This window comes from Runella sp. R0.1_18, assembly GCF_057652155.1.
The window spans coordinates 90,589-144,547 of sequence record NZ_JBYFCK010000016.1 but is presented as its reverse complement, the minus strand read 5'-3'; the positions used below and the strand labels follow the sequence as shown (position 1 = coordinate 144,547).

At 44.4% G+C, this 53,959-nt stretch carries 40 protein-coding genes and 1 pseudogene (1 of these 41 cut by a window edge); 10 read left to right on the top strand and 31 right to left on the bottom strand.

What is annotated here, in order from left to right:
• Positions 1-399 (top strand): annotated as a pseudogene (locus AC23P2_RS23490) (hypothetical protein); the annotation flags it as partial.
• A 209-nt stretch (positions 400-608) separates the two neighbouring features.
• Here AC23P2_RS23490 and AC23P2_RS23485 read toward each other — a convergent pair.
• From AC23P2_RS23485 to AC23P2_RS23475, 3 genes are all read right to left on the bottom strand, one after another.
• A complete protein-coding gene (locus AC23P2_RS23485; RefSeq protein ID WP_487775464.1) occupies positions 609-770 on the bottom strand; it encodes a hypothetical protein in 162 nt (53 codons plus the stop codon).
• Positions 771-806: 36 nt separating this feature from the next.
• On the bottom strand, positions 807-1,085 hold the full coding sequence (locus AC23P2_RS23480; RefSeq protein ID WP_487775463.1) for a transposase: 279 nt from the start codon (positions 1,083-1,085) through the stop codon (positions 807-809).
• Between the two features lie 597 nt (positions 1,086-1,682).
• Positions 1,683-3,206, bottom strand: coding sequence for an autotransporter outer membrane beta-barrel domain-containing protein (locus tag AC23P2_RS23475; protein WP_487775462.1), 1,524 nt, complete (start codon positions 3,204-3,206; stop codon positions 1,683-1,685).
• Positions 3,207-3,543: 337 nt separating this feature from the next.
• On the opposite strand from AC23P2_RS23475, the gene AC23P2_RS23470 reads away from it, so the two are divergent.
• Positions 3,544-4,632, top strand: coding sequence for a T9SS type A sorting domain-containing protein (locus AC23P2_RS23470; RefSeq protein WP_487775461.1), 1,089 nt, complete (start codon positions 3,544-3,546; stop codon positions 4,630-4,632).
• Positions 4,633-4,759: 127 nt separating this feature from the next.
• The gene (locus tag AC23P2_RS23465; protein ID WP_487775460.1) at positions 4,760-5,845 is read left to right on the top strand and encodes a complex I subunit 1/NuoH family protein; all 1,086 of its coding nucleotides are present in this window, start codon (positions 4,760-4,762) and stop codon (positions 5,843-5,845) included.
• Between the two features lie 52 nt (positions 5,846-5,897).
• Here the strand turns inward: AC23P2_RS23465 and glpK are convergent, their stop codons facing one another.
• The gene (gene glpK, locus AC23P2_RS23460) at positions 5,898-7,397 is read right to left on the bottom strand and encodes a glycerol kinase GlpK (protein WP_487775459.1); all 1,500 of its coding nucleotides are present in this window, start codon (positions 7,395-7,397) and stop codon (positions 5,898-5,900) included.
• Between the two features lie 13 nt (positions 7,398-7,410).
• Positions 7,411-8,745, bottom strand: coding sequence for a glycosyltransferase family 39 protein (locus tag AC23P2_RS23455; protein ID WP_487775458.1), 1,335 nt, complete (start codon positions 8,743-8,745; stop codon positions 7,411-7,413).
• 188 nt (positions 8,746-8,933) lie between these two features.
• Between AC23P2_RS23455 and AC23P2_RS23450 the strand changes: the two genes are divergently transcribed.
• Positions 8,934-10,403, top strand: coding sequence for a type III PLP-dependent enzyme domain-containing protein (locus AC23P2_RS23450; protein ID WP_487775457.1), 1,470 nt, complete (start codon positions 8,934-8,936; stop codon positions 10,401-10,403).
• A 209-nt stretch (positions 10,404-10,612) separates the two neighbouring features.
• Here the strand turns inward: AC23P2_RS23450 and AC23P2_RS23445 are convergent, their stop codons facing one another.
• Positions 10,613-11,134 (bottom strand): D-glycero-alpha-D-manno-heptose-1,7-bisphosphate 7-phosphatase, encoded by a 522-nt coding sequence (locus AC23P2_RS23445; RefSeq protein WP_487775456.1) that lies wholly within the window; start codon positions 11,132-11,134, stop codon positions 10,613-10,615.
• 233 nt (positions 11,135-11,367) lie between these two features.
• On the opposite strand from AC23P2_RS23445, the gene AC23P2_RS23440 reads away from it, so the two are divergent.
• Positions 11,368-11,832: an Lrp/AsnC family transcriptional regulator gene (locus tag AC23P2_RS23440; RefSeq protein WP_028526450.1), complete on the top strand. Its 465-nt coding sequence runs from the start codon at positions 11,368-11,370 to the stop codon at positions 11,830-11,832.
• A gap of 132 nt (positions 11,833-11,964) precedes the next feature.
• Positions 11,965-12,726: a hypothetical protein gene (locus AC23P2_RS23435; RefSeq protein ID WP_487775455.1), complete on the top strand. Its 762-nt coding sequence runs from the start codon at positions 11,965-11,967 to the stop codon at positions 12,724-12,726.
• A gap of 149 nt (positions 12,727-12,875) precedes the next feature.
• On the opposite strand, the gene AC23P2_RS23430 is transcribed toward AC23P2_RS23435, so the two are convergent.
• The 8 genes from AC23P2_RS23430 to AC23P2_RS23395 all read right to left on the bottom strand — a co-directional run bounded on the left by AC23P2_RS23430 (position 12,876) and on the right by AC23P2_RS23395 (position 22,645).
• Complete coding sequence (locus AC23P2_RS23430; RefSeq protein WP_487775454.1) at positions 12,876-15,533, bottom strand: valine--tRNA ligase; 2,658 nt, start codon at positions 15,531-15,533, stop codon at positions 12,876-12,878.
• A gap of 235 nt (positions 15,534-15,768) precedes the next feature.
• Positions 15,769-17,295 (bottom strand): RtcB family protein, encoded by a 1,527-nt coding sequence (locus AC23P2_RS23425; protein WP_487775453.1) that lies wholly within the window; start codon positions 17,293-17,295, stop codon positions 15,769-15,771.
• A gap of 345 nt (positions 17,296-17,640) precedes the next feature.
• Complete coding sequence (locus AC23P2_RS23420) at positions 17,641-19,173, bottom strand: cryptochrome/photolyase family protein (protein ID WP_487775452.1); 1,533 nt, start codon at positions 19,171-19,173, stop codon at positions 17,641-17,643.
• The gene (locus AC23P2_RS23415) at positions 19,160-19,312 is read right to left on the bottom strand and encodes a DUF2256 domain-containing protein (protein ID WP_487775451.1); all 153 of its coding nucleotides are present in this window, start codon (positions 19,310-19,312) and stop codon (positions 19,160-19,162) included. Before AC23P2_RS23415 ends, AC23P2_RS23420 begins: the two co-directional genes overlap by 14 nt.
• 321 nt (positions 19,313-19,633) lie before the next feature.
• Positions 19,634-21,031 carry an ATP-binding protein gene (locus tag AC23P2_RS23410; RefSeq protein ID WP_487775450.1) on the bottom strand — a complete coding sequence of 466 codons (1,398 nt, stop codon included), beginning with the start codon at positions 21,029-21,031 and terminating at the stop codon, positions 19,634-19,636.
• Entirely contained in the window at positions 21,031-21,717 is a 687-nt protein-coding gene (locus tag AC23P2_RS23405; protein ID WP_487775449.1) for a response regulator, read from the bottom strand. The genes AC23P2_RS23410 and AC23P2_RS23405 overlap by 1 nt, the downstream gene beginning before the upstream one ends.
• 59 nt (positions 21,718-21,776) lie before the next feature.
• Positions 21,777-22,379, bottom strand: coding sequence for a hypothetical protein (locus tag AC23P2_RS23400; RefSeq protein ID WP_487775448.1), 603 nt, complete (start codon positions 22,377-22,379; stop codon positions 21,777-21,779).
• Positions 22,376-22,645: a TIGR03643 family protein gene (locus tag AC23P2_RS23395; protein ID WP_122929475.1), complete on the bottom strand. Its 270-nt coding sequence runs from the start codon at positions 22,643-22,645 to the stop codon at positions 22,376-22,378. The genes AC23P2_RS23400 and AC23P2_RS23395 overlap by 4 nt, the downstream gene beginning before the upstream one ends.
• A 184-nt stretch (positions 22,646-22,829) precedes the next feature.
• Here AC23P2_RS23395 and AC23P2_RS23390 point away from each other — a divergent pair, with 184 nt between their 5' ends.
• Positions 22,830-35,810, top strand: a complete 12,981-nt coding sequence (locus AC23P2_RS23390) for a hypothetical protein (RefSeq protein ID WP_487775447.1) — start codon at positions 22,830-22,832, stop codon at positions 35,808-35,810.
• Between the two features lie 199 nt (positions 35,811-36,009).
• Here AC23P2_RS23390 and AC23P2_RS23385 read toward each other — a convergent pair whose 3' ends face one another.
• On the bottom strand, positions 36,010-36,585 hold the full coding sequence (locus AC23P2_RS23385) for a pentapeptide repeat-containing protein (protein WP_487775446.1): 576 nt from the start codon (positions 36,583-36,585) through the stop codon (positions 36,010-36,012).
• 224 nt (positions 36,586-36,809) lie between these two features.
• Between AC23P2_RS23385 and AC23P2_RS23380 the strand changes: the two genes are divergently transcribed.
• Complete coding sequence (locus tag AC23P2_RS23380) at positions 36,810-37,727, top strand: DMT family transporter (RefSeq protein ID WP_487775445.1); 918 nt, start codon at positions 36,810-36,812, stop codon at positions 37,725-37,727.
• On the opposite strand, the gene AC23P2_RS23375 is transcribed toward AC23P2_RS23380, so the two are convergent.
• From AC23P2_RS23375 to AC23P2_RS23305, 15 genes are all read right to left on the bottom strand, one after another.
• Positions 37,668-38,489, bottom strand: a complete 822-nt coding sequence (locus AC23P2_RS23375; RefSeq protein ID WP_487775444.1) for a hypothetical protein — start codon at positions 38,487-38,489, stop codon at positions 37,668-37,670. The genes AC23P2_RS23380 and AC23P2_RS23375 overlap by 60 nt on opposite strands.
• 125 nt (positions 38,490-38,614) lie before the next feature.
• The gene (locus AC23P2_RS23370) at positions 38,615-39,253 is read right to left on the bottom strand and encodes a trimeric intracellular cation channel family protein (protein WP_487775443.1); all 639 of its coding nucleotides are present in this window, start codon (positions 39,251-39,253) and stop codon (positions 38,615-38,617) included.
• A gap of 146 nt (positions 39,254-39,399) precedes the next feature.
• Positions 39,400-39,681 carry an antibiotic biosynthesis monooxygenase gene (locus AC23P2_RS23365; RefSeq protein WP_487775442.1) on the bottom strand — a complete coding sequence of 94 codons (282 nt, stop codon included), beginning with the start codon at positions 39,679-39,681 and terminating at the stop codon, positions 39,400-39,402.
• Positions 39,682-39,843: 162 nt separating this feature from the next.
• Complete coding sequence (locus AC23P2_RS23360; RefSeq protein WP_487775441.1) at positions 39,844-40,545, bottom strand: DUF4386 domain-containing protein; 702 nt, start codon at positions 40,543-40,545, stop codon at positions 39,844-39,846.
• Between the two features lie 4 nt (positions 40,546-40,549).
• Positions 40,550-41,005, bottom strand: coding sequence for a hypothetical protein (locus AC23P2_RS23355; protein WP_487775440.1), 456 nt, complete (start codon positions 41,003-41,005; stop codon positions 40,550-40,552).
• 87 nt (positions 41,006-41,092) lie between these two features.
• A complete protein-coding gene (locus AC23P2_RS23350; protein ID WP_487775439.1) occupies positions 41,093-41,656 on the bottom strand; it encodes a Crp/Fnr family transcriptional regulator in 564 nt (187 codons plus the stop codon).
• 27 nt (positions 41,657-41,683) lie between these two features.
• Positions 41,684-42,766 carry a serine hydrolase domain-containing protein gene (locus AC23P2_RS23345; protein WP_487775438.1) on the bottom strand — a complete coding sequence of 361 codons (1,083 nt, stop codon included), beginning with the start codon at positions 42,764-42,766 and terminating at the stop codon, positions 41,684-41,686.
• A 52-nt stretch (positions 42,767-42,818) separates the two neighbouring features.
• A complete protein-coding gene (locus AC23P2_RS23340; protein ID WP_487775437.1) occupies positions 42,819-43,445 on the bottom strand; it encodes a hypothetical protein in 627 nt (208 codons plus the stop codon).
• A gap of 52 nt (positions 43,446-43,497) precedes the next feature.
• Positions 43,498-44,112 carry a Crp/Fnr family transcriptional regulator gene (locus AC23P2_RS23335; RefSeq protein ID WP_487775436.1) on the bottom strand — a complete coding sequence of 205 codons (615 nt, stop codon included), beginning with the start codon at positions 44,110-44,112 and terminating at the stop codon, positions 43,498-43,500.
• Positions 44,113-44,141: 29 nt separating this feature from the next.
• On the bottom strand, positions 44,142-44,453 hold the full coding sequence (locus AC23P2_RS23330) for a DUF1801 domain-containing protein (protein ID WP_487775468.1): 312 nt from the start codon (positions 44,451-44,453) through the stop codon (positions 44,142-44,144).
• Positions 44,454-44,808: 355 nt separating this feature from the next.
• On the bottom strand, positions 44,809-45,267 hold the full coding sequence (locus AC23P2_RS23325) for a VOC family protein (RefSeq protein WP_487775435.1): 459 nt from the start codon (positions 45,265-45,267) through the stop codon (positions 44,809-44,811).
• An 80-nt stretch (positions 45,268-45,347) separates the two neighbouring features.
• Positions 45,348-46,397: a ferritin-like domain-containing protein gene (locus AC23P2_RS23320; RefSeq protein WP_487775434.1), complete on the bottom strand. Its 1,050-nt coding sequence runs from the start codon at positions 46,395-46,397 to the stop codon at positions 45,348-45,350.
• 11 nt (positions 46,398-46,408) lie between these two features.
• The gene (locus AC23P2_RS23315; RefSeq protein WP_487775433.1) at positions 46,409-48,331 is read right to left on the bottom strand and encodes a hypothetical protein; all 1,923 of its coding nucleotides are present in this window, start codon (positions 48,329-48,331) and stop codon (positions 46,409-46,411) included.
• 677 nt (positions 48,332-49,008) lie between these two features.
• On the bottom strand, positions 49,009-49,461 hold the full coding sequence (locus tag AC23P2_RS23310) for a DDE-type integrase/transposase/recombinase (RefSeq protein WP_487775432.1): 453 nt from the start codon (positions 49,459-49,461) through the stop codon (positions 49,009-49,011).
• Positions 49,462-49,976: 515 nt separating this feature from the next.
• Positions 49,977-50,288, bottom strand: a complete 312-nt coding sequence (locus AC23P2_RS23305) for a transposase (protein ID WP_487775431.1) — start codon at positions 50,286-50,288, stop codon at positions 49,977-49,979.
• Here AC23P2_RS23305 and AC23P2_RS23300 point away from each other — a divergent pair.
• A complete protein-coding gene (locus tag AC23P2_RS23300) occupies positions 50,231-50,677 on the top strand; it encodes a T9SS type A sorting domain-containing protein (RefSeq protein ID WP_487775430.1) in 447 nt (148 codons plus the stop codon). The genes AC23P2_RS23305 and AC23P2_RS23300 overlap by 58 nt on opposite strands.
• Positions 50,678-50,736: 59 nt before the next feature.
• Here the strand turns inward: AC23P2_RS23300 and AC23P2_RS23295 are convergent, their stop codons facing one another.
• On the bottom strand, positions 50,737-52,254 hold the full coding sequence (locus AC23P2_RS23295) for a glycoside hydrolase (RefSeq protein WP_487775429.1): 1,518 nt from the start codon (positions 52,252-52,254) through the stop codon (positions 50,737-50,739).
• Positions 52,255-52,399: 145 nt separating this feature from the next.
• Here AC23P2_RS23295 and AC23P2_RS23290 point away from each other — a divergent pair, with 145 nt between their 5' ends.
• Positions 52,400-53,959, top strand: partial view of a PQQ-dependent sugar dehydrogenase gene (locus tag AC23P2_RS23290; RefSeq protein ID WP_487775428.1) — the 5' portion only. The gene runs 174 nt beyond the window's last position; only the first 1,560 of its 1,734 coding nucleotides appear in the window; its start codon is at positions 52,400-52,402; its stop codon lies off the right edge, out of view.

The following is a 53,959-nucleotide window of genomic DNA, read 5'->3' as shown; positions in this document are numbered from 1 at the left end:
ACTTCAAAGATATGGGCGGCGGGCCGCATTAAATTCGTTTGGGTTGCAGGGCAAAACAGAAATATGCAGGTTCTGACCGTTTTAGACGTTTATTCCCGTTGGAATATCAGCCATTACATCAGTTATTCCATTAAATATCAAGATGTTATTAGCCTATTTGAAAGAATATTTGAACACGTGATAATTCCTAAAAAAATTTATGTACGATGCGATAATGGGGCACACCGCTGGGCGGCGGACCGCTTCATTGCCGAAATGGTTCAAAAGTATTTTAAAGGCAAACAGGTTGTTCTGGAATTTACAAAATCTGCCACGCCTCAGCAGAACAGCCATATTGACCGGGTCGCCGGAGCGATCGTATCATTCTATCATGGAAAGCGCTGTCTATCAGAAGTTTGAGTTTGATAATATAAGCGATGCAAAAGAAATAATGAATCAATTCCGTGATTTCTATAATCGCTTCGGCGCTCCGATTTGACAGAATTCATGGCGGAATCAATTTTCAGAGTCCTGCTGAGTTCCTTCTTCAAAAAGGAATTAACATGAAAAGTAATCCCATTAACCGAGTTCCCATTCTCTAAAATAAGGGACGGTTTTTTGTCCAGTTTTTATCGGTCAGCACAATACTGTGGTGTTTGCAGATATTGTTCGTCCAACAAGCGCATCAGTAATAAATCTTCTCCCGAAGCGCTTATCGGCTGATAACAATAGCTTGAACGAGCCAAGCCTAACCACTGGCATTGCTCGCGAATACTAACCATTGCGTTCATATCAATCAGGGCCGACGTTGGGGTAGACTCATGGCGTCAACTTTTTTTAAAAAACGTCAACTCCATATGTAATCGTTCAATCTGTTCATAGAGCAGAGCAGTTTCTGGTTTTGAACCTGTCGATTTGGGTTTACTATCTATCTCAAAAACAGATGCCGCTCTCTGCAAGAACTGCCTCTTCCAATCACTAATCTGATTGGGGTGAAGCTCATGTCGTTTGCTAATGATAGCTAATGTGTCCTTTTCTTTGAGAACTTCGAGTACTACCTTAAGTTTGAACTCGGCGGTAAATTTGCGTTTGGTCTTGCCTTTCATACTGAACTATATTCCGTTATCCAATTTAACTCATGGCCCTAAAAATGGGCGCATTATATCTTGTTTTTGGTTGTTATCTAATACTGTTTCAACACTTGTTACCTGATAGGGGTAACTCAGCCCAATAAATGAGTGAATAAGTTTGAGGTTTCCATTGCCTTTTTGGTGGCAAAGATAATTTGTAACTGTTTAGGGGTTCTTTTTATTGAAAAAGTACAATAAAAAATGGATATCTAATTAGAATAGTACAAATTTCAACAAAAGTAAGCCTTGAAAATTCAGAAAATGCGATATTTTTTAAGCAATTTGCTAACAACTACAATAGCAAATATCTGATTTTCAGTATTTTGCATTTCCATAGAGTACCTAAACAGTTACAATAATTTGAACCAAACATTCCCAGAAATTTCACATAGAACCGAAAAAATCCACTCAACTTGGAGTGGATTTTTTGAAAAAGTAATTTCTAAGGGTAGCTTATGACATTCTCAGTCATTTTTTACGTAAAATCACTAAAAAACAAAAGTTAAAACAGGCTTAGCAATAAAAAAAGCATAATGATGCGCTTAACATGCCTTTTTTACTCGGATTTGGATGTTATTTTTTTATTTTTTTCAACAGACGTTCATTCTCAGCTTTTAGAGCTTTGACTTCTTTATTGAGCTCAATCATGTAGAGGGTTAACTCTTCAATTTTCTCCATCAATTTAGCAGATGTTTTACTCACATCAAGCCCATTGTTTGCCATTTCATCGGCAGAAGGTACATTAGGTAAGTGGTTGTTTGCCTTGATAAATGATTCGACCTCTTCTAAGGGGGGTAATTTATAATCTGGAGCGAAAACATAGTCTGCCCAATCAGATGAGTTGCGAAGGGCTACTTTGAGTTTCTCAGTTAAAATTCCATCCTGTACATACAAACGGTATGCCCCTGCCGTGAAACTACTTGGTAACCCAAGTCCGCCAGCACCTGCACCTGCTGGTGCAGTATCAAAATCACCAATTGCTAGGTAGCCAGTGGTAGTTGGTGTAGGTGAGCCTGATGTAGCTTTTACATTGAACTTAATCCAAGGAGCGCTTGAACTGAAACTTCCTTTGATTAGTGGGTTAGAGGTTTCATTATTTGAAATATAAAGCATGTTGCTACCTGTTTCAAATTCACCCGATCTAAAACCAATGAACACATTACGATTTCCAGATATATTTCCAGCCCCAGCACGTCCCCCGATAGCAATATTTTCGCTACCACCTTGATTTCCTTCTAGAGCCTGACTACCAAGTCCAACATTTCGATTCCCATCTATATTTGACTTCAAAGCTTCAAAACCTAGTGCAGCGTTGGCATTACCTATAGTGTTACTTTTGAGTGCAAAAGTACCATATGCCATATTAAAACTGCCAGAAGTATTACTAAACATAGACTCTTGACCCATGGTAGTATTAGAGCCCCCAGTATTGTTTGTATAAAGAGATGACGCCCCAATTGCAGTATTTCCACCAGCTTTATTGTTAAAAAGTGACCCAAAACCTATTGCTGTGTTATATGAACCACTGATATTGTTATGAAGTGCTGCTCCACCGACAGCTACGTTATAAGAACCAGTTACCGTTGCTTGCAAAGCCTCATTTCCTTGAGCTAAGTTATTTACACCATCACCACCAGAGGGCATGAGCGCTACCCCAGCACGATAACCAAACAATGTATTTCCAAAATAATAATCTATTAAACCAGAACGTAGGTTATTTACTTTAAAAGCTAATGGAACACCATTCGTACTTCCAATGAAGTCTGTTCCGTCAATGGCGTTTCCTTGTTTATCCCAAGCACCCGCGACTGTTGTTTCTCCTAAGCGTGCACTGGTAGGTAACCAAGTTGTACCATTATATAGGTAAGTGCCAATCGCCTTGTCTGTTTGAAATACAATCAAACCTGCTACTGGATTTGAAATGGCATCACGTTGAGACTGAGTCATACGAGGCAACAAAAGACCTTTTGTGGTTGAACTCAAGTCAAGGATAGCTGATGGGTCTGGACTCTTTGTACCAATACCAACATTTCCCGATTGCTGGGCTAAAGCTCCCAGTGAGCCCATCGCCAATGCTAGAGTAAGCAGTCTTTTCATATAATGTTTGCAGTTAATTGGATAGATTTCTGTTTTTCGAGACGAAAGTTAGAACATTGTAAGCGAATTAAAAAGGTGTTTGCACAAAAATTATCTAACGGTACTTTTTGAGAATCATAAATATACAATTCATAAGATTAAGTATTTAGAAATTTGACTTACTACTTAGTATGTTTAAAATAATTAAAGATTTCAAATTAAAGAGTGTGATGAAGAAAAACATTCAGTTCTTACAAAAACAACCGTTAGATAATTTTTGGCGAACTCTGTAGGTAACCTCAAAAATCTAACTTATTTTTGGCTAATTGATGTATCAGTTAAACGCTTGAAACCGATTATGAAAAGATTTTCTATAGCAGTTGCAGGATGCTTGGTGACGTTGGCGGCACAGGCACAGATGGTTTCGTCAACAGATGTTACAGTAACATCTGGGGTGATAATGACAGTCAACGAGGAATTAACCAACACGGGTACGTTTCAACTTGATGGTGATTTGCACCTTCGTAAAGGGGTAATGAACCAAGGGCAGATGTTTCTTAATGGCCAAGTCGTACTCAATGGAAACGGCACTCAGCCGCTTCAAAGCTTGACACCACTTCAAATGAACGCGCTTGTATTAGGTCAAACTGGCAAAGTTCTTTTGAAAAGTCCGCTGCAAGTCAATAATCAGTTGGTACTTGGAGATGGTATTTTAGAAAACTCTGAGTCGGCGCTATTGACGTTGGGTTCATCAGCAAAAGTGATTGGAGGCTCAAACAATGCCCATATAAAAGGATATATGGTGAAACAAGGGGCTGAGGCGTTTCGTTTTCCTGTTGGTGATGGAAGTCGTTTGCAAGCTTTTTCAATTTCAAAGCCAGCATCATACGAAGAAATTCAAGTAGGATATGTTCGCCAACGTCCAGAACGTTTATCTACCAAGCTCTCGGCAGAGGTAGAGGAGTTTGGTAGTGATAGTTATTGGTCGGTTAAAAATGTAACCGAAACCAGTGTTCAAGTAACTGTACCAGCTGATGATAGCCGTTTGCAGTTGTTGCAGATGAAGAACAATCAGTGGGCTGTGAATCCTAGCACGCTTTCTACAAATGCAGTTTCTTCTGAAGCCGTTTTGAAAGGTACAAGCTATTTTACTGTAGGTACTCAGCGGGCAGAATTGGCTGGTAAACCAGAAATTGGCGTTTTTCCAAACCCTAGTAATGGTGTGTTTGAGGTAAAATTGAAAGGCTTTGGTGCGGACGAGACAATTGCCTTGGACATCGTTGATATTAGTGGTAAAACTATTGTGAAACAAGAAGGCCAAGTAAAAAGCCTGAAAACCAACTATTCATTGGATAAAGATGCCGCAGGTACTGGCAATTATTTCTTGCGCGTTGTAAGAACTGAAAAAAATCAAGTATTTAACGAAAAAGTTTCTATCAATCGCTAAGTACATATTTTAAAAAAAAGTTGTTGAAAGGGCTTCATACGGAATAAGTATGAAGCCCTTTTTTATGATAATCTCCCACTAGCGTGGTATTTTTCGTTAGTTTTGGGGCAAAATTTTGTGATTACCCATGCCCCTGACACTTCCAATTTTCTTAATCATGGCCCTTTCCTCGGTAGTAGTAGGGGTCTATTTAGAACGTAAAATATCAGCCTTTATCCAAGACCGTATGGGGCCTATGGAGGTAGGGAAATGGGGCTTGTTGCAGCTTATTGCTGACTTAATGAAACTCCTTCAAAAAGAAGATATTGTTCCTGCTGCTGCCGATCGTAAGCTGTTTTTGTTGGCTCCTTTAGTGATATTTACGGCTATTTTTGCAGGATATGCGGTGTTGCCTCTAACTCCTGATTTGCAAGGTTCACGTACTGCGATTGGGCTTTTCTTTCTGATGACCATCATTTCAGTGGATGTGATTGGTATCTTAATGGCAGGGTGGGGGTCAAACAATAAGTTTGCTCTTTTTGGGGCGATGCGCTCGGTGGCTCAGATTGTATCTTATGAAATTCCCCTTGGATTAGTTATACTGTGTGTAGTTATGACTGCACAAACGCTCGATTTACAGGCGATTAGCTATCAGCAAGGTGTGTATTCCGATGAACCAGTGTATTTGTTTGGACTGAAATCGCTGGGGATTGATGTAACTCAAGTTGGGGGTGTATTGAGTTGGAATATTGTTCGCAATCCGTTTTTATTTTTAGCATATATCGTCTTTTTTATCACCACGCTGGCCGAATGTAATCGAGCGCCTTTTGATATACCAGAAGGAGAGTCTGAGCTAGTTGGTGGTTTTCATACGGAGTATTCGGGGATGCGCTGGGCGTTGCTGTTTTTGTCTGAATATGCCATGATGCTCTTGGTATCACTTTTGGGGGCAATTTTGTTTTTAGGTAGTTGGAACACTCCTTTACCCAATATTGGGCCAGTAAGATTGGCAGATTGGACAAGCGGCGCTCCTGGAACGATTTGGGGAAACGTATCAGCTGGCTTTTGGCTGATAACTAAAGCTGGGTTTGCCATTTTGCTGCAAATGTGGGTACGTTGGACGTTTCCCCGCTTACGTGTCGATCAGCTTATGTTTTTGTGTTGGAAGGTGTTAACCCCCGTTGCGCTTGTGCTTTTTTTTATTTGTGGCGTATGGCGTTTAATGATGGTGTAGTGGTGTTGGCTGCTCGCAACCAACACACACCTATTTGTCAACCAAGCAAAAGTTAGTCTTCCCAAGCGAAAGAACGTTCAACTGCTTTTTTCCAACCTTTGTATAGCTTAGACCTGCGGTCTTCGGCCATTTGAGGGTTCCAAGTTTGGGCTACACCCCAATTCTGACGTAAATCGTCAAAGTTTTTCCAGTATCCAACGGCTAAGCCTGCCGCATAAGCAGCACCCAGCGCCGTTGTTTCGGTAACTGCTGGACAAACCACAGGAACATTGAGCATGTCGGCTTGGAATTGCATCAAGGTCTGATTTGCTACCATTCCACCATCGACCCGAAGAGATTTTAGCTCAATGTTCGCATCTCTTTCCATGGCTTCCATCACATCTAAAGTTTGGTAGGCTGTTGCTTCTAAGACAGCCCTCGCAATGTGATTTTTATTTACATAGCGCGTCAAGCCTGCGATAACACCGCGCGCGTCGGCTTTCCAATAGGGAGCATATAACCCAGAAAAAGCAGGTACAATATAAGCCCCTCCGTTGTCTTCAACGGCTTTGGCAAGCTCCTCTACATCGCCGCTTTTTTGAATCATGCCAAGGTTGTCGCGTAGCCACTGAACAAGTGCGCCTGCAATGGCTACACTGCCTTCAAGTGCATAACAAACAGGTTGATTCCCAAATTGATACGCCACGGTGGTCAGTAGCCCTTGGGTTGAAACTTTTAATTCGGTGCCTGTATTTAAAAGCATGAAACAGCCCGTACCGTACGTATTTTTGGCCTGACCAGGCTCAAAACAGGTTTGGCCTACCAATGCAGCATGTTGATCTCCGAGGTCACCTGCAATGGGGACATTGGGTAAAACATCCAAAACTACATTTCCATAAACTTCACTACTGCTTTTAATGGCAGGTAACATTGAGCGTGGAATCTCAAAAATTGATAACAGTTCGTCGTCCCATTGTAGTGTTTTGAGGTTCATCAACTGTGTTCGGCTGGCATTGGTAACGTCCGTTACGTGGGTGCCTCCGTTTGCTCCCCCCGTAAGGTGCCAAATGAGAAAAGTGTCCATATTTCCGAAAATGGCATCTCCTCGCTCTGCATCCTCGCGTAGGCCAGCGACATTATCTAGTAACCAACGAAGTTTTAGGCCGCTAAAATAGGTTGCTAATGGAAGTCCAGTTTTGGTACGAAAACGGTCTTGGCCTCCATGCTGGGCAAACTGGCTCACTAACTCACCAGTACGCGTATCTTGCCAAACAAGCGCATTGTGGTAAGGCTTGCCCGTTCGGCGATTCCAAACGGCGGTAGTTTCGCGTTGGTTTGTAATGCCCACCGCAGCGATGTCGCTTGCTTGAATCGACGCACTTATGCGTGCTTGTGCAATAACTTCGAGCGTGTTTTTTCTGATTTCTTCTAGGTCGTGCTCTACCCAACCTGGTTGAGGATAAATCTGTTGATGTTCTTTTTGACCTACTGAAATGATATTTCCTTGGCGGTCAAAAATAATACAGCGGGTACTGGTAGTACCCTGGTCAATTGCGGCTACGTATTTTGACATTTGGTTAAAGGTTTTACCCTATAAACTTATACAAACTTTCAATACCGAAATAGCAACAGTATAAAAAAGCTAAGCAAATGATTCCCAAACTACTCAGTTTGAAGAGAAGAGTGGATTGAGATTGTAAATACGACAGTCCTGTATAGAGCATGGCTAAGAGACTAAAAAATGATTGTAAAAATAACCGCCCATGAAAACAAGACCATGCGTCGTATTTGAAACCAGCAATCAGTACCAAAGCTACACTCATGAGTAACAAGGCCAGCCAAGTCGCCTTTTCTAGCGCACTGATGGCGTCATTGCTGGGTAAAGATGAAAAAGATGTCAAAAATTGAATTGATTGAGCGATTAAAAGCCACAAGCCAAGCAAAATAACTAGGGTAGGGATGAGTGCGACTAGATAAATCAGACTGCCGATGTATCTAAAATTTGTTTTTACGCCCAAATCGTAGTCATTTTCAAGGTCGGCGTATTTGTACCAAAAAGTGGCGTACATGATGGTTGGATACACGTGCAATAAATCAAAATCACGGTTGTAGATTGCAGGGCTTTTCATCAATTTTGGTAAACTGAAAGCATAAAAACTTTTTGGCCCTTGGTACGTTTTTTGGCTATTTAAAGGGAAAATATCCATATTGTGTACAACGGGGCGGCCTTCATAATACCAGTTTTCGGCAAATTTATACCCTCCAATAGCGAGTGTGAGTATCCCAAAGATGGTAAGACGAGAGACTATTTGCTTCCAATCTACCTTTAAAATGTATAGAGTTAGGGCAATAGCTCCAAAAACTACAGGAACAAATGCTAAAAATGTGCCTTTGGCCAAAAGTCCTAACCCAAGAGCGACTGCTAACCAATATTCATTTTTCTTTGAAGGGGCTTGAAAGTATTTGGATAGAAGCCAAAAGCACCAAGTTCCTATCAAAAACGAAAGGGTGTCGTTTGTGACATACAACGAAAAGGTAATGTAAGAGTGAAGGAATATCGCTAACAGAAAACTTATGTTCAGAATTAGGGTATTTTTAAAATAGTGTTTCCCTAATAAATACAACAAATAAAGATTAAGAGAGGAGATTAAAACAGAGAGTAATTGCGTTATTTTTTGATTCGTTAGGCTATCAAATGCAAAGAAGGGTTGGGCCAAAAGGTAATAGAGTGGGGGGTGCATAGCACAAAAAACCTCTCTGGTGATTGGAAGTCGGTGGTGAGTTGCAATGAAATTAATAATCTCTCCGTGGGCATCAGCACCATGGGGAGAAAGCGTAAAATACAGTAGAATTCGTAGTCCGATTCCAAACCAAAGTAAAAATTTGAGGGTTTGGGCACGTTCAAAAAATGAAATTAGCATCTGAAATTTGGTAAAATAATCATTGAGAGCCTACTTAGTTAGCTTCTTTGGGTCTGTTGGGGTGCAAAAGTAAGGAATCGTCGCAGGTATTTTGCACTTTTTTCTTGCAAAACCCGTTATTTTGGTAGAATTTCGCAGGCTTTTTGCACTTGTTTCACCAAACACCCTTTTTATGCTTCTAAGGCACGATGAAAAGCACTTACACAAACTTAATTGAGCAGACGTTTGAATTTCCTACGCTGGAGTTTAACGTCCAAAACGATGAGCTATCGTTTAATAATGTTCCCCTCATGGATATTATTCGCCAGTATGGTACTCCTTTAAAACTTACCTATCTGCCCAAAATTGGCGAACATATTGGTAACGCCAAACAGTTCTTTAAAAACGCTTTCAAACGTTTTAACTACAAAGGGTCTTATACGTATTGTTATTGTACCAAGTCCTCCCATTTTAGTTTTGTGCTTGAAGAAGCCCTCCAGCATAACATTCATCTCGAAACTTCCTCGGCATTTGACATTCCGATTGTGCGAAATTTGTACAATACAGGAAAGATTGCTAAAAGTACGTACATTATATGTAATGGGTACAAATTGCCAAATTATCAAAAGGCTATTACTGAGTTAATTAACGAAGGTTTTAACGTCATGCCTGTATTGGATAATTTGCGTGAAATTGACTATTACTCAAAAAACGTAACGGCAGAGTCGGTGAATTTTGGGATTCGGATTGCGACGGATGAGGAGCCAAATTTTGCTTTTTACACTTCTCGTTTGGGAGTTCGATATTCCGACATCAATGAGTTGTACAAAGAAAAAATTCAGGTTAATCCTAAGTTTAAACTGAAAATGTTACACTTCTTCATTAATACGGGTATGAAAGATACTGCTTATTATTGGAGTGAGTTGACACGCTTTATGTTTAAATACTGCGAATTGAAAAAAATCTGTCCTGATCTTGATTCAATTGACATTGGGGGTGGCTTGCCAATTCAAACTTCATTGCAATTTAACTACGATTATCAGCAAATGATTGACGAAATCGTGGAAAATATTCAGTGGATTTGTAATAAAAACAATGTGCCTGTTCCGCACTTGTTTACAGAGTTTGGGAGCTATACAGTGGGAGAAAGCGGAGCCGTGATTTATCAGATTATTGACCAAAAACTCCAAAATGATAAGGAGATGTGGTACATGATTGACGGCTCGTTTATTACACACTTGCCCGATTCGTGGGGAATGAACCAAAAATATATTATGTTGGCGGTCAATAATTGGGATAATCCCTACCAAAAAGTAAATATTGGAGGACTCACCTGCGATTCTCAGGATTTTTACAACACCGAAGCCCACAGCGCCGACTTGTATTTGCCCGTGTTTGATCTTGAAAAAGAAGAACAATTTGTAGGATTCTTTCACACAGGAGCTTATCAAGAATCATTGGGCGGATATGGCGGTATTCAGCACTGTTTGATTCCTGCACCTAAGCATGTGTTGGTTGATCGGGATGAACAAGGAAATATCGTTACGCGATTGTTTGCCGATCAGCAAGGAAGTGATAGCATGATGTCAACCTTGGGATATGCACGCAATGAAGAATTAACGCCCCTCACCCCTGCTGAGATAGACATGGAAGCAGTAGAAGAGATGGCGCACAGCTAACAATAAATTCGGCACGATTTTCGTAATAAGCTACATAAAACACCAGGAGCAACTTATCTTAAAAGTTGCTCCTGTATTAAAAACTACCAAAATACCATGAAAAAATTACTTTCCTTCGCTCTAATAATGCTTGTTTTGGGCGCTGCCAGTTGCAATCGTAAAGGCTACTGCCCAGCGTATGATAGCGCTGCAAAGGTTCAGAAAAAAGCCTAAGATACCGAACGTAATACCAATTCAGTAGCGGCTAAGAAATTAGCGGCAAACTGGTCACCCGCTGATTCTTGAGGATTCGTACCCAAATGAATGGTGCGAACACCTGCGCGTTTGCCCGCTTGCATATCGCGGGAGCGGTCGCCAACCATCCACGAATGGTCGGGGTCAATATCATACTTAGCCATTGCTTTTTCAAGCATCAACGACCCAGGTTTCCGCATGAGCGAACGACTGTCAAAGTCGGGATGATGTGAGCAATAGTACAAGTCATCCAGTAAATGCCCGCATTGTTGTTGAAAGTGATTGTGGCACTGCCATACATCTTCTTTTGTATATAGCCCTTTGGCTATACCAGCTTGGTTGGTAATGACAATCAACAGATAGCCAGCTTGTTTCATCTGTTGTAGGCCCTCGATTACCCCATCAGGAATAACCATCTCCTCTGGACGGTATAAATAACCGTCTAAATCTTGGTTGAGAACTCCGTCTCTATCCAAAAAAATGCACTTCTGTTTCATAAATCTTACGGCGTATCAATGCTTAAAAATAATACTATTAGGTGATTTATTTGTAAAATACATAGTTATTTTTTTGTAAAAATTTATTAAACGGTTATTGATAATTTTATAAAAGTTGTTTTTTGTTTTGTTTTATAGAATAAAAATCCCTATTTTTTAGAAAATACTTCCGCAAAATCATTACATTTGCAGTATAATATTTGTTTGCCAGTTTTTAAAAATTAGCTTCACACATGAAATTAGACCAGATAGACCGCAAGGTTTTGGATATTTTGCAAGCGAATGCAAAAATTACCAATGCCCAACTTTCTAAGGAAATAGGTCTTTCCCCTGCGCCCACCCTTGAGCGTGTTAAAAAACTTGAACAACACGGGATTATCCAAAGCTATCACGCTCAATTGGATCGTGAAAAAGTTGGTCTTGGCGTAACGACATTTATCCAAGTTACATTGGTGGGTCATAAAAGAGATGTGACAGAGTCGTTTGTGAAGAGGGTAAATGAAATTCCAGAAATCATAGAATGTCACCACATTACGGGTTCGGGCGACTTTTTGTTGAAAGTAATTTCAAAAGACATTGCGTCGTATCAAAAACTGCTTCTTGAGTGTATCAATGAAATTGAAGAAGTAGCCAATACCCAAACGATGGTGATTTTATCGACCTTCAAGGAAAGCAAAGTTTTGCCAATTCCGTACTAGTTTCTCGCTCTTTTAGAGGCATTGATAAGAAGCGTGGCTATGCAGCTACGCTTCTTGTGTTTGCGGCCGTTTGTCCCTTTTTACTTGGTGGTTTGATGTCAACTTTATACCTTCCAGCACAATTTCTAAGGTATGGCATTGAAAGACTTTAACGGGCTGCTTATCAGGCTTTTTCTAGGGTATTTATTTACGTCTTCGGGTCTTTGTAAACTTACGGAAGGGCACTTTGGGCAATTGATTGGTCCACCCTTGTTGATACAAGAACTGACCCCGCACGGGTTACGTACCTTTGGTTTTTTTATTGCAATTTCTCAGGTGATGGTGGGGGCGCTCGTTCTATCTCAGCGGTACTCACTTTTGGGATTGATTATGCTCGTTCCGATGAATTTGGGAATTTTGATGGTCACTATTTCGCAGAATTGGCAAGGAACTCCCTACGTTGATGCGGTTTTTACATTGTTGAATCTAGGAGCTCTGTTGTATGAATGGCAAAGCCTGAAGTTTCTGGTGCTACCTGAGCAAACCTCACTTTCATTTCCACCAAAAACAAACGTATATTTTCCCGCTTGGAGAATGCCATTAGCAGGAATCGTACTCTTTGTATTAGCTTGTATTTTAAGCCGTTTTAATGTGGTGATGACCAGTGTTATGGCAACTATTGCTTATGGTCTTATGTATATGAACGTACTTGGAAATAAGGCAGTTAGGGTACTACAGCGATGGACACTAGCAATGTCGTTTATTGCGATAATGACTTTTACGTGGGTGGGGCTTTTTCATAAGTCTTTGCCTTTTAATCCCATGATTGCAATTGGGGCGGCGGTGTTGGGAACGATTGTTTCTTACTTGATTATGGTCATCTTAGGGGGGATCAAAAAAGTAAAGGCACGCTAAAAAAGAAATGCACGCCGAATAACTCAGCGTGCATTTGAGATTGTTGCCTAGCTACGCGTCAGACGACAGTCAGACGCAAATAAATACCATACCCACTATTAGGTCAGCTATTGGTCTAACTATTGGTCGGTCTGACTATCGTCTGACCATTAGCTGAGACGAGTCAATGCTTCTTGAATGGTGGCAATTTTAGCGTCGGCATCGGCTAGTTTTTGACGTTCTTTTTCAACGATGTCAGCTTTGGCATTTTGTACAAAACGTTCGTTTGACAGTTTCGCTTCTACCGATTTTTTGAAACCAAGCGTATATTCGAGTTCCTTCTGAAGGTTTTCGCGTTCGGCTTCTACGTCAAGTTCGCCTTCCAAGTTGACAAAAAACTCGTCGGCTTTTACCAAGAACGACATACCTTCTGCTTTGCCCGTAGTGTAACTGATGTCCGAAATGTTCGCTAACTTCACAAGCAGGCTTTCAAATGGTTGGTAAAGTGCTTGATTTTCAGTTTTGATGGTCAACGGTAGCTCTGTTTTAGGGCTGATGTTTTTGGTGCTACGTAGGTTCCGAACGTTGGTAACAACCTCAAAGAAAATCTCAAAATTAGCCAACATCGTTGCATCAAACGGCGCAACTTTGGGGAATTCGGCTACGCAAAGGCTTTCTTTTTCGCCACGTGGACGGATGTCTTGCCAAATTTCTTCCGTAATAAATGGCATGAACGGATGAGTCAACGCCATTAATTTATCAAAAAATCCAATGGTTGCCTCAAACGTGGCTTGGTCGATAGGTTGTTCAAAACCTGGCTTAATCATTTCGAGGTACTGCGAGCAGAAGTCATCCCAAATGAGTTTATAAATTACATTGAGCGCATCTGACAAGCGGTATTTACTGAACAAATCGTGTACTTCGGCGATGGTTTGGTTCAATTTTGCCTCAAACCACGCAATAGGGAGGGCCGCGGTTTGACCTGCTTCATTGGAAGAGGGAGTAACTGTCCATCCCTTCACCAAGCGGAAAGCGTTCCAAATTTTATTACAGAAATTACGGCCTTGCTCGCACAGTTTTTCGTCAAAAAGAAGGTCATTTCCTGCGGGTGAACTAAACAACATTCCAGTACGAACTCCGTCGGCTCCGTAAATATTAATTAAGTCCAAAGGGTCGGGAGAGTTTCCTAACGATTTAGACATTTTACGGCCTTTGGCATCACGAACAATCCCTGTTAAATATACATTACGGAATGGTAATTCTCCTCTAAATTCATACCCAGCAATAATCATTCGTGCTACCCAGAAAAACAAAATCTCAGGTGCTGTCACGAGGTCGTTGGTAGGGTAGTAGTAGTTAATGTCTTCGTTGTTAGGGTCTTTCAAGCCATCGAAAACAGTAATTGGCCACAACCACGAGCTAAACCACGTATCTACTACGTCGGGGTCTTGGGTCAAATCTTCTTCCGTAAGCGCAAATAGCTGATACTCGTGTTGGGCTTTACGGAGCGCTTCGCGTTTTGTTTTGGCCACAATGACTGTTCCGTCTTGCAAATAGTAAGCAGGAATTTGCTGTCCCCACCACAACTGTCGGCTGATATTCCAGTCGCGAACGTTCTCCATCCACACTCGATAAGTATTCTTAAACTTAGGCGGTACCAACTGAATGTTGTCGTTCATCACGTTTTCAAGGGCAGGCTGGCAAAGCTCTTTCATCTTCACAAACCATTGCAACGACAAACGAGGCTCAATGACAGCGTTGGTACGTTCTGAGTGCCCTACGTTACTTTTGTAGTCTTCGATTTTTTCAACAAAGCCCGCTTCATCAAGAAGTTTGATGATTTTTTTACGTGCAATAAAACGGTCTTCGCCTACTAAAATTTGGGCTTTTTCATTGAGCGTACCGTCTTCGTTCAAAATATCAATGATGGGTAAGTTATGTTTCAGCCCCAATTCATAGTCATTTTGGTCGTGCGCGGGAGTTACTTTTAAGCCACCCGTTCCGAAGTCCATCGTAACGTACTCGTCGGTAATGATGGGTATTTCGCGGTTAATGAGCGGAATCAGCGCTTTTTTTCCATGTAAATGCTTATAACGCTCATCGTCAGGGTGAACACAAATGGCTGAGTCTGCCATAATCGTTTCAGGACGAACTGTCGCGATGATAATGTATTCATCATCGACACTAGCAGTGCCCTCATCGGGGGTTTGGGAGATGATTTTATATCGTAAATAACACAACTTGGTCATTACCTCTTTTGTAAGAACCTCTTCGTCCGAAACCGTTGTTTTGGCTTGAGGATCCCAGTTGACCATTCGGTGGCCACGGTAAATGTATCCTTTATTATATAGGTCGATAAAAGTATCAATAACGGCATCGTACAAAGAGGGTTCCATGGTAAAACGTGTACGATCCCAGTCACATGATGCACCTAATTTGCGCAACTGCTGAAGAATGATTCCGCCGTACTTGTGCGTCCATTCCCACGCATATTCGTAAAATTGGTCGCGGGTTAAGTCGCGTTTCTGTATTCCTTTTTCTTTGAGCATAGCCACCACTTTGGCTTCGGTCGCAATCGAAGCGTGGTCGGTGCCAGGAACCCAGCAAGCCTCTTTTCCTTCCATGCGCGCTTTGCGGACAAGGACATCCTGAATGGTATTGTTGAGCATGTGTCCCATGTGTAAGACCCCCGTTACGTTGGGCGGTGGGATGACGATGGTATAAGGCTCTTTGTCAGGATTGGGCTTTGAATTGAAATAACGGTTTTCAATCCAATAGCTGTACCATTTGTCTTCGATGTCGCGCGGATTGTAGGTTTTTGAAATCATGTTTATTGGTTTATAAGTAACCCCACTTAAATCGTTCCTAAAAAAGGGAGATTTTAGTAATGATAATAGTTAGTTTTAAAGCGTTTCAATTGTGGTTAATGGAAGCCCCGTTGCCGTGGCTATTTGCTCATTGGAAAGGCCAAGGTTTTTGGCGTTGTCATTCTATTTTTTTTGCAAAAGTACGGAAAAATCCCCTTATCCCTGTCAGCGCCTTAAACGCCGACAGGGTGCTTTTTCAATCTTCTCGACCTTCTTTTCGGTTGGCGTCAGCCATTCGGACGATTTTAGGACTGAATTTAGCCAAAACCTTCACTAAGTCTTGCTGGGCTGAAATCACCGTTTCGATGTTCTTATAGACCATCGGTGCTTCGTCTAAGTCCCCACCAATCAATTGGATATTGGTCTCCTCCAAAATCTTATTGAGTTGATGACGAGTAATGTTCTCAAACGCTTTGGTTCGCGACATGACGCGCCCTGCTCCGTGAGAGGCTGAGTTGAGTGCGGTGTCGTGCCCCTTTCCACGTACGACAAATCCTGGCTGCGTCATTGAACCTGGAATAATTCCGAGGTCGTTGGGGCCTGCGGGGGTGGCTCCTTTTCGGTGAACCATCACCTCTTCTCCGTTGGAAAGGGTTTCTTTCCAAGCAAAATTATGGTGGTTTTCGACCATTTTCAGGGGCTTTTCTCGCAATTCACGCGCGATTTTTGCATGAATTTCGTGGTGATTGGCCGAAGCATATTCGCCCGCCAAATTCATGGCAATCCAGTACTCTTGACCTTCTTCGGTGTTTAAGTCGAGCCACGCCAAATGTGCTGCTGATTTGGGTAAACGTGTTTTTTGCATGGCGAGTTTGGAGTAGTAATTTGCAACTGTTCCCCCAAAACCTCGCGACCCCGAGTGCGATAATAAAGCCAAATAGTTGCCAACGGGTAGGCCGAGGAGGTCGTCTTGTTCAAAGACTTCCACAACGCCCCATTCGACAAAGTGGTTGCCCGTACCCGACGTTCCCAACTGACGGTAAGCTTTGTCTTTTAGGTCACGGATGATTTTGGTCGCTCGCCATTCTGGCAAGTCCATTACACTTTCGTCAAACTTTTTACTCGTTTCGCCCCCCATTCCGAATTTGGTATTTTCAACCAACGTTCGTTTTAATAAATGAGGTTCTCGCTTAAAAAAATCGGCAGGTAAGTCGAAAATCGACATACACATTCGACAGGCAATGTCCACCCCGACTGCGTACGGAATGACCGTTTCTGGATGGGTGGCCAAAACGCCGCCAATCGGCAAACCGTAGCCTTGGTGGGCATCGGGCATGAGCGCCCCCGCGATAGAAATCGGCAGACTCGCCGCCGTTTTCATTTGGTCTAATGCTCCTTGCTCGATATGCTCTCGCCCAAAAATGGTGTAAGGCAACGGCGCTTCACGCAAGTCGAACGCTGTAACTTCTTGTTTTTCAGAAGCGCTTAACACAAACGCAGGCTCAGGTGGCGGTAAAAACGACTTGCCTGTTTCTGAAAGTGGAATGAACACTTTTTCCTTTTGCAGGTCGTAAATGGACTTGGCTAAATTGGTTACTTTGTTTTTGGAGTAAGCAAACTTTTTAGGGTTTTCCAACATTCGAGCAAAAAGCTCAAATATCTTTTCTTTGGGATATTCGGCGTGTTGGTGAAGCCTGTTGGCAACTCGCAAAAAGGTAGTATGCAATGAGGCTGGAATATCAGCCAGTACTAAGATTTCTTCGATGGTGAATAAACTGTTCATCTGAATAGTTTGTGAAAATTTGAAACTTGTTGGGCCAGTCATTCCAAACAGGAGAAGGTAAATTGTTAAGAAAAAAGTGGCACAAAAAAAGCCCGACTTGCAAGAGTCGGGCTGGGTATGTTGAAGGAGGAATTTCGCTCTAAAACACATACTTGCCGACTCGCATAGCATCGCTGACGCAGACATCTGCGACTTGGCCAATTGCTATAATTTGCGAATACGGTAGCATAGTTGTGTTTGTTTTAATTTGTGTTACAAAATTAGGGAAAACAAAATTGTATTTTCCAATGATTTGTTGGATTTATTTTTTGTAAAAATTTCCTGATTTTTGTAAATATTTGATAATCAAAGGTTTTGTAGGTTTCTGAGATGAGATTCAGCTTGCTCCAAGATGGCCTGTTTTTCGGCGTTAGACATTTTATTGAGCAATTGATACATCATTCCAATCCTCGGATTTTTCTCCAATAGCGCCCGATTTCGCTCATAAAAATGCCAGTAAAGGCTATTGAACGGGCAGGCTTTTTCGCCAATTTTTGCTTTTTTATCGTAAAAACAAGACGCACAGTAATTGCTCATTTTATCGACGTAGTTGGCGGAAGAAACGTAGGGCTTGGACCCAACGATTCCCCCGTCAGCATACTGGCTCATGCCTCGGGTATTGGTGATTTCTACCCATTCGATGGCGTCGATGTAAATACCTAAATACCACTGATCTACCTCGTCGGGATGGATGCCTGCTAAAAGTGCAAAATTACCCGTAATCATTAGTCGCTGGATGTGGTGTGCATAAGAGAATTGAAGACTTTGCCCAATCGCGTGTTTGAGGCAATTCATCTTCGTGTCACCCGTCCAAAACCAATCGGGAAGTGAACGCTCGTGCCCAAAAAAATTGAGTTGCTGATAGTCAGGCATTTTTGCCCAATAAATCCCTCTCATGTATTCGCGCCAGCCCAAAATTTGGCGGACAAAGCCTTCGCATTGTTCAATGCTGACGCGCTCAGGATGGGTTTTCCAGTAGTCAACGGCGGCGTTGACTACTTCCGCTGGGCTAATCATTTTGGTGTTGAGCGAAAACGAAAGCTTGGAATGAAACAACGACCAGTGACCCGTGTGCATGGCGTCTTGGTAATTTCCGAAATGGGCAAAAAGAAATGTTAGAAAAAAGTCGAGGACTTCGAGCGACTGGTTGCGGGTCGTAGGCCAAGGAAAACGGTCGGCGAAGGGAGCGCCCAAATACCGAACTCCTGCGCGGTCAATTTCCTCCAAAATATCCCGATAATCGTGAGAAAACTCATGACTAGGAATTTGAGTCGGACTACCTTTAAACGCTTTTCGATTGCTACTATCGAAATTCCAACGCCCCCCAACGGGCTCAGCACCTTCCATGAGTACCTTATGTTTTTTGCGCATGGTGCGGTAAAAGCTTTCCATAAGGTAGTTTTTTTTTGAACTAAAAAGCTCTGCTACTTCCTCACGGGTCGTGTAAAAATGCTCCGTGTCATAGCTTTTACTTTGAATGCTAAGTTGCTGACAGTAAGTAGTTAACTGTTGATCGAGGCGGTATTCGTCAGGTAGCTGGTACTCAAAACACTCGATGGTGTTTTGTTCAATGAGCCAATCAAGATTTTGGGTCAAACTTTGAAGATTGTTGGGGTCATTGATGCGTAAATGAACGACACGGTGCCCCCGTTTTTGTAGGTAAGTCGCAAAATTGTACATGGCCGCAAAAAAGCCAATGACTTTCTGGACGTGATGCACCACATAATCGGTTTCTTGTCGCATTTCCATCAGCACATACAGGGTGTCGGTCGAAGTCTGAGTGTACCAACTGTGCTGATAATTAAGCTGGTCGCCTAAAATAAGTCTAAGTGTTTTCAAGGTTTTTCTTGTTTCGTTGACTGCGGCAGCGGTCGCTACAATACTTCACTTCTTCCCATACTTTTTCCCATTTTTTGCGCCATGTGAATGGGCGTCCGCACACGAGGCAGGTTTTGGTAGGTAAGTGTTGTTTTTTCAAGGTGCAAATGCGTTTTGAAGAATCAACTACCGCTAGGTAAAATTGTTTGTAAGAGCCCAAAAAAGAACGGCAGGAGGAAAACCCCTGCCGTTGCTTTGATCAATTAGACCGTAAGAACTTACTTTACCCACATTATACTTTCTCTCTTACGATAATAAGTCTATCGAATTCTTGTGTTAGGTTAGATGGTATTTTTACACACAAACACTTAAAAAAACCGACGCTCAACAAACGGACGTCGGTTTTATTTCTTTCAACTATTCTTACTGTATAAGAAAACCATTACACCACAAATGTACGGTGGCAATGCTTAAAAAGTCATTAAGAACTTACTAAATTGTCGTTAGTTTTTGAATACGGAAGCACAATGGTGAAAATGGTTGTGCGAGTGGTTTGGTCAGAGGACACATTCAGCCAGCTTTCGTGCAATTTTATGATGCGTTCTACTAACGATAGGCCGACTCCGTAGCCTTTAATATGGGAGGCTCCGTCGCGTCGATAAAAAGGCCGAAAAATGAGTTTCATTTCGTCGGAAGCAATGGTCTCACCCGTATTTTGAAACTCCAATTGAATACCTGCTTTGGTAAAAAATACGTGTACATTGACGTGGGAATTGTCAGAAAACTTGCATCCATTTTCCATCAAATTCACAAAGGCAGTTTTGAGCAAATGCGGGTTGCCGTTGACTAATAACTGGTTTTCGCTATTGATATCTTCGTCAAATTGGACGGTAATTAGATAGTTGGGCTCAGCAGATAACAAGAGACTGCGCGCATCCCAAAGCACTTCATCTATGCGAACTTCTCCGTAGAATATACGTTGCGATTCGTCATTTACTTTGGCGAGTTGAAGCAGGGTTTCAGCAAGCTGACTAAGTTCTCGAATGTCTTGTCGAACAGATACAATAAGTGATTGATAATCAATAGTACTTCTTTCCTTTAGCATCGCTACATCAAGCTGCGTCCCCATGCGCATAAGCGGATTTTTTAGCTCGTGTGAAACGTTAGAGATGAAAAGGGTTTGGAGCCTAAATGCCTCGGACAAACGGCTCAATAAATCGTTGAAAGTGAGGGTTAGCTGCCCAATTTCATCCTGTGGGTTTTCGACTGTCAGGGGTTGGTCAAGTTGGTTGGGAAATAGCTGTTTTACTTGGTTGATAATACGCGTAATGGGGGACATAGCCCTGCCCGAAAAGTACCATCCTGCAAAACCAAAAAGGATAACTTCGAGCAAATAAAGCCAGAGCAATATTTGGCGGAGACTCTCTAAGTTTTCCCTGCCCCACAAATCTTCCGCTCCAATGATGGTTGTTACGCCACCGTACGAATCGGCAAAAAAAAGGCCCAGTGCTAATTGATGATTGAGGGTAAGCCGAACTTTTTTCTCCTGACGAATGCGGTTTAATAATTCAGGGGTAATTTGGTAGGTAATCGTGTCGTTGTTGGTATAAATTTCTTGGTTTTTGGCGTTGTAAACAACTAATTTTTCGTTGATAAATACATCGTAATTTGACTTGTCAATAATTCTGAGTAGGTCGGAACTCACTTCGTTGACCTTCATTAAAAGTTCGGTCGTTGTTTGCGCTTTTTTTTCTAAGCGATCAAAAAATTCTTCTTCTACGTATTCGACCCTTAAAAGATAAATAGTTAGGAAGGTAATGAGCAAAATACTTGATACCAGTACCGTGAACTGGACGGTAAGTCGTGTCCTGATGTTCATTATTGGTCAAGTTTTAAAACATAGCCAACGCCGTAAACAGTGTGAATAAGTTTTTCCGAAAAATCTTTGTCAATTTTTTTTCGGAGCAATGTGATATATACCTCTATGACGTTGGTGCCTGTATCGAACCGAATGTCCCAAATTTTTTCAGCAATATCAACTTTCGTCAAAACCCGCCCCGTGTTTTTGAGTAAATATTCAAGCAAAGAGAACTCTTTGGCCGTGAGGTCGATACGTTTTCCTTGTCTTTTGACAATTCTGGTATCAATATTCATTTCCAAATCATGGTAGGAAAGGGAAGTGGAAGAAGTAATCGGAAACGAGTCAGAAGTGCGGTTGAGCAAAGCACGAACACGGGCCAACAATTCGGAGAAGTCAAAGGGTTTTACCAAATAGTCGTCGGCGCCTGCGTCAAAACCCATTAATTTTTCTTCGATTGCGCCCAAAGCAGTAAGCATGACAATCGGGGTGCGAATGCCTTCTTGGCGAAGTAGTTTACAAAAATCCACGCCGTTGAGCTCGGGCACGATGACATCCGTGATGATGAGGTCATAGTTTGTACGTTTGGCTAAAAGGTGGCCGATTTTGCCGTCGTAAGCAATATCAACTTCATAGCCATTTTCTTCTAGTCCCTGACGGATAGATTGTACCGTTTTTACATCATCTTCAACAACTAATAGCTTCATACACAGTTGAATGGGTGGTGAATTAGGCTGCAATTAAACAAAGAATGCTTAAAAAGTCATTAAATGACCACTTGACCTTCGGAGGGCTCTCCAATAATTTGGTGTTGGTGATGGATAAAACGATAACCCGAAAGCCACGCAAGCAGCGAGTCAAACTGATGTTGGTGGCGTGGATATTCGTTAAAAAGTAGGCTTGGATACTTGAAAGTGAGCAAATCGCAAAGATTGGAGAAGTCAATTTTAGATAATTTTTTGTGGTATTGATTTTTTAATTCGAGTTGAGCAAGGGCTTTTGGATATACTTCATATACCGAAAGGGCATGTTTTGTAGTGAGCGTTTGCCGTAGTTCCATCGCCCTTGCTGTGAGGCCGCCCAAAAACATCGGAGACATGGCTTTGAGGGCTATATCGCACTGCCGATAATGGAAATTGGTGCAGCCTTGTTGCCGCGTATAAACTCCAGGCAATGAGAGTGGCGCGTCGATAAATACGTGTTGAATGGAGGATGACTGAGGCTGTTCAATAAAGCGTATGATAAACGCATCGGCATCGCGGCGGTCGGCATCGTAAAACTGAAGTACCTGACCATTGTGGTGACAAATGACAGTGTTGCCCGAAGTTTTTGAGCCGTAATCAATTCCAATCCAGTGAGTTAATGTCATCGTTTTGAAACTTTGTTAAGACTAATGCTACGCTGACGAGAACAATGGAAGCGGTCTATTTCGTCGGTGCGTAAGGATTGGTGTTTGGTGCTGCGGCCGTTCATTCGTTTTCGCCACATTTCAAAACTACTGCGTTTCATGTGGGTACGCATGGTCGCAATCACTTCTTTTTCTTTCAGTCCAAACTGTGCTTCGATGGCTTCAAAAGGAGTTCGGTCTTCCCATGCCATCTGAATTATTCTATCAATATCTTGTTCGGTCAACATGCTTTTTTCGGAAAATAGCGAGTGAGGTTGTATGAAATGAAAACATAGTTTATGGATATTTTGTTTGAAAAAGCCGTCTTTGCGAGCCGTTATTAGTATAGCTCGTTACTGGAATTTTGGCACGCTTGTTGAGGACACGCTAGGCACAGTTCGAAAAGTTGTAATCGAAAGCCAAAGCAGACGAATGAAACATTATTTCTATAAAGCCATTGCATTGATAGTTTGTTGGTTAGCTCTTTCAGTTGAAGGGTCCTATGCGCAACTTGTCAATAGCTTCACGAGCGAAAGCCCCGCCATTACTTGCCAACCCAACGGTGCGGAAACCGTCGTTACCATTACCAATGGTAGTACAGCCCTGACCAACGCGACCATTACGATTCAGTTGGGCGTGGGCATTCAAATGATTCCAACTTCTACGCAGTCCTTACAAGGCCCTGCGGTGGTCGGAACGGCAGTGAATCTAAATGCCCCCAACTTTACGGTAGCTTCTTGGCCTGCCAATACGACCTTGAAATTTTCGTTTCGGAAAAAGGCCGTATGTGCCGCCCGTGCCCAAAAAATCAGCGGCGGTGGTTTTCAAGACGTGATTTCCATTAAAAATAGCAGTGGAACAACCCTTTCGATTTTGGGAACAAAAACGGTCAATTACGACGTAATTTATGCGTCATTGAGTATCACTTCGGCAAGTACTTCGCCCGTTTCGATTAATCCTGGCCAAACCGCCACCCGTAGCATGACCATCAGCAATGGGTCATTTGGGCAGTTAGAGGAGTTTCTTTTTGCCGACATTACCAGCGCGGGCAAGTTTACTTACAGCGATTTTCGCATCAATCCCGCCAATACCAACATCAGTATTCCCGTGTCGGCCATCAGCACGTCGGGTGATTCGGTAAAAGTAGCTTTCAACAAGGCGTTGATTAAATTTATTGGCGACGGTGACGAAGCGTTTGAATTGAATGAAAATTTTGTTTTACAATATAAAATTACCGTAAACCCTTGCTGCCCAGCAAGTACTGTGACGTCGAAGCTCATTGCGCAATGGGGCTGCGATGGACAAATTTGCCAAACGGCCACTGACAATACGTCTTCGATTTCGGTAACGACTGTGCAGCCCACGCTCACTTTTTCAACCCGAACGACCACGCCGCGCTGTTTTGATACGCCAGCCAAACAAACCATTGTGGTGGCCAATACAACGGCCTATGCCGCCACCAACGTAAAAGTGCAGTTTGGAACGGTAAACAGTACGCCCAATTTTGACAACACCCAGCAATTGTATTTGGCAGGGCCGTATTCGTACCGAATCAAAAATTTTGGAACTCCCCAAACAGCTACGCCCAACCAATTAGCGACGGCAACCAATGCCTGCGCCCCTGCTAATTCCCCGTCACGAATGGAAATCACCATTCCGACAATAGCACCTGGCGATACGGCTTTCATTGATTTTTACACCGTTTCTTGTTGTATTGCTACTTGTAACGCCGCTTATACGCCGCGCCGTTGGGGGTATTCGGGTACCTACAGTGGGGCTTGTGCGACCACAACTTACACCCGCACGATTCAGTCGGGACAAAGCGAAAGTTATACTGCCAATACTTTTACGTTAGATTCGCCTTTGCAAATCTATGATGGTCAGACGTTTACGATGGAGGTGCTTTCAAACAGTAGTAGTATTCCTTCAAACTATAACACTGCGCCTGCCTATTTGGAATATAAATACACAATTCCCGACGGATTTTTATTTTCGGGGAATGCCGCTGACTTTTCGTTCATTGATGCAGGAGGTGTGACCCGAACTCCCAGCTTTTTCAATTATACCGCGGGAGTGCTTACGGTGCGCTTCAATGCCCCCATTAGTTTTAGCCAAACCCGCGCAAGGGCACTTCTAAAACTCACCGCTAAATGTGGTACGGCAGGAAATAAAACGATTGGTTTTCAGTCGCAATTTATAACTGACCCAAGCTGTACAACGGGCTGTGGAGCTTTACCGCCGCAGTGTTCGAGTATTGTCACCGAATTATTGTGCCCAGGCGGTGCCTGTACGCACGGAATGAACTGGGCCTTGTACGACATTCGACGCATAACAACGGGCAGCCCCGATAATAATAATGACAGCAGCCCCGATGCTACAGGAAACCTTGATTTGGCTAAGTTAGACCGTTTTGTGGTCGGCGATACCCTTCGTGCCGTCTATGCTGGAAGGGTTAAAACGTCGGCAACCATTCCTAGTTTTACCTATGGATATGCCACGGCTTCCATCACCAACGCCGACGAAATAGCCGACGCGCGTTATACAGTCCAAATTATACGAGGAGCTAATTCTTATACTTGTACGAACCTCTCAGCAACAGTAACAGGTACAACAACCAAGGTATTTACCTACGATTTTAGCACGACTACCTTGATTTCAAGGTCATGTTTGCCCGCAAGTTTTACGTTTGCCAACGGCGATTCGGTGGTGGTAACGGCCAAGTACATTGCTAATAACCTCACGGCCAATTCGTCAGTTGAGGAGGTTTTGGATATTACGCCAGAGTTTTATGTCGCCAACGTCGTAGCACCTACATCAGGTCAAAAGTACCAATGTGGAACGCGTAAAGGACGGGTGCGGCACTTTGATATTTTTAACAGCACCACTACTTCAAACACAAATTTGAACGGTTGTGGCAGTTTTACGTTGGTCAACAACTTCAATTTTAGCGTTGGAACTTCTACCAGCACTACCGCAGGCGCTAACATTTTTACCAACGAATACCGCATTTTCCAAGTACCCGCTACTTCCAAAACGTTGGCTTCGCCTGCCACTTATACCATCAATAAAGTCGATATATCGTTGACTCGCTCGGTAGGGTATAATACAACGACGACCAACATTACCATCCCAAGTTCGTATTATTTCTATTCGGGCGACACTTTGATTGTTAATCTTCAACAACTTTTTGTGAACGGGCTTTTGCCTTATCCCGAAGAAGGCTACGCGTTGCGCGAGACACTTACGCTTACGCCCATTGGGGCGGCGGGTTACGTCAATTCTTCCAGTTCCATTCGGACTTTTACGCAATACCGAAATCTGTCACCACTCTCGGCCCTGACGGGAGCGACCGTCAATAGTACTAACTTGAGTAGCACCGTAAACTATAACGCGCCTCGTTTGCAACTGAGCACTTCACAGCCTACAGTCAACGCCACGTCGAGTTCGGTGTCGTGGGATGTGGTGGTGAGCAATACCTCTACCTTGGCCGATGCGCCTTTTCCGTGGCTGACTGTTAAGAGCAAAAACGGGACGTTCGTCTTGACCCAAGTACAAGACATTACGGGTACAGCAGTTAATATTGCTCCCAACGCGGGCGGAATTTACCAAGGAAGCTCAACCATATCGAGGAATGGAAGTAGGAGGTACCGTATCACGGGGACGACTAACTTTTGCGGAAGAGATACCATTCAAGTTTTTACAAGTTGGTCATGCTTAGGGCTTTCCAGCGGTTCTACCTTAGCTACTGTTCCTTATATTTCAGACTCATTATCGCTTTATTACGAGGTAAAACCTTCTCAGATTTCGGCCACCATTACCAAAGCCGCTGGGCCTTTCGACATGTGCCAGCCGTTTGAAGTAGAAGTGCGCATTGTGTCGGGGCAGCCTACTTCGGTCAATAGTATTTTGGCTAATCTTGAATTGCCGACCAATAACGGGAAGATTGGGTTGGATTACATTGCGGGGTCAGGCACGATTGAATATCCCAAAGGAACAACAAAACGAATTTTCAGCACGGCAGGAGATAACTTAATTTTAGCAGCACAAAATGCCCAAAACTCGACTTTACCGTTTGATTTGGGCGTTATTGATCCCACCAACTTTGGCACGGGAAAAAGCCTGTCGGGGGTTGGTTCGGCACCCAACAACGAAGCTGTCATTCGTTTTAAACTTCAACCAAATTGCGATTTATTATCTGGACAACCCTTTGGGTTGCGGGTGTTTGGTAAAGACCCTTGTGCGAATCCAGCACTGGGAAATTCAGAATATGTTCAAGGGTTTGCCGTGAATATTCGGGGTGCCAATACGCCTTACAAAACGCAGGTGAGTCTTTCGCTGCCTTCCATTAATGCCTGTGCCAATGTCAATTATCCGATTGGAGTAAGCGTCTTAAATTTAGGTTTGTCAGCCACCAATGACAGTGGTTTGGTGGAAGTTCAGCTGCCTGTGGGTTATTTGCCCGTAGCGGGTTCGGTGGTATGTAGTTCAAGTTTTTGTCCGCCCAATTTGAATAGTTATACAGTTGTAAATTTGCCCAACGGAGGTAAATCACTGACGTGGCGAGTTGCGGCTGGAATGCCCATTGGTGGCGCAATGAATCTTACGTTCCAAGTACAGGTAAACTCCTCAACCTCTTGTAGCACCGAGCAAGTGGTTGCCCAAACTTCTTTGCCTTTTGATGTATTTTGTGGCACTACGCTTTGTCCCGATTTCAGGGTATTGACGGGGCTTGTTTCGGATACTATTTCGGTTAAAAAGGCCAATTTTACCTACGTTTCTCACAGTATTGCCTTTACGTGTAGCAGTGCAACGGGGCAATTTAAGTTTAAAAATACGGGAGCTCCTGTAGCTGCTGGAAATGCTACAACCGTTGAACTTTATCAAGACAAGGACAAGAGCGGCACTTATACTACAGGTGACGTATTGCTTCAAACCTATTCGACAACGCAAGCCATTGCCACCAACGAAACCATCACTTTAAGCGGCGCTATTCCTTATTCGGAACCGATTCCGTGTCCGTTGGTGGTGTTGGTAAAAGGCTGTGCATGTACGACTTATCAAAAAAATTTGGGAGGTGATTTTAAATACGAAAATGCGGGCGCCGATGCCACTACTTGTAGCAATGCCCCCGCCCAATTAGGTTGTAGCGCAGGCTTGGCAGGTTATACGTACGAGTGGACGCCCGTGGGTGCGGCATTGTTGAGTGAATTAAGCAGTACGACCGTGGCCAACCCAACTGTAACGGTGGTCAACAACGGAACGACGCCCATCATTCGCAAATATTTACTGAGCACGACCCATGCCAGCGGCTGCGTGACGACCGATGAGGTACAAATCACCATCAACCCAGCGCCCGTTGCCTACGACGCGACGCTCGAAAAGTGCGATGACGGCGACGGTCGCGTTGATTTTACCTTGACCAATGCCAATGCCATGGTAACGGGTGGACAAGCCAATATGCAGGTAACTTACTTTGCAACTCGGGCCAATGCCGCCGCCAACATAAGTCCTTTGGGAAGCACGCGTTCGGCGGTGAATGGAGATTCGGTTTTTGTGCGCGTTTCAAGACTGAATGAAAACTGTTTTAGCGTCGGAAAAGTCACGTTGGTAGTCAATCCTTTACCTGCTGCTTCGGCAGTAGCGACCAATGCCACTTGCTTTGGTGCGGCTACGGGTAGTGTTAATTTAACCCCAACGGGCGGAACGCCCAATTATACTTTCCTTTGGTCAAACGGGGCTACTTCAGAGGACATTAGCAACGTAGCTTCTGGTACTTATTCGGTCACGGTGACAGATGCAAAAGGATGTACCGCCACGGCTTCTGCTGCGGTAGGGCAGCCTGCTCAGTTGACAGCTTTGATAGCTCGAACTCCCATTACGTGCAATGGTTTAACGAACGGTAGCCTCAATTTGACGGTAACAGGCGGAACGCCAAATTATACATTTGCGTGGTCAAACGGCGCAACAACTGAAGATTTATCGGGTTTATCTACAGGTGTTTACAGTGTTACGGTGCGAGATGCCAACGGATGTACGGTGACCCAAAGCGATACCATTACCCAACCAACCGTTTTGCAATTGTCAACTACGCAAGTGGATGTAAAATGCAACGGTGCCACAACAGGACAGATTGATTTGACCGTCACGGGAGGAACCGCACCTTATACCTACCAATGGAGCAACAGTGCGACAAGCCAAGATGTAACGGGTTTAACGGCCGCTACTTATACTGTAACCGTAACTGATAAAAATGGCTGCCAAAAATCGACCCAAGTAACCATCACGCAACCACTAGCCTTGGTAAGTAGTAAGGCAGTGACAAACGTAAATTGTTATAACGAAAACACGGGAGCGATTGACCTGACCGTGACGGGAGGGACAGAGCCTTACACCTACGTATGGGATTCGGGGCAAACCTCACAAGACATCATAAGCCTGAAAGCAGGTACTTACCGAGTGACCATTACTGATGCCAACGGATGCGTAAAAAGTGATTCGGCCACCGTGACTCAAGCGCCTTCTTTCTTTATTTTTGGTAGCCAAACCAACGTAAAATGTTTCGGTGAAGCCACGGGTTCGATTACTTTAGATGCCGTTGACGGCGCAACTCCGCCTTATACGTACTCGTGGAGTAACGGGGCTACAACGCGTAATTTGACTAATTTGGTAGCGGGAGAATACACCGTTACAGTAACCGACGCCAATGGTTGTACGGTCAAAGGAAGTAACCAAATAAGCCAGCCTGCGGAGTTGGTGGTAGGGGTCAATTCCAATGATGTTACTTGCCCGAATGGCTCTTCGGGCACGCTCATTTCGTCGGTGTCGGGAGGAGTAAAACCGTATCGTTACGAATGGAAAAACGCAAGCAATGCCGTGATTGCGACCACGCCTAACGTCTATGGCTTGCCCGTTGGAAGCTATACCCTCACGGTAATTGATTCAAATAACTGTGTAAAACAAACTGCATCAACGACTATCAGTCAACCACCTTCTTTATCAGCCCAATACGAAACTACCCCTGTGTCGTGTTCCAATGGAAACAACGGAACCATCACTGTTAATGCCAGTGGTGGAACGGGCGTGCTTACTTATACGTGGTCAGACGGAGGAACAGGAGCAACCCGTATGGGCTTAGTGGCTGGAAAATATTCCGTAGAAATTTCGGATGCGAATGGCTGTAAAATTACAGTATCGGATATTGAAATTACCCAACCTTCGGTGCTTGCGGCGTCAGGTGTTAGCATTGCCACCAAGTGTTACCAAGGTGCCGACGGACGCATTGACTTGACGGTCACGGGAGGAACGCAACCCTATACTTTTGGCTGGTCAAATGGTAGTAGCATCGAAGACCCACAAAACCTAGCTGCGGGCACATATAATGTGACGGTGCAAGATAACAAAGGCTGTACCGTGACGACTTCTGTGACAGTTTCGGAACCTACGCCTTTGGATGTAACAATTGTTCCCTTAAACGCCAATTGTGCAGGCAGCAGTACGGGACAAGCCAATTTGACAGTTACGGGCGGAACGGGGCCTTATACTTATTTGTGGTCAACTAATGCCACTACCGAAGACGTAACAGGTCTAGCTGCAGGCGTTTATACCGTAAATATAACCGATGCCAATGGCTGTAAAACCAACGGACAAACGACCATTGCGCAACCTGATTCCCTCAAAGCGTCGGCCACAACCCAACGCGTAAGCTGCTACAATGGCAATGACGGCAAGGTGGACTTGACCGTTCAGGGTGGAACGTCACCATATACCTATCTTTGGTCAACGGGTGCGACATCGCAAGACTTGACGGGCGTAAACGCAGGTTTGTATTCGGTGGTGGTGAAAGATGACAATCAATGCGAAACCACCTTGTCGGTAACGGTGACTCAGCCTGATTCGCTGCTCCTTTCGTTTACCAAAACCGATGCCCAGTGCCGCAGTAAAAACGACGGAAAAATTTCAGTTTCGGTGACGGGCGGCGTAGCACCGTATCAATACGCGTGGTCAAACGGAGCGACCACTGCCCAACTTCAAAACTTGGAGGCAGGTTCTTATACCGTTACTGTCACAGACTCCAATCTTTGCCAAAAACAACTGACCATTACCGTAGCCGAACCTGATTCGTTAAAAATTGAACCCCTTTTGACGGCCGTAAAATGTTACGGAGGAACCGACGGTAAAATCGACATTAGTGTATTCGGAGGAACGCAACCATATACCTACGCGTGGTCAAATGGCGCAACTTCTCAGGATATTTTGGCCACCAAAGCAGGAAATTATACCGTGACCGTCACCGACGCTCAAGGCTGTGAAAAAGGAGTAAATGTGACCCTGACGCAGCCTGATTCGTTGCATATTTCGGCGGTAGTGCAGAATGTTCATTGTAAAAATGGTGCCGATGGTAAAATCAATTTGACCATTACAGGAGGCACTACTCCTTACCAATACACTTGGTCAAATGGGAAAACCACCAAAGACATTGAATCGCTGGCGGTAGGTACTTATTCAGTCACGGTGCAAGATGCGAACGGTTGTAGCGCCGTTTTCCAAACAATTTTAACCGAACCTGATTCATTGATAGTCACTTACCAAGCCGCACCAATTCTATGCAAAGGGGCTACCACCGACGTCAACGTAAGTGTGCGCGGCGGAAAAGCACCGTACACCTACCAATGGGCCAACGGTATGACGGTGGAGGACTTGCTTGCAGCCAAGGCAGGAACGTATTCGCTGACGGTAACGGACTCGAATTTGTGCGTCAGAACGTTGGCGTTTGTCCTCACCGAACCCGACTCGCTCAAATTATCGGCTACTGCCCAAAGTGTAAGCTGTAAAGGTGGTACAACAGGAAGTATTGATTTATTAGTAACGGGTGGCACGATGCCTTACAGTTATGAATGGTCGAATGGTGCTGTGATTCAAGACCTTGCCAACCTCAGCGCGGGCTCGTATAAAGTAAAAGTGAAAGACGCCAACGGTTGTGCTGATAGCCTGACAGTGGTCGTTTCGGAACCAGACCCGTTGAAAGCAACTTATGCTTCCAACGATGTAAAATGCAAAAGTGATAACACAGGTCGCATCGACGTTACGGTGACTGGCGGGACGGAACCGTACAGTTATGCGTGGTCAAACGGGGCGGTAAGTGAAGATATTACGAGCCTTGCAGGAGGAGTTTATACCTTGATGGTTACTGATAAAAATGGTTGTAGTACCGACCTCCGCGTGGTGATTGGCGAGCCTGATTCGTTGAAACTATCGCTTTCACCCGAAAATGTGACGTGTAAAGGACTAAGCTCGGGAACGATTTTATCGACAGTTTCGGGCGGAACAAAACCTTGCAAATATTCGTGGTCAAACGGTTCTACTTTACCAAACGTCTATGGACTGCCTGCAGGAACATATACGTTGACGGTCGTGGACAGTAATTTGTGTGTAGTATCAGCGTCAGCAACACTGGCCGAACCTGCCGAATTAGCTCCTAACGCCGAAATCAAGCACGTATCGTGTTTTGGCGGAAACGACGGTAGCATTGATTTTAACGTTCAGGGCGGAACGGGTGTTTATACCTATTCGTGGTCAAACGGCGCGACGACCCAAGACATTTCCAACCTCGTAGCGGGCGTATATCGCCTGACGGTGAAAGATGAAAATAACTGTTCAATTGAAATAGATTTTACCATAACACAACCCAACAACCCACTTTCGCTGACCCTAACGCCTACTTCGCCCACCTGCCACGATGGAGAGAATGGTAAAGTGATGTTAGCGATTGCAGGCGGGACAACGCCTTACAAGGTACGTTGGTCAAATGGTGCTGAAATGCAGGACATTGCTGATTTAAAGAGCGGTTGGTACAAAGTAGTGGTTTCGGATGCCAATGGATGTACAACCACCGACAGTGTTCAACTGGCAAATCCTGCTTTGTTGTCGTTGGTGGCCAAGGGAGATACCGTTTGCGAAGGCGATACCGTGAAACTTTCGGCTACTTATGACCCAACGGCACAAATTAGCTGGACGGGGCCTGTGGGATATGCTTCGGGTAATCCTAACCCGATGATTATCAATTCGCAATTGTACCAAGCAGGAACTTACGTAGCAACCGTGACCAAAGGGGAATGTTTCCGCACTGATACTGTTCAGGTGGTGATCCACCAGCGTCCGTCGGTGATGGTGATTTACGCGGGATGTATTCCCAATTCGTACGAAATTCGGGTGCAGGTTTCGCCCAATGCCCAATTCTCGTCCGATGAAGGAACAGTTTCCTATGAAGGCGACAACAAGTACTACATTCGTAACATTCCAAACAACAAAATAGCCACGTTTACGGCCACCAATCAGTCAGGATGTTCGATGTCCCAGAAAGTTGACCGTACTATTTGCGATGCCAACCAGCCGAGTCCATGTACCAACAATCCTGCGGGACCTAACGCGGTGATTTGTGAGCCAACCGAAACACACCAATTGCCCAAACCGACCAATAGCCGTTATTGGATTGCGTCGGCATCGAATCCAAGTTCGGCCTTTGCAGATACCACGGGCTTAGTAACGGGTATGACCTCCAATGGCCAATACCGCTTTATTTTGGTTTCTCCGTTGGATAACTGTACCGATACCGTAAGCATCACACGCAACGCTTTGCCGACGTACCAGTTGGTAGCTTCTTCGCCACAATGTGCGGGCGACAGCGTAGCGGCCAAAGGCTTTATTCAGTTGAAAAATTTTGCAGCTACTTCGTCGTACGGGTTGACCGTTGGCGATGTATATGATGTTAACCAAACGCTTGCGCCAATCCCTGCCGATGGTTTGGTATTGAAAAATGCTGGTAGCGCCACGACCGATATTACTTACACGTTAAGGGTTTATTCGGAAACGGGATGTTTTATGGAAGAAAAAATAGTGTTGCAAAAAGCCCCCGAACCGTTGGTGTTGCAATTAACACCACAGAAAGTAAATTGTACAACACCCCAATCGGGAGCCATCAACTTAGAAGTGTCTGGTGGCACCTCTCCTTATAGTTATGCCTGGTCAAACGGGTCGGCGACACAAGACTTGACGTCGATTGCGAAAGGGCTTTACCGCGTGGTGGTGACGGATGCGAACGGTTGCATGGCTTCCGACAGTGTCGAGGTGGCAGGCCCCACGTTACCGTCAGTGGTTGCCGTAGGCGATAGCGTATGTGTGGGAGAAACCATCCAATTATCGGCCACGGTGAGCAACGGTGCGAGCATTAGCTGGACAGGCCCTGCGAATTTTAGTTCAAATGCGGCAAACCCAACTCGTCCGAATGCGCAACTAACGCAGGCAGGGACGTACATCATAAAAGTGACGGATGGATATTGTGAACAAAGCGATACGGTGGAGGTAGTGGTGAATGAATTGCCATCGTTGACGGTGGAATCGGCGCAATGTTCGTTGACAAGTTATACGGTGCGAGTAAAAGTAACGGCGCAAAGCACGTTGCAGTCGAGTTTGGGAACGGTGAATTCGGAAGGAAATGATACGTATTTGGTTTCCAACATTCCAATTACTCAGACGGCGAGTTTGACGGTAAAATCGTCAAGCGGTTGTACGTTTGTCAAGCAAGTAGATCGGACCTTGTGCGACGCCAATCCACCGCAACAATGTACCGATAATCCAGCGGGGCCCAACGTGACGATGTGCGAACCTACGTTGACGTATAATTTACCAAAAGCGACCAATGGACGTGTGTGGAGCGTAGTGGGTGGAAACCCGTCTTTTACAACGATTGATAGTACGGGTTTGGTGAAAGGGTTGACGCTTGAGGGAACGTATCGTTTCGTACTTACTTCAGTACTTGAGAATTGTGTGGACACGGTAAGCATCACGCGCAATGCGCTACCGACGTACCAGTTGGTAGCTTCTTCGCCACAATGTGCGGGCGACAGCGTGGCGGCCAAAGGCTTTATTCAGTTGAAAAATTTTGCAGCTACTTCGTCGTACGGGTTGACCGTTGGCGATGTATATGATGTTAACCAAACGCTTGCGCCAATCCCTGCCGATGGTTTGGTATTGAAAAACGCAGGTAGCGCCACGACCGATATTACCTACACGTTAAGGGTTTATTCGGAAACGGGATGTTTTGTGGAAGAAAAAATAGTGTTGAAAAAAGCCCCCGAACCGTTGGTGTTGCAATTAACACCACAGAAAGTAAATTGTACAACACCCCAATCGGGAGCCATCAACTTAGAAGTGTCTGGTGGCACCTCTCCTTATAGTTATGCCTGGTCAAACGGGTCGGCGACACAAGACTTGACGTCGATTGCGAAAGGGCTTTACCGCGTGGTGGTGACGGATGCGAACGGTTGCATGGCTTCCGACAGTGTCGAGGTGGCAGGCCCCACGTTACCGTCAGTGGTTGCCGTAGGCGATAGCGTATGTGTGGGAGAAACCATCCAATTATCGGCCACGGTGAGTAGCGGAGCAAGTATCAGCTGGACAGGCCCTGCGAATTTTAGTTCAAATGCGGCAAACCCAACTCGTCCGAATGCGCAACTAACGCAGGCAGGGACGTACATCATAAAAGTGACGGATGGTTATTGTGAACAAAGCGATACGGTGGAGGTAGTGGTGAATGAATTGCCATCGTTGACGGTAGAATCGGCGCAATGCTCGGTGACGAGTTATACGATACGGGTAAAAGTAACGGCGCAAAGCACGTTGCAGTCGAGTTTGGGAACGGTCACTTCGGAAGGAAATGATACGTATTTGGTTTCCAACATTCCGATTACTCAGACGGCGAGTTTGACGGTAAAATCGGCCAGCGGTTGTACGTTTGTCAAGCAAGTAGATCGGACCTCGTGCGACGCCAATCCACCGCAACAATGTACCGATAATCCAGCGGGGCCCAACGTGACGATGTGCGAACCTACGTTGACGTATAATTTACCAAAAGCGACGAATGGACGTGTGTGGAGCGTGGTGGGTGGAAATCCGTCGTTTACAACGATTGATAGTACAGGTTTAGTGAAAGGGTTGAACAAAACGGGTACATACCGATTTGTTTTAACTTCAACGCTTGAAAACTGTGTGGACACGGTAAGCATCACGCGGTTAGCCGCGCCCACATTTGGCGTCTTGTTATCTCCTCCGACCTGTCTAGGTGATAGCGCGAAAAAGGACGGTTACTTACAAATAACAGGCTTTGAATCTACGGCCACTTTCGGACTTACAGTAGGAGCCACTTACGATGAAACGGTGGTTCAGCAGCCGATTCCTGCCAACGGAAGGTTGTTGGAGGCGATTGCCAACCCAACGGCGGCGGTTACTTACGTGATTCGAGTGATGACGGTCAACGGCTGTTTTGCCGAAAAGAAAGTAGTTTTGCAGCCAGTAAACTGTGAATGTCCCGAGATACCTTGCGTGCCTTTGCAGATGCAGCGGAAGCGAAAGAAATAGGTTAAAGCTGAGGCTGTCCAAAAAGTAACAGGTTACAAAATTTTCTTTGGATTCAACCTCATCCCAACCCTTCTCCTTCCAGGAGAAGGGCTTAAAAAGTCCCCATCTCCAGAAAGGAGAGGGGGATTTAGGGGGTGAGGTTGAATAGAAGCCGAAGATAATTTGGTGATACCAGACTTTTGAGACAGTCTCGGTTGATTTACTTCTCAATCACTATGTCATACTTTTCCAACAACCCCGCCACGCCCAAAAGCGAGAACTTCGCTTTTTTAATTTTGTTGGTTTCGGGGTTAATCACGTAGTTGTACGACGACCTAAAATCTGCCTTTTCAAGCAAAGTACGGTCAAAACTTGCAAGTTCAAGGTTGCAATTGTTGAAAACCGCCTGCGTCAAGTCACATTCTACAAAATCAACCCCTTGGAGTTGGGTATCTTTAAAGTGCGTTTTTTTGATTTTTGTCCGAAAAAAAGAGGAATGATTGAGTTGGCAGCCTTCAAAAGAGAAAGAAAGCCCGAAACCGTTGCAGTTGTCGAATCGTAGTCCCAAAAGTTTACAATCTTTAAAAACCACCCCATTCAAGGTCGTATTTTTCAGATTTACCATGCTCAAGTTGCAGCCTTTAAATTCGCAGTCGATGAATTTGATGCTTGTTAAATCGCTGTCCGAAAAAAGGCAATTTTGAAACACACAGCTTTCGTATTCGCCTTTGGGGAGAGGTATTTCGGTGAAGTTTTGTTTATCAAACAATTGGTCTTGTATGTAGCTTTCTTGCATCGTGAGGCAGAATTTTCAAGTTTTTGCCCCAAAAATAGTGCTAAAAGTGGTCTTTGGATTAACAAAGTTTTTTCACGCAGAACATCTGTGAAAAGCATTTGGGTCAATCTGTGTGAAAAAGAAGTTGAAACTCAAATGGGAACTTTACTGCTTGTATCCAACTTAATTTAACATACTGTCAAAGCAGTGATGCAAAGAACCATCAAGAAACGTCCTCGCTAAACGTGAAAAATAATCTCTCTCCTTCTTCTTCAGGCTTACTTAGTATGTTGTTTGCGGCATTTTGCTTCTCGGTTTCGGGGGCTTGTACGCGGGTGTTAGGCAAACACATTAGCTCCGTCGAACTGGTTTTTTTTCGGAACATTATTGGCGTTCTTTTTGTGTTGTTTAGCGTTTTGCAACGGCCTTTGGTGCAGACAGGCGGAAGGCTAGGATTACTTGTTTTTCGAGGAATTATCGGGACCTTGGCACTGTATTTGTTCTTCTTTGCCGTGACCAAAATCGGCTTGGCCGAAGCCATTACCTACCAGCAATCGTACCCCGTTTTCTTGGCGCTGATTGGCGTTGTGTTCTTAAAAGAAAAACTTTCAACACCCGTTTGGTGGGCTATTTTTATCGGATTTTCGGGGATTTGTTTCATCTTTTTGCCGCAGTTTCACACCGATTTCTTGAGCCTAAAACACCACGCTCTCGGCCTCACCAATGCCATTATGACGGCCTTGGCCTACATGAGTATTGCGCAGTTGGCGGGCTATTACGACTCCCGCAGCATTGTGCTGTCGTTTATGCTTTCGGGGATTTTGATGCCGATGCTTTCACTCGGCTTGGGTGAAATGGTAGAGGCCCCCGAATGGTCGTTCCTCATTGCAAAATACGTGCAACCTGCGGGTACCGATTGGCTGTGGATTGCGTTGTTGGCGATTTCGGCTTTGTTGGGACAACTCTTTTTGACCAAAGCCTTTACCTTCGGAAAATCGGCGGAAGTAGCAGCTATTGGTTATTCCAACATCGTTTTCTCGGTCATCTTCGGCATCTTTCTTGGCGATGCGCTACCTGCCACATTGAGCTGGTTTGGGATTGTATTAATTATCGTTTCGGGAGTATTGATTGCCTTTCAGAAAGGGAAAAAAGAGGCTCAATAGCATTTGCCTCAACAACGGTTTTGCTTGTAGCGCCTGTACCAATGAGGCAATCGCAAGTAGCCCATACAACGCCGCGACAACGACAGTGGCTTTGGTATTTTTGAGCAAATAAAAAGAAAGAATGGGCAACACTTGCAAAGCGTGCATCCCGATAAAATGAGCAACGCGGAGGTCGCCGACGGTTTTACTCCACCCCAACACAAACAAATTGGAATTGTCGTTGTAGGCACCTACGCTGTGGTTGAGGCGTGAACCCATTGCAAAGCCCTCAAACGCAAAAATCACAAACAAAAGAATACCCAACCGAATGGCCCACAGATAATGGAGTGGGAGGGTGGGAAACTCTTGCTGCATGAATAGCCATCCGATGTAGGCCGTGTAAATGGTAGTGGCGCTGGCGGCTACGGCCATCAATCCGTATAATAGTGAATAGATTGGGCTGCTTACGTTGTAATGCGATAACTGCCCTCTGTTCGCTTGAAAAGCAATGTAGAGGAGTTCAAAACCAAGCAATAAAACGGTAGTCCAGTTGAAAAGCGATAGGTTAAATTTGGGTAAATAGTAACAATACCAAGCCATTGTCCATGCGTAAGCTCCAATGGATAAAGCGAATTTCAAAGGTTTGTTCCACGCGTTTACCTTAAAAACTTGAACTATGGTCACTTGGCTAAGAACCAAAAAGGCCAACGCCAGTAGGTTGCAGATTAAGCCAAAGTAAAAGAGCGTTTCGTTGCGAGATTTGAGTTCAGTAAGGAAGTTCATGGGATTGAAGATAATGTTTTCAATGCCAAAAATACCTTAGTCAGCAACTTTAAATACTTTAAAATGGGCTCAACCAACAAATGCAATAGGGGGAAGTGTATTTTTAGGAGGTTGAAATGCTGTGATTACGGGCGATTCGTGTCTTTTTTTATAGAAACGACGGGCAGGTGAATTCGGTATTTTTGGGCAATGATACGGACAAAAATCACTATAATCGCGGCGATGAGCTGGGTAAAACTGGTAGAAAAACCCACTTGAAGACCCGCATAATACACCAATCCCCCCGCAACGCAAGCCAAGGCGTAAATGTCTTTGCGCAGCAAGAGGGGCACTTCGTTGAGCAATACATCGCGAATAACGCCGCCAATCGACCCCGTGACAGTCCCCATAACAATGCACACCCAAAATGGTAAATCCATCGCAAGGCTCTTACTAATACCCACCGTAGTGAACAGCCCCAGCCCAATGGCATCGAACAAAAACAATGCCCGCTGCCACTTGAAAATTTTGTCTTTGAACAAAAGTGCTGCCACCAACGCGATGCCTGTCATAATAAAATAGTGACTCTCCTGCATCCAAAATGGTCGAATACCCAACAACACATCCCTGACTGTACCACCGCCAATGGCAGTAACCAGCCCAATCAGGTACGCCCCAAACCAATCCACTTTTTTGTTGGAAGCAAGCTCGATGCCACTGAGGGCAAAAACGAAGGTGCCAATCAGGTCGATGGAAGTAAGGAGAAGGGTGTTGGGGGGAAGCATTTTTTTAGTGTCGAGTGTCGAATGCAGAATGTCGAATTTTGTGCTGAGGGTCCGTGCTGAGGGTTGCTTACAACCCGTTTTTCTGTGCCGAGGGTTGCTCACAACCCGAGTTCGCCCGCTGTGCTCAGGGTTGCTTACAACCCGAGTTAAAGTACTCCTTTTTCTAACTCCTTCAAATAAATGAAATCGGGAGATTTTACGCCTGCATCTTTTCGGATTTGTACCAGTTTGGGCGATTCAAAAAAAGCTTTGGCGTTTTCTAAGCTATTCCAAACGGAGAAGTGGACGATTTTGTTGGCGTCGTTTTCATACTTTAAGACTTGGTACGATTGTTCGCCTGCTTCTTTTCGGATGCCTGCGGCTTGGTCAAAAATAGCTTTCCAGGCGTCATAGTCGGCTACTTCGTGAATGATTAGAACATATTCCATGAGAGAAGGTTGAAGGTTGTGGTATGCAGAGTGGATGGTCAAATATACCGTTTAATTTTATTTTGTTCCAAAAACTGCGGCTAAAAGCAAACTCACCAAGCCGATAGTGCGCCAAAATAGTGATGAAGAAAACGATTTTTGTTGCCATTTTTTGCTGAATTTTTAGATTAAATCATTCCTTTTAATGAACACACTACCGACAATTATGAGCCAAATCAGCCAAAGCGTGCTGCCAAGAAATCCAGCCAAATCCCATACAGGAAAACCTTTGATAACGGTTGCAAATAATTCGGCTTGTGCCAACAGATAAATCACCGAGCCTACAACACCCAAAACATTGGCCCATTTTGGCATTAGTTTTAGTTTTGAAAATGCGAAAGTCATCAGCAATGTCCAAGTAATGGTAAAAAGTTGCCCGAGATGTTCGCCCAAAATTACGCCACCAAACTGATGAATGGCCTTGAAAGAAACAATAGCCGCTGCTTTGGTAGCCTCGTCCGTAGCATTCACAAAAGTATCGGCAAGAACGGGTACTACAAAAGTCCACCTCAATAAACCAATCATTTGCACCACCAATCCAACGACGCCAATCATAGTCGCTGTGCGAATTGATGGGACTTTATTCTCCAATTTTTGACCCATCATTATATACGCAGGAATCAGCGGCAAACCCGTAACGGCAAAAGCAAACCAGGTCCAAATTAAAGAATTTCCACCTTCATAAAATCTTTGTAAAACGCTTGCGGTATCTTTTCTCAAAATATCGGGATAGTCAAAACGCATCGTGAGCATTGTGTAAGGAATAAGCAATGCAACGGTAGCTATCATCAGTAAAATACCGATTGTTTTTGTATTATTTTTCATGGACTTAAAAGAAAAAGGAATAGCTGATACCAGGTGTTGGATTAATTTTCAAATCGTGACCTTTGGAAGCTACTGCTATTCCGCCGATTCGTAGGTTAAGACCTTTCCAAACCATCCATCGGAAACCTGCTTCCATTCCTAACGCATTTTGGTTTTCGTAGTCTAAATTAAAGCCTCTTAAATACGAAACACCTGCATAAAATGAAGAAGGATTTCCTTTTTTGCCAACGGGTAAAAACCAAGCTGTAACGCCTGTTTTGATGAATTTTGTGGTCACGCCCGATTCAAAAGCAGTGATGTAATAGCCCGCGTGAACCGAAATGTGTTTGTGACGATATTCTACGCCGATAGAAGGATTACGGAACCCATTGATGCTGATTTCGTTGTTTGAAAAACGGCTTTGCGAGAAAGCGACAGACGATAAAAGAAGTGCGAATAATGTAAAAAATACTTGCTTCATTTTGATTTGCATTTTAATCGTTAATTGATGATGCAAATTTCCTGACTCAAGATTTCTTTCTACTAGACAAATGTCCAAAAGCGAAAATCAGCGGATTTTATTTCTAATTCGGCTCAAATGCCGTGGCGTAACACCAAGCATCGACGCCAAATGTTGCAGCGGAATATGTTGCAAAAGATGCGGTTCGGTTTTGAGGAGTTTCTCGTAGCGTTGTTCGGCAGTGAGTACAATCAAATCGTGACGGCTGGCATCGATGCCACAAATACTGGCTTCTAACAAACCAATGTAGAAATCTTTGAAAGCAGGAATTTCGGCTACCAACATTTTTAGGTTGGTCTTGGAAACTAGACTGATACTGCTGTCAGTCAATGCTTTTACGTTTTCGAGGGCGGGTTTTTCGCTGATGAAACTATACACCGACGCAAAAAAAGTGTTTTCGATGGACACATACGAAGTTACTTCTTCGCCCTCTTTTATGACGTAATATTGAAACATCCCACTTTCTACGAAACCGATGTATCGGCTTATTTTGCCTTCTTCCACCAGAAAATCGTTCTTGTTAAAATGCCGTAATTCAAAAGCGTTGAGAATTTTTTCAAGGTCTTCCCCCGAAAAACCAAGTGACTCGAAATAGGATTGTACTTTTCTCATGAGTTATGTTGGGTGGGGATAGGTGGATCATTGGCGGCCGTAATTTTCTTTTAGCTTTCTCATCAAAAGCCGCACGCCTTGTTGGGTGTCGGGGCTGAACGAGTTGGTAAAAATAAGGTAAGCTTTGTTTTTGAGCCTGTCGATGTGGGCAATGGTATAGTACGTACCGACGGTTCCTGAGTGGGTCGAAAGTTCGTTGCCGTTTTCGTAAATGTTGTACCAGCCGAGGGAGTAATTTTCAATACCCTTGTGAATAAACTGATAGGTGGCAGGAGTGAGGTAGTTTTTTTGTCCACTCAGCCCTTGCAAATTCAGTTGGATAAATTTGACGTAATCGGTGAGACGTATGTTGATGTCTCCTGCAGGTTCTGTATAGTCCAAACGGTAATCGAAGGTGGAGGGTATCGGCTGCAATTTGCCGTTTTCAAAACTATGCCCCCACGTATCTCTATGCTTCTGATTTTCGGGCCAAGACAATTGGACGCTTAGCTTGAGTTTTTTGTTCAATTCTTCGTCCACCAACTGCTCCCAACTCTTGGTAGTGACTTTCTCTAGCATCAAGGTCGCTAGGGTATAACCTGCATTGGAATAAATAAATGGGGTATTTTCGTCCATTTTTACGGGGTCGAGGGTGAGTGCAAATGCCCCAAACTGCTTCCTTTTTTGTGGATTTGTCCCCTTGAAAGGAGGGATTACTGGGTCATTCTCTCCCTGAAAAGGCCAAATTCCAGCTTTGTGCGAGAGCAAGTCCTGCAAAGTAATGGCGGCGTAGGCAGGTTTACTTTTCTTTTTCCATTCGGGAAATACCTCAAAAAACTTCGTTGTCCATTTTAGCTTGCCTTTTTCTACATACTTGGCAATGATAAAAGCCGTCATGGCTTTGGTGTTGGAGCCAATGTGAAAGCGGTCGTTGAGGGTGGCCGTGTCGTTGAGTGCGATAGAATGCCTTCCCAATGCGGCAATTTCTAAGGTAGAATTGGCATCGACGACGGCATAGTTAATTTCGGGTATGTGGTAAGCTTTACGGATTGAATCGGCAAAAGAAACCGTTTTTTGGGCCAAGCTGCAAGTGATACTTAGGACAAAGCAAGCGGCGGTTACCATTTTCATAAAGGTTGTGTTGGCTGTTTTCTGTTCAACATTGCAAGTTACCAATGAGCTATTAAAAATTATACCCAAAATGAAAGCCAGGTTCTCCCCAGACGAATTTTGACCATTTATCATCCAACTGTTTGAATCCATCAGGTAATGTTGTGTGATAAGCACGGTGGGTAATGGCAATGGATGGTTGAATAAAGAACCTGTCCTTGAAGAGTTTGATGTGATAACCAATGCGGTACGTGTTGAAAATCTGAAAGCCATTGTCAATTTTTTTACCGTCATTATTCACGAATTTTTGCAACGTTGGCATAACATTCAGCTCGGCGTATAAACCTTTCCACAAGAACCGTTGGTACGCCACTGAAACGCCATACTCACGGACGTACCCTGGGAATTTTTCTTCTGGTTTTCCGTATGAATTGTTTAAAAAGGGGTGAATCCCATTTGGCCAAGCATATTTCCATGTTTTGGGTTCTATTGTAACGACATCTTTTCCTGTAATACGATAGCCAATGTTGAGTTGCGCGAAATTGGGGGGATTGGTAGTGGCCAAATTACCCAATAAAAATACCGTACTGCCAACAAACCACCGTTTGTAGGTGCTGTCTTGTTGGGCATATTGTGCCTTTACCTGAGAACTAACTACGAGCATTAAAGCAAGCCCAATCCATAAAGTTTTCTTTTGCATGTCTGTTTTCATTAATGTTAAACGATGCTGCAAAAGTAGATGTAGGGATTGCCTAACCTCGTTCACTTAAGTTAAGAAACGCACCTGAGCTTTTATCTTTCTCCGTAATTCTGGCGCGTAGTCTGCTCAAAGACTGGGGTTTGATGCCCAAATAGCTGGCTAATTGGTGTTGTGGCACCCGCTGAAAAAGGTCGGGTCTTTTATGTAGTAAGTTCAGGTAGCGTTGTTCGGGGGAAGAAGTCTTGAACTCGTCAAAGTCTATACGTTGTTTCGCCAACAATTCCTCCGACAGCATCCGACACATGATTTCAAACTTGGGAAACTTGCTGTTGACTTCTATTTCCATATCCAAATTTGAAACGGTAAGAATACTGTCTTCAACACAACTGATGTAATACTCAGATGGGGTTTTGCTTACCACGCAAGGAGGCGTCAATGCTTCCATTTCGGTGTAGAAAGCAGTGGTTTTTTCTTCCCCGTCTAAAATATAATAAGTTCTAATACAGCCTTTTAGTACGAAGTAGCTCTCTTTCGATTTTTGTCCTTCTTTGAGTAAAATTGTCCCTTTCTTAACAGAGTGAAAGAGGTTTAATGAAAGTAGAACGTTTTTTTCATCTTCTGTCAGAGTAATATATTTTGAAATAAAGTCAAACAGGGTGTTTTTCATGGTTTTGCTGTTGCTGTCGTTTGTTATATTTAGTGCAAAGGCGTTGCATTGATCCATTCATTGACAATCTCTGTCAATTCTGATTTACCGTTTTCGATGTCTTCCAGGTTTTTGAAAGTTATAATGGCTCGGTCATTTTCTTTCCAAACCAACAACGTACTTTTATTCAAAATTAGTTTATCTTCAGGTTGCGTTTGTTTGCTTGCTCCTCTATGAAAAATCAATTGAACCTGTTTTGTTGGAGGTTGAATTTTCATCGTAATTCTATCCGCATTGCCAAAGCAGTAGTTGGGGGCATTCCATTTTATATTTTCTGTTAAATCTGGATTTGCAGATAAAATGTAATTTCTTAATTACTCTATTTCATTTCTAAACGGATGCTCTTGCTCGTCCAAGAACTTTGTCACTTCTGTATTTTTCATTTTGCAAAAGTTGTTATTTTCTACGGAATGCGCTGAGGGAGTTTGTTTTCTGATAGCGCGAGTGGGACGTTATTTTTTGGGTTCATCATCCATCGTCCCAACTATTCCCTTGGAGCCTGAAAAATAGAAAAGTTGCCCCAAACTTCCAAGAAATTATCGAATGAGCCCTTTCTCATCCCGCCCCAACCAGAAAGTTGGGGCGGACTGCCCAGCCCACCCCAAAGTGCCATTTGGGGCAAAATAGGCCCAGCGTCTCCGACGCGACTTCCAAAACTCAGCTACTCTTCCCCATGTTCTGTCTAATGACCAAGGAGTTGTTGTCGGGGTCGCAGAAGAAAAAGAAGAGGTCAACGTAGCCTTCGTCGGAGGTATTGGAAATGATGTACTTGTCATCGCCTTCGCCGCCGCCCATAGGCATCACCACCACCCCTTGTTGGAGCAAATCTTGCAATGTCGCCTTAATATCGTCCACGATAAAACTGGGCACCGTGCCGTTGGCGGGCATGGATGGGTAAGGCGCGTCAATGTCTTTGTACAACCCAATTGTGAAAGTCCCGCCCTGTGCGCAGGGGGCATTCATTTCGAGGTAGGAGTTGGTGCCGTACGTACCTCCGTCGCTGATGGTGTAGCGTTCATCTACGGTAAATCCCAATACATTTTCGTAAAATGCTTTTGAGTGGAGTACGTCGCTGACCGATACTTTGGTGACCAATTGTTGTAAATGAAAGTTCATAATTGTGTTGTAAGTTGTAGGAGTAAAATGAACGCTAAGGCGTAAAAAACTTTGCGCCTTAGCGTCTCTGTGTCAAAAAGTTAAACGGGCGTATTGGGTTGTACAAACTCATAAGACGGCCCGATGGTGTAGCCATCTTGACCTGGGAAAGGCATTTCGGCGAGTTTTTGGCAAGCAAGCCTCAAATCAAACATCAGCCCGATGGTATTATTCAGGTTGTTGGGATGGCCATTAAAGGTTTGGTGAAGTCCAAAAAGGAGGTTACTGTACGTTTGATTAAACGAGTCTAGCAGTCGCCGTTCTTCGGAGCCTTGCGGCAACATTTCCGCTTTTGTATTGGGATACAACGGCCATACATTCGTTGGGTCAAACGGGATAACGGGACCCGTAAACGAATAACCGTTTGGGGCGCTCGGGTCTCTGACGAGTTCCCTGCCTTTGTACAATTCCTCAAATTTATAATAGTGGGCGAGTTCATCGTCGGTGCCCAACGGCGACACTTCGCTTCCCTCCCCTTGTTCCACAATGACGTTGATGGCATTGATGGCGTCCGTTTTGGTCAGGATGGGGTAGAGGAGGTCGGAAGAGAAAAAGCTGGAAGTTACTTGTTTGGCAGGATTGCCTGGCAACTCGTCGGGGGCGAGCTCAGCTATTTTGGCCTGCAACGCCCGATAAAAATCCCCGATGGTTTTGTAGGTAGCCTCGGTCGCGGCCAGCGTCATACTTTTAAACTCAATGGGGTTTTCGGGTTCTTCGATTTCCATAAAAACGTCGTGTACGACGTCGAGGGAGTATTTTTCGATGCCCACAATGAGCGAACCGCCAATGCCCATCGGTAAATGCGTGGGGTAATTGGGAACAAAATCGGCACGAGAAATGACGGGGCACCCTCCTACGGCATTGAGGATGTTGGCCGCAATGGTCATGTGCAACATCTCTTCAATGACAATCGAGTGGATGACTTTTCGGATATCAGACTCGGTATTGGCTTTGAACGAAAACAATGCGGTTAGGTACGGAGGAATGGTTGAATGTTCCAACTCAATGGCATTTTGCAGCATCGGAAAAAGCTCCGCTAAGCTTTTTGCATTTTGAACCGCACTTACAAATTTTGGACTTATCTTGAGCATGATGGTTGGGTTTAGAATTCAAACAAATTGGTTAACGCTGGGAAATTGAGGAGAGCGCCATTTTTGAGTTTAGTGGCCTCTATCAATTGTTGTTTTTGTTCGGATAGTGGCACCGTATCGAGTACGGCATCAGCATCGGCGCTTTTCAACTTGGCTCCCGTAGTGGCGGGGTCATCGACGATGGGGTTGTCCAACCACTTTAAAATCGTGAGTCGTTTGGTCTCGGATAAGTCCCGCGTGGCGGGCATGTAAATGGGGTCGTGAATGTCGCGGGTAAAAGCAAATTTCAGAATGTCTTTTTTGGCAATCATGGCTTGCGGATCCGCAAAATTGATGAAGTACTTGCTCATGATGGGGTACAAGTTGGCAAACTGCGTCATCATCTCCGAAATGTCGCTCCAAGTGGGGGTTTCGGGGATGGGGAAATCGTCCCGTAAATGCACAGAAATGGACATCGGGGCGGCTCCAGGAATGGCGCTGTCGGGTTGCTGATTGGCCAAGGTATAGTCCAAGAGGTAGATTTGCCCGTCGATATACACCCGTGGCGAATGGATGCTGTTGCCCGTGATTTCGATTTGGGCCATGCCTTGGGCGTTGGTTTGGCAAGAAGGCGCAAAACTCAACCCGTCCTGCGGTTTGTTATTGCCGTAGGTGATAGAAATCGGGGGCGAATTTTTGTCTTTGGGCGTATCGGGCGTGGGCGGCTCCATCGTAATCGTGATTTCCGTTTGTGGCAACGGCTGCCCAAACTGGTAAGCGTAGAGGTTGACCGTCACTTTTTGGTTGGTATCGATGCGCTGCACAAAATTGTCGGCGCGGCACACGATGCCATCAATCGCTTCGCGGGCGATGAGTAAATATTGGGTAGAACTGCTGCTGGCTGCTACGAGAACCAACTGATTGTTTTTCAGGTCACTCACCACCTCTGCCGACAGCATATTGAAATCGACAATGCCGCAAGTGCTATTGAGCCAAGTAGCGCCTTGTTGGTACGGGACCTTGCCAATTATTTCAAGCTGACTACCGTCGATGAGCACGTTTTTAATCGCAGGTGGGTTGGTAAGTGGCTGTTTACTGACTGCCAAGTACAAATCATTGCTAAAATTGATGCTTCCGATCGAATCGGCGATGGGAAACGAACCGCCCAAGTCAATCGACAAGCGGGCGTTGGCAGCATCAAAAATGAAATTGGAACCGCCAAACACTTGGCCTCTTTGATAGACCCCGTACAATCTCCGCGCGGGGGCAAACAAATCAGGCTCATTTTCAAACCAGGGGCCGATACTGCCGAGGATTTTTCCGAGCGAAAAGCGCCCGTCGGCATGAGCGTAATAGTAGCCAAATCCGTTGAGATTGATGCTGATTTTGTTTTGTTGGGTTGTGGCCTTCAATGCCATTAAAATGGGCGATGTTTCGGCCAATTTTCCGTATTTAACATCTTCCAGCACCGACGTCCACGAAGCACCCATGGGTTGACCGTTGGGTTGTCCGCTGTTGGTTTGTCGGCGCTGCAAATCTCGAAAACCCGTGGGTTTGATTCTTCCTTCGAGCAACAACTCATTGTGGGCCGAGAGGATTCGGAAGGTCACGCCCCAAAGCTCCGAAACCATTTGTTGGTCGGGGTCTAAGTCCACCATTTTGCCAGAGTTACGCCCTTCGGCACCCGTCACCAGCTGTCCAATGATGCCGTCCAAGGCAGGGTCGGTAATGGTCGTTCCGTTTTCGTTGGTGGCTTGCTGAATCGTGCAGTTTTGGAAGCCAAAGGTAGCCCCGCCCTCGGGGTTCCACCAGCCGTTGGTCGCCCCTTGCCCAGGAAGCTGAAAACTCGACTCAAAGGTGGCATTGTTGTAGTGCTGCGTGTCGTTGTTGACGGTGGAAACATCCGAGGAAAAGTCTCCAGAGAATACAATTCTAGGAAAATGTAAATAAGACATGTTTTTTTTGGTTACTGGTTATGGGAATGACGAGTTACTAATTGGGAAGTACGGGCAGTCCATAGTTTATGATCCACAGTCTATGGTTCACAGTCCATGGACTATAAACTATGGACTATCGACCATGAACTATCGACCATGAACTAAGGCATGGGCGGGGCGTAACGCCAGAGGCTAGAATGTTTGTTTGGGTTCTTTTTCATAAAACGTTGTTAAAATTAAGGGAAATGCCCGTGAGGGCGGGGGAATGCGTGTAGGCGTATGTGAGCCTAAGTAGTACGAGTTTTTTCTAACGTTGTTGTGTTGAGTTTTTACAGTGCTAATATAGAAAAGCTTTTTGAATAAAAAAACATACAACTACAAAGAATTTGGCGCAGAGGTGGGAACACGGATGAAACGGATGTTCCAACACGGATTTGGACGGATTGGGTGTGGAAGGGGGGAGTTTTAGCAAAAATCTTTAAAAAATACAGGGGAAACGCATTTAAAAAAAGCCTCAGAGAGGCGAAATTTTAGTAGAAAAAGGGGGACAAAGCTGTAGTGGTTCCATAGATACGCTACAGCGACAGGCCTGAGAAAATTGTATAAAACTATGATTTTGCTTTTTTCTTTAAGAAAGCGATTTTTTATCCCGTTCATAAGCCTGTTCTCTAATCCGTTCTTTCTGTGGGTCATATTTAGCAATAACGTCTTCCCAAAATGGTGCTTCTGCTGACTTTTCGGCTGCTGCCTGAGCAGGTGTTTTGCCATTTAAAGAACTGTGAGAACGTTGATACCGGGACGCCGAAGCGTTTATAATAGAATTGCCATTCTTCCAGTCGGTCGTTGAGTTGTGGATCTTTTAAATCCGCTGTTTGATAAAACTCCTGTAGATCTGTTTGATGGCTCCGTTCTACTTTTCCATTCAAATGAGGAGAGCGAGGTTTAATTGGCCTGAACTTTATACTGTATTCCATTAATTTCTCCTGAAATAGGTAGGCAAAAAACTCTCTTCCTCGGTCTGTCTGAATACGTTGAATGGGATAAGGGAATTGTTCAAGAAGCCGTTCAAGGAAATCCAGGGTGTTAGCTGCTGTTTTACGTTTATAAGTATGAAGAACTCTAAATCGACCGGGCGTCAGTCGCTGCAATCGTCAATAGCCGTATATTGATAAAGCCCGTTTTTTATCTTGCATACATCAATTTGTACCCGATCTCCGGGCACAGGACGGCTATAACGGATAAATGATTGTCGTTTGCGATAGCGTTTGATAGGCGCACACTGATTTTTCTTTAATATTCGAGCAACTCTAGCAGGTCTTAATTTGATAATGCTGAAAAAGGTGAGAGCAAATTCGTATTTTCCCAAAGTTGAATTTATCTTTAACGTGAACTTTTCAAATTTAAGCAGCCATTTGGGGGCAATACTGCCCTAATTCCAGTGGTAGTGCTATACTAACTTTGGGTTTTCTTCGATAAAACGAGTAGGCACATATAGCAGCCAATGAATGCGTAAAAGCATTCGTTGAATGAGGTCTTTTTTTAGCCATCTTTTGGGCTTATAGAGGAATTTCTTTGGCTGATTTTTTCTTTGCATTACTGCGTGGTTTGGCAAAGAAATCGACCTCATTTTTGTACTCAATAAATGCCATTTTGGCTTCATGCATCAAATAGCCCTTGTCGCCAAATACCCACCCAGCAAGATCCTTGCGAAGGTAAAAAGAGTGGAAATATTAGTATCTGAGCAACTTCTTGTTGTGAAGCAAATTTGTACAACCTCTCCTAAATTATTGATAATGAGGTGCATTTTTATTCCATAAAACCAGCCCGTAGAGGTATTCCCCCAACCACCCAGCTTTCGGTTTTTACCTAGATAATGGGGCAGGAGGCAATGTCTATGATGCAGGATTGCCCAAAGGGTTGTATAAACTAAGCATCCGCTACTGGGATCAAAAAGGGCTTGGCCTTTATCCTGCAACGCGCAAACCCCAAGGAAATGTGCTTGCTTACCACGAATACTGGTTCAGAATCCAATCGAAAGATGGCGTAGGTGTGGGAGCAGCGCGGGAAATGGCAACTACTTTGTCATCCCGGAGGGATCTAAAATCCACTGATAACGTTTTTCCGCAAGTCATGCCTAACCCTGTCACGAATGTTCTTCGCCTTCAAGTGCAAGACAGCAAAGGGCAAGTTGTGCAAACTACGTTATTGGATGCTGCGGGCCGTCAATTGCTAAGTCGGACTTTTATTCCCGAAACCAACAGTCACCAAGAGGAGTTTGGGGTAAGTGAGCTACCGACGGGTATGTATTTTATGAAGGTGACAACGCCTGAGAAAAGGGCGGTGTTGAAAGTAGTGAAATTGTAGCGCTCTTAGATGATAAGCCCTCGACTAACTTGTTGAGGGCTTTATTATTGCCTTAAAGACTACTTCTCTGCCAACGTAACAATGCTTTTTTCTTTGATTATCAATGATTTTGAAGAAAAAGGCGTTGGGGTCAAATCTTCGTTTTCGGAAGTCGTAAATGCTTCCCAGCGGGTTCGTTTTTTGGAGATTACGTTAGGTTGTATAGCGACAGGAATATCACTCGCATTGACAATAACGGTTACCAATCGCCCATCCGTATTTTTATAAGACGATACGTACAACGCTTGGTTGGTTTGGCTTAACGTCACATCTACTCGAATGGCTCCTGGACGGATAAATCGGCTGTAATTACCCAGCGCCCATAGCATTTTGGAAGGCTGAAAGTTGCCGTCGTTCTTGTTTTTGTCGATGTAAATCAAGCCATCTTTGTAATTGTAGGGTGAAATGGCCAGCCACCAATGCCAGGCCGTCGCGTTGGCATGGGTCAGGTCGTTATGAATCAATTTTGCCACGTACAACGCAGGATTCATTCCAAGGTCTTTTCCTGAGCCATTAATTTCGCCGTCGTTGTCCCCCAAAATGCAATATTCTGACATCCAGTACCGTAGCTCCTGCTGCTTGTTCAGTTCGGTCAGTACTTGTTTACGAACGTTGACCGCCTTGTCATAGGGCGAAGAGGTAAAGTAACTATGCCCCGAAATAGCCCGCGTCAGTTGTGACAAATCGCCAAGATAATCGGGAGAGTTTTTGTCAAAAAATGCCTGAATTTGATTGCCTTTGCCTGCCCGACCGTGCTCAGAATACAAAAACTCCAGTTGACCTGCTTCCGCAACGTTGATTTGAGTCGATAACTTGTTGTTTACCAGGGCTTTGTTTAAGGCGCGACAAATACCCGCTATCTGCTGGTTATAAAAGGGTGTTCCTTCTTGGCCTCCATCGCTCCAATCCCACTGTGGTTCGTTGACAGGGCTGATGTAGTTGAAACTTACCCCCGTTTTTTCTTGAATACCTTTTAAGCTTTTGGCCATAAAATCTGCAAAATCGTCATATCGTTCGGGGTTAAGGTTAGGGGTTTTATTGGTGGCAAAACCTTTGCTATTGGTTGTAAATGAAACGGGAGGACTGTTGGGGAAAGCCAAAAAATAAGGCACGCCCCGCTGCTTGGCTGCTTCTAAAAACCAGCGTTGCCCCGCCTGTTTGTCCCAATCGTAGGTACCGTCGGGTCGTAAAAAAGACTCAGCCCGCCGCCATTCGTCTTTGATTCCGCTGTTGGCGCCTTGTTCGGTCGTTCCAGCCCCAAGGTTGAAGCGCCAAAGCGAAAGCCCAATGCCTTTTGGCTGTCCGTTGGGCGACATTTCGCGGCTAAACAACAAATCGGCGATGGCATTGCGTTTGGCATCGGGCCACTGTCCCACAAATTGACAAGACCACGCATCGGATGCCCCAAAATGCTCGATGGTTTGGTAGGTAACACTGGGATTTATGACGATTTGAACAGCTAAATCTGGGGATTTTTCTTTTTGGCCATAACTCGTTAGCCAGCAAAACAAAGCAAGTACGTACAGAATAGGTTTCATAGCCCTATAAGTAGGAAGGGGTACGTTTTTACCGCTAAGTAGAGTCCCCTCAATATTTCTGAATTTTTATAGAAAACGAAGCCCATTCAATCCAGTTGAGTATGCACCTGCTTCTGCTTCCTTTTTAAGGAAATCTGTTCACAACATGCTTCAACAAAATCTCACACCCTTTTTTAAAAAGAGTTCTTATTGGCTATTGTTTGCCATTTTCTTGAGTCAATGGAATGTTTTTGCCCAAAATTCATACACTACTGATGCCAAAACACTGGCCAAAGGGCAGCAACTTTTTCAGGCTAATTGCTCCACTTGTCATAATTTTCTTCAAAAAGGAATAGGGCCAAGTTTGGAACGAGCCACCACCGAATTACCCGCCGATTGGCTGAAAAAAGTCATCCACAATGCCCCCGAAGTGCTTGCCAGCGGAGATGCCCGCCTAACCAAACTTTTTGAAGAATATAAGCAAGTCATGCCCCCGTTTACTCAGCTCAAAGGAGCTGAAATTGAGGCTATTTTGGCGTTCATCCATAAAAACCAAAAAGAGTTAGCCCGCGATAAAGAAGCGGTTGGTGCCGTGTTGGATCCGTTACCCGAAAAGATTAAAAAGGAAGGTTGGCAAATGCAACTTCGCTACCTTTCGACTGCCCCTGTCACAGGCCCCAAAGCTCCCTTGGCGCGCATCAACAAAATGCTCGTTGTGAAGGGTGAAAAAGACCGCGTTTTTGTCTCTGATTTACAGGGTGTTTTGTATGAACTTATTAATAATCAGTGGAATATTGCCTTAGATATTCGTAAAGAACGGCCTCAGTTTATCTCGTCTCCTGGGTTAGCTACGGGCTTGGGAAGCTTTGCGTTTCACCCTGATTTTTATAAAAATGGCCTGTTATACACCACGCACACCGAAAAAGCTAACAGTGCTTTGGCCGATTTTCGTTATGCTGATTCCATCAAAGTTACTTTGCAATGGGTAGTTACGGAGTGGAAAATCGCCAATACGGGTACCATTCCTTTTTCGGTCAAAGGGCGTGAGTTGTTTCGTATTAACATGGTTTCGCCCATTCACGGAATGCAAGAGATTACTTTTAATCCGCTGGCCAAAGCAGGGGATAATGAATATGGTTTGATGTACATCGGGATTGGTGACGGCGGCGCTTCCGAAAACGGTTTTCCTCAAATTTGTAATAGTACCAACGGAGCGTGGAGTTCGGTGTTGCGCATTGACCCGCTAGGGACAAATAGCCGAAATGGTCGTTATGGTATTCCTGAAAGTAACCCATTTTTCAATGCCACTTCATCGACTACGGTCAAAGAAGTGTTTTGCCGAGGGTTTCGCAACCCCAACCGTATTACGTGGAGTCCTGATGGAAAAATGCTCATTACTGACATTGGACAAACCAACATCGAAGAGTTGAACCTTGGAAAAGCAGGGGCAGATTACGGCTGGCCCGACCGCGAAGGAACGTTTGTGATTAATCCGCGCGGACGAATGGACAAAGTATTTCCACTACCCGCCAACGAACCTCCCCAAAAATATACCTATCCCATCATGCAGTACGACCACGACGAAGGGAAAGCCATTGGGGGAGGGTTTGTGTATCAAGGCAAAGTCAATCCTGATTTACAAGGTAAATATGTGTTTACGGACATCAACAACGGGCGGGTTTTTGTGGCAGAAAATGCTCATTTCGTTCAAGGTAAAAACGCTCAT

What these genes read in the sequence shown, in the direction of transcription:
- AC23P2_RS23315 (WP_487775433.1), bottom strand. Translation starts at nt 48,331, where the DNA reads ATGTCTTATTTACATTTTCCTAGAATTGTATTCTCTGGAGACTTTTCC.
- AC23P2_RS23410 (WP_487775450.1), bottom strand. Translation starts at nt 21,031, where the DNA reads ATGAACATCAGGACACGACTTACCGTCCAGTTCACGGTACTGGTATCA.
- AC23P2_RS23355 (WP_487775440.1), bottom strand. Translation starts at nt 41,005, where the DNA reads ATGAAGCAAGTATTTTTTACATTATTCGCACTTCTTTTATCGTCTGTC.
- AC23P2_RS23395 (WP_122929475.1), bottom strand. Translation starts at nt 22,645, where the DNA reads ATGTTGACCGAACAAGATATTGATAGAATAATTCAGATGGCATGGGAA.
- AC23P2_RS23345 (WP_487775438.1), bottom strand. Translation starts at nt 42,766, where the DNA reads ATGAAAATGGTAACCGCCGCTTGCTTTGTCCTAAGTATCACTTGCAGC.
- AC23P2_RS23390 (WP_487775447.1), top strand. Translation starts at nt 22,830, where the DNA reads ATGAAACATTATTTCTATAAAGCCATTGCATTGATAGTTTGTTGGTTA.
- AC23P2_RS23440 (WP_028526450.1), top strand. Translation starts at nt 11,368, where the DNA reads ATGAAATTAGACCAGATAGACCGCAAGGTTTTGGATATTTTGCAAGCG.
- AC23P2_RS23470 (WP_487775461.1), top strand. Translation starts at nt 3,544, where the DNA reads ATGAAAAGATTTTCTATAGCAGTTGCAGGATGCTTGGTGACGTTGGCG.
- AC23P2_RS23375 (WP_487775444.1), bottom strand. Translation starts at nt 38,489, where the DNA reads ATGAACTTCCTTACTGAACTCAAATCTCGCAACGAAACGCTCTTTTAC.
- AC23P2_RS23365 (WP_487775442.1), bottom strand. Translation starts at nt 39,681, where the DNA reads ATGGAATATGTTCTAATCATTCACGAAGTAGCCGACTATGACGCCTGG.
- AC23P2_RS23405 (WP_487775449.1), bottom strand. Translation starts at nt 21,717, where the DNA reads ATGAAGCTATTAGTTGTTGAAGATGATGTAAAAACGGTACAATCTATC.
- AC23P2_RS23485 (WP_487775464.1), bottom strand. Translation starts at nt 770, where the DNA reads ATGAACGCAATGGTTAGTATTCGCGAGCAATGCCAGTGGTTAGGCTTG.
- AC23P2_RS23400 (WP_487775448.1), bottom strand. Translation starts at nt 22,379, where the DNA reads ATGACATTAACTCACTGGATTGGAATTGATTACGGCTCAAAAACTTCG.
- AC23P2_RS23435 (WP_487775455.1), top strand. Translation starts at nt 11,965, where the DNA reads ATGGCATTGAAAGACTTTAACGGGCTGCTTATCAGGCTTTTTCTAGGG.
- AC23P2_RS23350 (WP_487775439.1), bottom strand. Translation starts at nt 41,656, where the DNA reads ATGAGAAAAGTACAATCCTATTTCGAGTCACTTGGTTTTTCGGGGGAA.
- AC23P2_RS23340 (WP_487775437.1), bottom strand. Translation starts at nt 43,445, where the DNA reads ATGCAAAAGAAAACTTTATGGATTGGGCTTGCTTTAATGCTCGTAGTT.
- AC23P2_RS23370 (WP_487775443.1), bottom strand. Translation starts at nt 39,253, where the DNA reads ATGCTTCCCCCCAACACCCTTCTCCTTACTTCCATCGACCTGATTGGC.
- AC23P2_RS23335 (WP_487775436.1), bottom strand. Translation starts at nt 44,112, where the DNA reads ATGAAAAACACCCTGTTTGACTTTATTTCAAAATATATTACTCTGACA.
- AC23P2_RS23360 (WP_487775441.1), bottom strand. Translation starts at nt 40,545, where the DNA reads ATGAAAAATAATACAAAAACAATCGGTATTTTACTGATGATAGCTACC.
- AC23P2_RS23385 (WP_487775446.1), bottom strand. Translation starts at nt 36,585, where the DNA reads ATGCAAGAAAGCTACATACAAGACCAATTGTTTGATAAACAAAACTTC.
- AC23P2_RS23325 (WP_487775435.1), bottom strand. Translation starts at nt 45,267, where the DNA reads ATGAACTTTCATTTACAACAATTGGTCACCAAAGTATCGGTCAGCGAC.
- AC23P2_RS23425 (WP_487775453.1), bottom strand. Translation starts at nt 17,295, where the DNA reads ATGAACAGTTTATTCACCATCGAAGAAATCTTAGTACTGGCTGATATT.
- AC23P2_RS23320 (WP_487775434.1), bottom strand. Translation starts at nt 46,397, where the DNA reads ATGCTCAAGATAAGTCCAAAATTTGTAAGTGCGGTTCAAAATGCAAAA.
- AC23P2_RS23475 (WP_487775462.1), bottom strand. Translation starts at nt 3,206, where the DNA reads ATGAAAAGACTGCTTACTCTAGCATTGGCGATGGGCTCACTGGGAGCT.
- AC23P2_RS23455 (WP_487775458.1), bottom strand. Translation starts at nt 8,745, where the DNA reads ATGCTAATTTCATTTTTTGAACGTGCCCAAACCCTCAAATTTTTACTT.
- AC23P2_RS23450 (WP_487775457.1), top strand. Translation starts at nt 8,934, where the DNA reads ATGAAAAGCACTTACACAAACTTAATTGAGCAGACGTTTGAATTTCCT.
- AC23P2_RS23445 (WP_487775456.1), bottom strand. Translation starts at nt 11,134, where the DNA reads ATGAAACAGAAGTGCATTTTTTTGGATAGAGACGGAGTTCTCAACCAA.
- glpK (WP_487775459.1), bottom strand. Translation starts at nt 7,397, where the DNA reads ATGTCAAAATACGTAGCCGCAATTGACCAGGGTACTACCAGTACCCGC.
- AC23P2_RS23430 (WP_487775454.1), bottom strand. Translation starts at nt 15,533, where the DNA reads ATGATTTCAAAAACCTACAATCCGCGCGACATCGAAGACAAATGGTAC.
- AC23P2_RS23480 (WP_487775463.1), bottom strand. Translation starts at nt 1,085, where the DNA reads ATGAAAGGCAAGACCAAACGCAAATTTACCGCCGAGTTCAAACTTAAG.
- AC23P2_RS23295 (WP_487775429.1), bottom strand. Translation starts at nt 52,254, where the DNA reads ATGAAACCTATTCTGTACGTACTTGCTTTGTTTTGCTGGCTAACGAGT.
- AC23P2_RS23465 (WP_487775460.1), top strand. Translation starts at nt 4,760, where the DNA reads ATGCCCCTGACACTTCCAATTTTCTTAATCATGGCCCTTTCCTCGGTA.